Origin of the sequence: Methylobrevis pamukkalensis, assembly GCF_001720135.1 — a bacterium.
GTDB lineage: Bacteria > Pseudomonadota > Alphaproteobacteria > Rhizobiales > Pleomorphomonadaceae > Methylobrevis > Methylobrevis pamukkalensis.
In genome coordinates this window covers 1-49,381 of sequence record NZ_MCRJ01000015.1, presented here as the reverse complement: position 1 = coordinate 49,381, position 49,381 = coordinate 1, and the positions used below count along the sequence as shown (strand labels likewise).

The window sequence follows — 49,381 nt, the reverse complement described above, 5'->3', positions numbered from 1 at the left end:
TGGCCCTAGACACTTCGATGTCGGTTCTCGTGGTCGATGACTACAAGACGATGATCCGTATCATCCGCAACCTGCTGAAGCAGCTGGGCTTCGAGGATGTGGACGAAGCTGCCGACGGCACCGAGGCGCTCGGCAAGATGAAGGAACGCCGCTACGGCCTGGTGATTTCGGACTGGAACATGGAGCCGATGACCGGCTACGAACTGCTCAAGCAGGTCCGCTCCGACGCCTCGCTCTCCAAGACGCCATTCATCATGGTCACGGCCGAATCCAAGACCGAGAACGTGATCGCCGCCAAGAAGGCCGGCGTGAACAACTACATCGTCAAGCCGTTCAACGCGCAGACCCTCAAGGGCAAGATCGAGGCGGTGTTCGGCGTCTGAAACCCTCCGGTCGCCCGCCACAGGCTCTCACCTTCGACGATCGCACCGACGCGGGCTCCCGGCAGGGAGGCCGCGTTTTTGCGTGGCCGCCCTGCTCCGACCAGTTCCGCCGGGCCGAAACGACGGGGCCCCATCCCTGAGCCTGCCGATCAACATAACAGATATGTAACCATCGGCCGGCAGACTGTCGAAACAAGAATCCGGACCGCGCGGAATTTGAGGAAGGGAAACGCCGATGGAAGCTGTCGACAGCAAGGCAATGGCCAAGGTCATCGAGTATCTTCAGAACAACAAGAAGAAAGAAGATATCACGATCAACGACGTCATGACCCTCGCGGAGGTGATGGCCGATTCCCTCAAGGGCTTCTTCTCCACCCTCGACATGACCATCTACGACGATCTCGCCGCCATGTCGGAAGAGATCACGACCATGAAATCGGACCTCGCTGCCCTGCGCCTTTCGGACATGCGTCAGGAGCGCCTGCCGACGGCGGGCCGCGAGCTCGATGCGGTGGTGGAGGCGACCGAGGAGGCGACCAACACGATCATGAGCGCCGCCGAAGTGATCATGGCGGCGGACACGAGCGATCCGGACGCCTACCAGACCCTCGTCAACGACAAGGTCATCGAGATCTTCGAGGCCTGTTCGTTCCAGGACATTTCCGGGCAGCGGATCAAGAAGGTGGTGGAAACGCTCGACCACATCGACCGCCGCGTCTCGGCGCTGGTGGAAAAGCTCAAGCTCGCCAAGATCGAGATCTCCGGCACCGAGGACGAGACCGACGAGGAACGCCGCCGCCGCGAGCTGATCCTGCACGGACCCCAGTTCAAGGGCGAAGGCGTGAACCAGTCGGAGATCGACAGCCTGTTTCCGTGAGACCCTTCGGCACGGCCGACGGCGGGCATGCCCGCCGCGCGCGCCGGCCCGTGTTCGGCCGCCCCGCCGTGAAGCCCTCTGCTGCGCCTTTGCCCGTCACCACCTCAGGCGCGGGATGGCCGCCACCGCGGTGAGCCCCTCGATGCCGAGGCGCTTGGCGACCTTCGCCGCGTCCGGCGTCTCGACCGGGCCGAAATCCGCCGCGTGGATGCCGGCGGTGACGAGCAGCACGTCCATCCCCTGCCCCCAGCCGCCGCGCACGTCGGTGGCGAGCGCGTCGCCGATCGCCAGCAGGCTGCGGAACGGCAGATCCCTGCCGGCCAGCGCCGAGAGCCGCACGCGCACCACGTCATAGACCGGCTTGTGCGGCTTGCCGACCATCACCACCCGCCCGCCGAGTTCGGCGTAGAGCTGCGCGATCGCGCCGGCGCAGTAGATCAGCCGGTCGCCGCGCTCCACGACGATGTCGGGGTTGGCGCAGATCATGGTGGCCTTGCGGGCAACCAGCCCGGTCAGGAGCAGGCGGTAGTCTTCCGGCGTCTCGACATCATCGTTGAAGAGGCCGGTGCAGATGACGAGGTCGGCGGCGTCCGCCGCAACGAACTCGAGGTCGAGGTCGTCGACGAGCGGCAGGTCGCGCTCGGGGCCGATGTAGTGGATCGCGTTGTCGCGGGCGGCGACGATCGTGGTGCGGGCGACATCGCCCGAGGTGACGATCTCGTCCCAGGCATCCCGTCCGATGCCGAAGCCGTCGAGGATGTCCGCCACCAGCGGCGCCGGACGCGGCGCGTTGGTCAGGAGCACGACCGGCTTGCCGGTGGTCCGGCGGAAGGTCGCCAGCGCTTCGGCCGCAGCCGGATAGCCGATGACGCCGTTGTGCAGCACGCCCCAGACATCGCAGACGATGCCCTCATAACGGTCGGCCAGCGGGGCGAGCCCGTCGATGATGTCGATCGTGTCCATGAGAGGCTCCGCTGGGGCTTGATCCGGCCGCCGCGATGCGGACGGCCCGTGCGGCGACGGTCCGGGTGGCAACCGGCCGCGGATCCGACCTACCGCTTAGCGAGGCCGGGCAGCGGCGTCAAGAAACGGCCGACGCGCTGCGCAGCTCGCGGGCCTTGCTGCACCTTGCCAGGAAGGCCGGGACCTCGGCGAGCGGCATCGGCCGGCTGAAATAGTAGCCCTGCATCGCCGTGCAGCCGAGCTGCTTGAGAATGCGGAGCTGGTCCTCGGTCTCGATGCCCTCGATCACGCAGTCGATCTCGAGGTTCTGGCAGAGGTCGACGACGCTCTTCACGAGGCTGCGGCCGGAGTTGCGGGTTTCGATGTCCTGGATGAAGCTGCGGTCGACCTTGATCTTGTCGAGCGGCAGGCGATGGACGTGGCTGAGGCTCGAATAGCCGGTGCCGAAGTCGTCGAGGGCGATCCGCAGCCCGAGGGCGCGCAGCGCGCGCAGAGACTCGCAGGCCTTGTCGAAGTCCGCGATCACCGAGGTTTCCGTCACCTCGATGTCGATCCGGTGCGGGGCGATGCCGCTCGCCTCGATCAGGGCGATGATCCGCAGGATCTCGTCCGGCGAGACGAGCTCGCGCGCCGACAGATTGAAGGAGATGCGGATGTCGTCCGGCCAGCCGCGGGCGGCCGCCAGCGCCCGCGACAGCAGGACGCGGGTGATGCGGCCGATCGCGTCGGAGCGTTCGGCCAGCGGAATGAACACCGCCGGCGAAATCGGTCCGAGCGCTGGGCTTGTCCAGCGGGCCAGCGCCTCGAAGCCGATCGTGCGGCCGCGCACGACGTCGACCATGGGCTGGAAATGCAGGTCGAGCTCGCGCTCCAGGTCGGCATCGCGCAGGCTCTGCTCGATGATGCCCTTGCGGCGGATCTCGTTCTCGTGGGCATCGGAGAACAGCACCGCGTGGCCGCGCCGCGAGCCCTTGGCGTGGTAGAGCGCATAGTCGGCCCGCTCGTAGAGGGTCATTGCGCCGGTGCCGGTCTCGGGTCCGGTCGCAAAGCCGACGGAGCCCGAGATCCGGGCAACCACGCTGCCGGTGCTGAAGGGGGCCTCCAGCACCGTGCAGATCCGGTCGCCGAAGGCGAGGATCGCGTCCTCGCTCGCGGCGCCGTCGAGGATGAGGCCGAACTCGTCGCCGCCGAGACGGGCGATGAAGCAGGTGCCGGTGGCCCCGCCCTCGGCCGAGATGTCGATCAGGCGCCGGCCCGCCTCGGTCAGGATCTGGTCGCCGACAAGATGGCCGAAACGGTCGTTGACCGGCTTGAAGCCGTCGAGATCGATCACGCCGACCGCGAAGGGGCGCCGCAGCGCCGCCGGCCGGGCAAGGACCCGGTCGAGCTCGGCGAAGAACTGGCGGCGGTTGGGCAGGCTGGTGAGGCTGTCGATGTTGGCGAGCCGGGCATTCTCGTCGCTGAGGCGCTCGGTCTCGATCCGGCTCTCGATCATCCGCGCGAAATCGCGCGAGCCGACGACGAGGATGTAGACCATCGCCACGGTGACGAGGGCGAGATTCACGGCGATGAAGAACAGCGCCCGGTCGCCGGTCGAGACCAGGAAGACGAGAAACGGCAGCTGGATCACCGTCGTGATCAGGAGGGCGGCCGGCCTGAGGTGCATCAGGCAGAAGACGCAGCTGATCACCGTGATGCCGACGAAGAACACCACGTGGTCCTGCGCCCGCTCGTCGCCATAGGGAAATAGCGCCAGCGCCCAGCCGAGGAACAGGAGGCCGATGACGCCGCCGATCACGACGGTCGACTTGAGGCGACGGCGGATCGCCGGATCCGAAAGCTGCCCGTTGCGCATCCGCAGCCAGTCGACGAAGCGCACGAGGCAGACGATGCCGAGCAGGACCGGGAGCAGCGTGCTGAGCAGCAGCGGCGCGGTGCCGACAAAGGTGCCGGCCAGCGCGGCGGCATTGACCACGAGAATGAAGTAGAGAAGCGGAACCTGCTTGGTGAACGCAGCCATCTGTGCCCGCATCAGATGCGGGTTGCGCGTGTCGACCGTGAAGAGCCTCAGGAGACGGGTCATCGATGGCGGGATCCGGACCGAGTGCTGGCCACCGGTCGGCGCGGACCGGTGGGCAAGTCGCCGGAGTATGCCCGCGCGCCGTTAATTTAGCTTGAACCGGCGGATTTCTGCGCTTTCCCGTGCCGACGCGAACCGGATGCGGGGGCCGCTTGCCTCGACACCCCCCGGCCCGCCTGCTAGAGCCGATCCGCCGAACCGCCCGCCGCGTAAGACACGGTGGTGACCTTGCCCTACTCCCGTCACCTTCGTCCGGCAGGCCGGCGGTGTCACCGGCCTTCGAACCCTTCCGGAAGGATGACGATGCGACGCCTCTCCGCCCTCGCCGCCGCCCTCGCGATCTGCGCCTCCACGACGGCGGCCCTTGCCGCGTCGCCTGCGCCCGAGCTTGCCCAGGCGAACCCCGCGCCGGCTGCCCCCGCGCCGGCTGCCCCCGCGTCCCCCGTCGTAGCCCCCGAGGCCGCGAACCCGGCTGCGCCAGACGAGATCCAGCGCTTTGCCCCTGGGGCTACGAGCTTCACGCTCGGCAACGGGCTGGAAGTGGTGGTCATTCCCGACCACCGCGCGCCCGTCGTCACCCACATGGTCTGGTACAAGGTGGGTGCCTCCGACGAACCGGTCGGCAAGACCGGCATCGCGCATTTCCTCGAGCATCTGATGTTCAAGGGCACGCTGCTGCATCCGGCCGGCGAGTTCTCGCGGGTGATCGCCGAGAATGGCGGCGAGGAAAACGCCTTCACCTCCAGCGACTACACCGCCTATTACCAGCGGGTGGCCCGCGAGCATCTCGGCCTGATGATGACGTTCGAGGCCGACCGGATGTCGGGCCTCGTCCTCACCGACTCCAACGTGCTGCCCGAGCGGCAGGTGATCCTCGAGGAGCGCAACATGCGGCTCGACGGCGAGCCGTCGGCGATCCTGTCGGCCTCGGTCGACGCGGTGCTCAATCTCGGCCATCCCTACGGCGTGCCCGTGATCGGCTGGCGCGAGGACATGGAGACGCTGAGCCGCCAGGACGCCATCGCCTTCTACGACCGTTTCTACACGCCCAACAACGCGGTGCTGGTCGTGGCCGGCGACGTGGAGCCCGACGAGGTGCGGCGGCTGGCCGAGGACACCTACGGCAAGGTGCCGCGCCGCGCCGAGCCGGAACGGCCGCTGCGCCCTGCCCCCGGCAAGTTGCGCACCCCGCGCAGCGTCGAGCTCACCGACGCCGCGTGCGTCAGGAGAGCCTGATGATCAAGTGGGTGATGCCGTCCTACGAGACCGCCGCACCCGGCGAGGCCGAGGCACTCGACGTCCTCTCCGAGGCGCTGGGTGGCGGCAGCAGCAGCCTGCTCTACCGCGAACTCGTCGCCGGCCGGAAGCTCGCGGTCGCCGCCGGCGCCTACTACAACGGCTCGGCCCGCGATCATGGCTCCTTCGTCGTCTATGCCGCCCCGCGCGAGGGCGTTTCGCTCGAGACGCTGAAGGCGGCCGTCGACGAGGTGCTGGCGTCGGCCACCGAAGGCGCGATCGACGCGGCCGAGGTCGAGCGCGCGCGACGCCGCCTCGAGGCGTCCACCATCTATGCCCAGGACAGCCAGGCGACGCTGGCCCGCATCTTCGGCACCGCCCTCGTCCTCGACGGCACCATCGAGGAGGTCCAGACGTGGCCGGAACGGATCGCGCGGGTCAACGCCGCCGCCGTGACCGCCGCCGCCCGCGGCCTCGAGATCGACACATCCGTGACGGGCTATCTGCGCATGCCCGCCGACATCCGCGGCTGACGGGAAGGAACCCTGCCGATGCTGTTTACCTCCCTTCGCGTCCGCTCCTCCCTGCTGCCGGCGCTTGCCGCCGCGCTGATGGTTCTCGTCGTCTCCGTCACCGGCGCGCGGGCGACGACCGTGCAGCGGGTCGTCAGCCCCGGCGGCGTCGAGGCCTGGCTGGTCGAGGACCACGCGGTGCCGCTGGTCGCCATGCAGTTCGCCTTCCGCGGCGGCGCCTCGGCCGACCCGGCGGACAAGCCCGGCCTTGCCAACCTGCTCTCGACCCTCCTCGACGAGGGGGCCGGCGATCTCGACGCGCAGGCCTTCCGCGCCAAGCTGGAGGAAAATGCCGTGCGGCTCGGCTTCAGCGCCGGCCGCGATTCCTTCTCCGGCAATCTCGGCATGCTGGAAAACCGCAAGGCCGAAGCCTTCGACCTGCTGGCCCTGGCGCTGGCCAGGCCCCGCTTCGAGGACGAGGCGATCGAGCGGATGCGGGCGGCGGTGCTCGCCGGCCTGCGCAGCGACGTCACCGATCCCGGCACGATCGCGACCCGCGCCTTCAACGAGATGGTGTTCGGCGACCACCCCTATGCGCGACCCGTGGACGGCACGATCGAGGCCGTCGCCGCAATTTCCCGAGAGGATCTCGATGGCCTGCGCCAGCGGCTGTTTGCCCGCTCCAACCTTGTGGTCGGCGTCGTCGGCGCGGTCAGTGCGGAGGAACTGAAGCCGCTGCTGGATGTCGCCTTCGGCGGGCTGCCGGCCGAGGCGTCGATCCCGGCGACACCGGAGGCAACACCTGTGTTCGGCGGCACGCAGGCGGCGGAGGTGCCCGGCCCGCAGACCGAGATCCGCATCGGCACGACCGGCCTCCTGCGCCGCGACCCCGACTTCATGGCCGCCTATGTCATGGACCACATCCTCGGCGGCGGCAGCTTCTCCTCGCGGCTCTACACCGAGATCCGCGAGAAGCGGGGGCTCGCCTATTCGGTGTGGAGCACGCTGGTGCCCTACGACCAGGCCGGCCTCTATCTCGCCGGCACCTCGACCCGCGCCGATCAGGCGGAGGCGACGCTGGCGCTGCTGACCGCGGAACTGCGCAAGATGGCCGAGGAGGGCCCGACGGCCGAGGAACTGGCGAGCGCGAAGAAATTCCTCACCGGCTCCTATGCCCTGCGCTTCGACGGTTCCGGCAAGATCGCAGCCCAGCTCGTCGGCCTGCAGCTGGAAAACCTGCCGATCGACTATTTCACCAACCGCAACGCCCTCGTCGAGGCGGTGACGCTGGAGGACGTGAAGCGGGTGGCCAAGCGGCTGCTGGACGGTCCCTACACCGTCGTGACGGTCGGCCCCGCGGCAGGCTGAAGGCCGCCGCGAGGTCCGTTGTCCCGGACCCCGATGGTGTCATGGCCCGCGCAGGCGGACCATCCACGCCTCTGATCGGGCAAGGCCTTTCCTGGATCCTCCGCCTTCGCGGAGGATGACGCCGGTGGCGGGAAGGGCCAGGGACCGACGCCTATGCCTCTACCTTGCCGCGCGCAGCGGGCCGCGCGGCGCCGGGGGCTGCGCCTCGGCGGCCGGCGGCGTCTGCAGCACCTCGGGCCGCACCAGGCGCGGCGCCGAGAACAGGTTTCCCTGGGCAAGACGGATGTCGTAGTCGAGCAGGTCGAGCACCTGCGATTCCGTGTCCACCTGGTCGACGACCAGTTCCAGGCCCTTGCGGGCGAGATGACCGGACAGATCGACGGCGTGGATGTCGCCGCGATAGTCCTGCGCCACCGCGCGGCCGAGCAGCACCTCGACCGGAACCTTGGCAAAGCGGAAGCCGCGGGCGCCGAGCGTCTGGAAGTCCTGTCGGAAATCGGTGATGTCGCCAATGGCGAAGCGGTAGCCGAGCTCGGCGATGGCGTCGAGGCTCTCCTGCTCGATCGGCCCCATCAGCGCGAGATCCGCGGCCGGAAAGCCGAAGGTGACGAGTTCGGCCAGCGCCCGGTTCTGGGTGACGAAGCCCTGGAACTCGCGGAAGAAGGCATTGTCGGCGAGACTTGCCAGCGACAGGCCGATCAGGATGCCGACCTCGCGGTTGCGGGTGTTGAGACGCTTCAGGATCTGGAAGGCGCGCACCACCATGAAGGTGTCGACGCGCGGCGCCAGACGCGCACCGGTCGCCAGCCGCCGCAGCGCCGGACCGGTGACGGTCTCGCCGCCGCGGGTGCGCATCATCGCCATCGCCTCGTAGATCCGCACCTTGCGCTGCGGCAGGGTGACGATCGGCTGGAGATGCACCTCGAGACGTTCGCTGCGGATCGCCTCGACGATCTCCTGCTCCAGCGCGGGCGAGATCTGCGCCGGGGCGGGCCGCGGTGCCTCGCGCGGCACGGGCTCGAAGGGTTCGGGCGGGGCGATCGGCTCGATCGCGGCCCGGGCCGGCGACAGGCGCGGCTCCTCCGCCATCGGCATCGGCGGCGGGAAGGTCTGCTGCGGGAACGGCTGGGGCGGGAAACCGGTCTGGACCGGCTCGGGCGACGTCATCACCGGGGCGGGGGCAGGCATCGGCGCGGGCATCTGCAGGGGAGCGAGCGGCCGCTTCTCCAGCAGCTCCAGCCGCTGCTCGGCATCGGCGAGCGCGTCGGTGACCTGCTTGAGGAGGCCGCCGAGCACCTCCACCTCCTCGGCAAGCGGCTCGGTATCGCGCCACGGCCGGCTGGCCAGATCCCGTTCCAGCCGTGCCAGCCGGTCGGACACCAGCGCCACCTCGGAATTCACGTCGGAGGCGACGGCGGCGATGTCGGCGATCCGCCCTTCGAGCCAGGCGCGTTCGCCGCGGCGCTGGGCAAGACTCTGCACCAGCATCATGACGCCGAGGCCAAGCATGCCGAGAATGGCGGCTTGCCCCATCGGAAAGTCGAACAGGACGTTGAGGACCACGACGGTCGACACCGCGATCACCGCCATCGATCCGATGACCAGGACGGACGCTAGTCGTTTCATGGCCGGGTCCGCACTCCTCGTCTCCGCGTCGCCCGCCGCCGGCGCAGGCACGCGCGGCGGCACGTCGAGAGGCCCCCTCCGAATGCCGTGGGTGGCCCCCGAATCAGCGCCGATCATGCTGGATTTCCGCAGGTTTCGCACCCGTCCGCGCCGGAGCAGCGTCCCGACGGCGCCGTTTCCCACAATGATCGGACGTCGCGTGGGGCCGGCAGGCCTTGACCTTCCCCCTGCTGGAAGGACCATCTCCCGGAGATCGGACACAAGCGGAGACCCGTCCATGATCGAATTCACCGTTACCGGCATGACCTGCGGCGGCTGCGTGCGCAGCGTCGAGCGCGCCATCGACCGGGTCGAACCCGGCATTGCCCCCAACGTGGATCTTGCCACCGGCCGGGTCCGCATTCCCTCGGACAAGCCGGCGGACGGCTTCCGCAAGGCGATCGAGGCGGCCGGCTACGAGGTCGCCGGCTGAAAGAATGTCCCCGGGCGGGCGCCGCGCGCCGCCCGCCCGGAGGGCAGACAGCGGGGCGCAGGAAGGGGCGGGCTGCCGGCCTCCGAGGGCCACGATCATGGGAAAGATCCTGTTAACCTGTTCGATTTGGCAGGTAATTTGGCTTCGGTTACCATTTGTTTACCGTCTTCTCGCCATGATCGGCTCCGACGCGCGATAGAATTTCGCGCCCGCCACGCAAGGAATGCAAGAGTATGGGTGGTTCCCCAAGGCCCTCGTCGGCGCTTCGTGTTCTCGTCGTCGATCGCGATCCCGAAGCCCGCTTCATCCTGAAGCGCGCGCTCGAGCAACGGATCGCCCGTCCGCTGATGATCCTGGAGACGGCGGCCACCGAGGCGGCCCGCCTGCTGCTTGCCGAGCAGGCCTTCGACGTTCTGACCCTCGATCTCGACACCGTCGGCGGCCTGTCCGGTTTCCGCGAGGTCCATGCCGCCGCCCGGGCCACCCTGGTCTACGCCAGCGGCGAGGCGCACCGCGTCAGCGATGCGGTCGCGGCCGTGCGCGAGGGTGCTGCCGACTATCTCGAGAAGCCTCTGGACGGACCCGCCTTCGCCCGCCGCATCGAGCGCCATTTCGTGGTGGCCGAGGCGATCGTGCCGGGCGACATCGGTGGCCTCGTCGGCCGCTCCGCCCGCATGCGCAACCTGTTCGACCAGATCGCCCGCATTGCGCCGGCCGCCGCCCCGGTGTTCATCTCCGGCGAGAGCGGCACCGGCAAGAAGCTCTGTGCCCGCGCCGTGCACGCCCGCTCGCGCCGGGCCGACGGGCCGTTCATCGTCGTCGATTGCGGCAGTCTCGGCCGCGATGACCTGATGCTCGCCATTGCCGGCGGCGACGGCAATGGCGCACTGCGCCGCGCCCATGGCGGCTCGCTGCTGCTGGACGAGGTCGGCGACCTCGATCCCGCGATCCAGACGCTGCTGGTGCGCTTCATCGAGACCGGCGACGTGATCGGCCCGAGCTTCGACGTGGAGCCGGTGCAGGCCGACGTGCGCCTGATGGCGACCACCGGGCGCGTGCCGGACGACCTGGTGCGGCGCGGCGCGATGCGCCCCGACCTGTTCTACCGTCTCAACGTGCTCAGCCTCCACCTGCCGCCGCTGCGCGAGCGGCCGGAGGACATCGTGCCGATCGCCGAGACGGTGCTGAAACGCTGCGCCGACCGCTTCGGCACCCGCCTGTCGCGCTTTGCGCCGGCGGCGGAAAAGCTGATTGCCGGACATCCCTGGCCGGGCAACGTGCGCGAGCTGGAAAATCTCGTGCAGCGCATCGCCACGCTGAACGACGGCGAGGTCGTCACCGCCGAGATGCTGGCCGATGCCGGCTTCGGCATGCGCCGGGCGCCGGCGTCGATGCAGTCGGCCGTGGAGCGCGCCCGCCTTCCCGATGGCGGCAACGCGCCCGCCGACAATGCGGCCGCCCGCATCCGGCCGCTGTGGATGGCCGAGGCGCAGATCATCGAGGAAGCGATCGAGGCCTTCGACGGGAACATCGCCCGCGCCGCGGCGGCGCTGGAAATCAGTCCCTCGACGATCTACCGCAAGCGCCGCGGCGGCGCCGCGCCGACACGCGACGACTTGCCGTCGATCCGCTTCGGCTGATAGAGGAGAACGACGTTCCGGCCGCAGGCGTTGTGCGGACCTCAAGGGCGGCTGCAACGCCGAAGGCCCGTCTCAAGGTGCGTCTCGAGGTCCGTCTCCGGGGCAGACCCGCGCCGCGACCTGGAGACCGGGGTTCGACATCCGAGCGGATCCGGACCACACCCGTTTGTGACGGCCGCAGGCTGCGGCCGTCTTCCGAGGACCAAGCCCGATGTCCGTGCCGCGTTGCCTTCGTCGTGTCGCCGCCGCCGTCCTTCTCGGCGCGGCACTGTGCGGGCCGGCCGCGGCCGGCGAGCTTGCCGACCGCTCCAAGGCCGCCGAGGCGCTGCTTGCCGACGGCAAGCCGGTGCAGGCGCTCGCCGAAATGGAGGCGGCATTCAACGCCGCCTGGGACCTTGCGCCGCTCGGCTTTTCCGAAGCCCTGTTCGTCGCCGCCCGGCCCTCCGGCTTCGGCATCTACGACGCCCGCCTCACCAACATCTTCAAGGAAGGCGAGGACATGCTCGTCTACGCCGAGCCCTACGGCTTCGGCTACGGGCGCGACGGCGAGCTGTTCCTCATCGATTTCGAGGCCGACTTCGAACTGAAGACGCCGACCGGGCAGATCCTGCACGAGCAGAAGGCCTTCGCCGACCTGAAGATGAAGAGCCGCCGCCGCAACAAGGAGTTTCAGGTGTTCATCACCTACAACTTCAGCGGCCTGAAACCCGGCGACTATGTGCTGACGACCCGCCTGCACGATCTCCACTCCGACAAGACCGGCGCCTTCGAACTGCCGTTCACGCTGATGGCCGCGCCGCGCCCCGGCGACCCGGCGACGCCTGCTCCCGCGCCGGTCACGCCCGCGCCTGCGGCCCCGTCGACGGATGCCCCGGTGATCGACGCCCCAGCCACCGAGGCCCCCGGCCCGGACGCTGCCCCGCGGCTTCCCGAAGGCGAGCCGCGCCGCGGCCCTGACCGCCAGGCCGGCGTCGCCGGAGAGAGGCACCGGAGATGGGGCAGATCCGCGCGCGACCGATCGGGATGGCGACGCTGTCGCCGACCTCATCGCGCGGGTGTTTGCCGAATATGACGGCTGCCCCTTCGTACGCGCCGAGTTTCCCGAACTGGATGCGGTCGCCACGTATTTTGCGGCCAAGGGCGGCGGGCTGCGGGTGATGCCGGCCGCGACGATCCGGAAGGCAGCATCGTCGCCTGCATCGGGTATTCGCGACCCGAACCCGGCGTTGCCGAACTCCACAAGGTCTATCTCGACAGACGCTTGCGCGGACGCGGCCTCGGGGCGCGGCTCTACGCCGCGACGCTGGAGGAGATCCGCCGCCACGACGTCACGACGATCCGGCTGTGGACCGACACCCGCTTTGCCTCCGGGCACCGCTTCTACGAACGGCTCGGTTTCCGGCGAATGCCGGTGCTGCGCTGCCTTGCCGATGCCACCGACGCCTGGGAATTCGGCTACCGCCTCGATCTTGCCCCCGTCTCCTCGTCCGGCCCGGCGATGGCGCCCTCGTGAAGACGCTTGCGTCGCCCCTGCCGGTCTTCTCGGCGATCATCGCCCTCCTGCTGCTGTCGATCATGGATGCGCTGGTGAAGGCGCTCGGCCTCCATTTCCCGGTGGTGGAGATCGTGTTCCTGCGCTACGCCGGCGGCGCCGTGGTGTCGGGCGCCGTGTTCCTGCTGATGCGCGAAAAATGGCCGTCGCGCGCGATGCTGCGCCGGGCCGCGTTCCGCTCGCTGATCATCCTCTGCACCGCCGGGCTGTTCTTCAAGACGCTGACGATGCTGCCGCTGGCCGAGGCGGTGGCGATCACCTTCACCTCGCCGCTGATCATGGCGCTGCTCGGCCAGATCATCCTCAAGGAGCCGGTCGGCCGGCGCGGCGCGGTCGCGCTGGGAATCGGCTTTGCCGGCCTCGTCGTGATGTTCCAGGGCCGCTTCGGCAGCGGCGGCAGCCACGCCGATCCGCTCGGCTACGTCTACGGCCTCGGCGCGTCGGTGAGCTATTCGCTGGCGATGATCCTGACGCGGCGGGATTCGGCCCGCGACAGCGTCGTCGGCCTGGTGACGGTGCAGAATCTCTGCGCCGCCGCGTTCTCCGCCCCCCTTGCCCTGCCGGTGTTCGTCACGCCCGAGGGGCTGAACGTCTGGCTGTTCGCCGCTGTCGGCATCCTCGGCGCCTTCGGCCACCTCGCCTTCGCCTGGGCCTATGCCCACGCCCCAGCCTCGCGCCTTGCCCCGCTCGAATTCACCATGCTGCTGTGGGCACCGCTGTTCGGCCTCGTGATGTTCGGCGAACTGCCGACCATCGCGATGTTCGCCGGATCGCTGCTGATCGTCTGGGCCGTCGTCTCGGTCAGCCGCGGCGGCGCAAAGCCGGCGTTGCGGACCGACGAGAGCGCTTGAGCGTGGGCGGCACGGCTTGTCCGATGCCGCCGGACGCACCGCCCTCGCCTGCTCCGGCTTGACATCACGCGGCGGTGATCCTATGTCCTTCACGCTCGTTAGCACTCGCCATTGCTGAGTGCTAACAGCCCCGACATTCGGAGCTGGGCGCAATTTCGCCGCCCGCTCATCCGACAGGAGCACCGCCCAATGAATTTCCGTCCGTTGCACGATCGCGTCGTCGTTCGTCGCCTCGAGTCCGAGGCGAAGACCGCCGGCGGCATCATCATCCCCGACACCGCCAAGGAAAAGCCGCAGCAGGGCGAAGTCGTCGCCGTCGGCCCGGGTGCCCGCGACGAGAGCGGCAAGGTCGTGACGCTCGACGTCAAGGCCGGCGACAAGGTGCTGTTCGGCAAGTGGTCCGGCACCGAGATCAAGATCGACGGTCAGGATCTCCTGATCATGAAGGAAAGCGACATCATGGGCATCGTGGCCTGATCGGCCCGACGACCTGATCGACGCTTTTCCGTTTCACTCCAATTCCAGGGAATTTCCGAACATGGCAGCCAAAGAAGTCAAATTCGCCGCTGACGCACGCGAGAAGATGCTGCGCGGCGTCGACATTCTCGCCAACGCCGTCAAGGTGACGCTCGGCCCGAAGGGTCGCAACGTCATCATCGACAAGTCGTTCGGCGCGCCGCGCATCACCAAGGACGGCGTTTCCGTCGCCAAGGAGATCGAGCTCGAGGACAAGTTCGAGAACATGGGCGCCCAGATGGTGCGCGAAGTGGCCTCGAAGACCAACGACCTCGCCGGTGACGGCACCACCACCGCCACGGTGCTGGCCCAGTCGATCGTCAAGGAAGGCGGCAAGGCCGTCGCCGCCGGCATGAACCCGATGGACGTCAAGCGCGGCATCGACCTCGCCGTCGCCGAAGCCATCGCCGACCTCAAGTCGCGCTCCAAGAAGATCTCGACCTCGGCCGAAGTCGCCCAGGTCGGCACGATTTCCGCCAACGGCGAGAAGTCGATCGGCGAGATGATCGCCGAGGCGATGCAGAAGGTCGGCAACGAGGGTGTCATCACCGTCGAGGAAGCCAAGACCGCCGAGACCGAACTCGACGTCGTCGAAGGCATGCAGTTCGACCGTGGCTACCTGTCGCCCTACTTCGTGACCAACGCGGAGAAGATGGTGGCCGATCTCGAGGATCCCTTCATCCTCATCCACGAGAAGAAGCTCTCCAACCTCCAGGCGATGCTGCCGGTGCTCGAGGCTGTCGTCCAGTCGTCGCGCCCGCTGGTGATCGTGGCCGAGGACGTCGAGGGCGAGGCTCTGGCCACGCTCGTCGTCAACAAGCTCCGTGGCGGCCTCAAGGTCGCGGCCGTCAAGGCGCCGGGCTTCGGTGACCGCCGCAAGGCCATGCTCGAGGACATCGCGATCCTCACCGGCGGCCAGGTGATCTCGGAAGACCTCGGCATCAAGCTCGAGAACGTCACGCTCGACATGCTCGGCCGTGCCAAGAAGGTGTCGATCTCCAAGGAGACCACCACGATCGTCGACGGCGTCGGCGAGAAGACCGAGATCGAGGGCCGCATCGCCCAGATCAAGGCGCAGATCGAGGAGACCACCTCGGACTACGATCGTGAGAAGCTTCAGGAGCGTCTCGCCAAGCTCGCGGGCGGCGTTGCCGTCATCCGCGTCGGCGGCGCGACCGAGGTCGAGGTCAAGGAGCGCAAGGACCGCGTCGACGACGCCCTCAACGCCACCCGCGCTGCGGTTGAAGAAGGCATCGTCCCCGGCGGCGGCTCTGCGCTGCTCCGCGCCAAGGTCGCCGTCCAGAAGCTGAAGTCCGACAACCCGGACATCATGGCGGGCATCAAGATCGTGCTCCGCGCCCTCGAGGCTCCGATCCGTCAGATCGCCGAGAATTCCGGCGTCGAGGGTTCGATCGTCGTCGGCAAGGTCAGCGAGATGGGCGAGACCATGGGCTTCGACGCCCAGAACGAGACCTATGTCGACATGATCGAGGCCGGCATCATCGACCCGACCAAGGTCGTGCGCACGGCTCTCCAGGACGCGGCCTCGATCGCCGGCCTGCTGGTCACCACCGAAGCCATGGTTGCCGAACTGCCGAAGGACAAGTCCTCGGCTCCGGCGATGCCGGGCGCGGCATGGGCGGCATGGACTTCTGATCCCGACGGGATCGAAGGCCGCGCAGCCGCCCATCACTTGAAGGGCCTGAGCCGGAAACATCCGGCTCAGGTGGCGGCATGGACTTCTGATCCCGACGGGATCGAAGGCCGCGCAGCCGCCCATCACTTGAAGGGCCTGAGCCGGCAACATCCGGCTCAGGTGGCGGCAGATGTGCCGACGATTTCCGGAATCACGGACAAGGGCGCTCCTCGGGGCGCCCTTTTTCGTGGCGAGGTGGGGGACGGCATGCGGGAACCGCAGGACCAGAAATCTCCGCGGCGACCGCATCGTCGCAAGGTCATGTCCCGCAAGTGCCGTATCCGGAGACGTATTTTTCTGGCCAGTGCCGCCAACACGCCTTAGATTCGGTCCGATCGTACCGTCCTGTCCGGGCGGCCGGAGCCTGAAACCGGTTTTTCGCCGGTGACCCGGCCCATTCCCGCCGCCCCTGCGTGGCGCTCAGCCGAGTGGAGTGCATGAGCTTTTTCGACCGTGCCCTGATCGTCCACACCCATCTTGAGAAAACCGCCGGAACATCGCTGGTCGAAGGACTGAGACGCGTCTTTGGCGAAGATGCCCTCTACGACACCCGCGGCCGGGCGACCCTGAAGCCGGAGGCGATGACCTCCAGCCAGCGCAGGGCGATCAAGGTGCTTTCCGGTCATTTCCACTTCGGCTCGCACGAGCACATGTTCCAGCGATATCCGGTCTACGTCGCCTGCGCCCGCGACCCCTACGACCGCTTCTGCTCGTTCTATCACTACACGCTGGCCAATGCCTCGCATCCGGGCAACGAGTACTATCGCGGCCTGTCGATCGGCGAGGCGGTGGAGAAGGCCGTGGCCGACAACAAGGTGGCGGCCACGAACTACTTGTGCACCTATTTCAGCACGCGGATGCTCGCGTCGGCGGCCAGCGCCAAGCGGATCATCGACAAGCACTATGTCTGCGTCGCGCCCCACAATCGCGTCAACGATCTGATTGCCTGCTTTGCCGAGACGTTCAATCCCGCCCTGAAGCTCAAGGAAGAGATCCGCGCCAACGTCGGCAAGGTTGCGACCTATTCCCAGGAGGGCCGGGAGCTTTTCGAGAAGCACAATCAGGAAGACATCGAGCTCTATCATTTCATCCAGGAGAATGCGGAGCGCTGGATCACCACTTTCGGCGGTCGCCTGTCGCGCATTTCCAGGAGCCCAGCCTGGAAGTCGCGACGCAGCCGGGAACGGCGCCGGGCGGTCATGCCGGCCTGAGGCGCGATTCGCTGGACAAAGGCCGGATTTTCTTCCGACTGTTCATCCTGAATGAACGAAATGTCGTCATCCCGCCGGCTTTGCGGCGGGGCCGGTTCGGCGCATATCTCGCGTCACCGGACGCTGCTCCGGAAGAAATCCCGGACCTTCGGAGACGTCACATGTCCAGACTTCAATCGCCGGCGCTGCTTGCCGCCCGCCTCCTCATGTCGCTCATCTTCATCACCGCCGGCTGGAGCAAGATCTCCGGCTACGCGGGCACGCAGCAATATATGGAGGCGATGGGCGTGCCCGGCGCGCTTCTGCCGCTGGTCATCCTCACCGAACTCGGAGGCGGCCTGCTGATCCTCGTCGGCTTCCAGACCCGCCTTGCCGCCCTGCTGCTCGCCGGCTTCTCGCTGGCCTCGGGCCTGCTCTTCCACTATGTCGCCGCGCAGGCGGCGACCGATGCGGCCGTCGCCTCGGCGCAGATGATCAATTTCTGGAAGAACGTGACCATTGCCGGCGGCTTCCTTGCCCTGTTCGCGGCGGGCGCCGGCGCCTGGTCGGTGGACGGACGGCGCGGCAGGGCGTGAACGGCCCTGGCTGCGGACCTGCAACGGCGCGGGTCCGGGGCCCCGCAAACTTGCCCTTCGCGCCCCGTTCGGCTAGTTACCTCGGCAACGACGCGCCCGGCTTCCGGGCGCGGTTTTTTGCGCGTCCGGCCGACCGTTCCGGACCCGAGGGCAGGATTTCATGACGACGACGCCGTCGAACCCCAAGGCCGCGCGGGTGCCGCGTGGCTTCGTCGACCGCACCGCGGACGAGATCCGCGCCGCGGAAGCGATGATGCGCACGATCCGCGAGACCTACGAGCTCTACGGCTTCGAGCCGGTGGAGACGCCGCTGGTCGAATACACCGACGCGCTCGGCAAGTTCCTGCCCGACCAGGACCGCCCGAACGAGGGCGTGTTCTCCTTCCAGGACGACGACGAGCAGTGGCTGTCGCTGCGCTACGACCTGACCGCGCCGCTGGCCCGCTACGTCGCCGAGAATTTCGAGCGTCTCGCCAAGCCCTACCGCAGCTACCGCGCCGGCTGGGTGTTCCGCAACGAGAAGCCCGGTCCCGGCCGCTTCCGTCAGTTCATGCAGTTCGACGCCGACACCGTCGGCGCCCCCTCGGTCGCCGCCGACGCGGAGATGTGCATGATGATGGCCGACACGCTGGAGGCGCTCGGCATCGCGCGCGGCCAGTATGTGATCCGCGTCAACAACCGCAAGGTTCTCGACGGGGTGATGGAGGCGATCGGCCTTGCCGGCGAGGAGAATGCGGACAAGCGTCTCACCGTGCTGCGCGCCATCGACAAGCTCGACAAGATCGGCCCCGACGGCGTGCGGGACCTCCTCGGCGCGGGCCGCTGGGAGAATCCGGACGACAAGAGCGGCGACTACACCAAGGGTGCCGGGCTGGATGCCGCTGCGGCCGACACGGTGCTCGCCTTCGTCGCCGCCGGTGCCGAGAGCGCAGCCGCGACGATCGCCAACCTCGCCGCGCTGGTCGCGTCCGGCGGGCGCGGCAGCGAGGGCGCCGGGGAACTGGCGACGATCGGCGAGTTGATCGATGCCGCGGGATACGGCGACCGGGTCCGCATCGACCCCTCCGTCGTGCGCGGCCTCGAATATTATACCGGCCCGGTCTACGAGGCCGAACTGCTGTTCGACGTGACGAATGACGAGGGCCAGACCGTGCGCTTCGGCTCGGTCGGCGGCGGCGGGCGCTATGACGGGCTCGTCGGCCGGTTCATGAAGGAGAATGTCCCGGCGACCGGCTTCTCGATCGGCGTCTCGCGCCTTGCCGCCGCGCTGAAAAGCCTTGGCAAGATCGGCGGCGAGGCCTCGCGCGGCCCGGTGGTCGTGCTGGTCATGGACCGCTCGGCGATCGCCTCCTACCAGGCGATGGTCGCGGAGCTGCGCGCCGCCGGCATCCGCGCCGAGATGTATCTCGGCTCGTCCGGCATGAAGCCGCAGATGAAATACGCCGACCGCCGCAACGCGCCGCTCGCCATCATCGAGGGCTCCAACGAGCGCGAGGCCGGCGAGGTGCAGATCAAGGATCTCGACCTCGGCAAGGAACTCTCCAAGGGGATTGCCGACAACGAGACCTGGCGGGCGAGCCGCCCGGCGCAGGTGACCGTCAAGCGCGCCGATCTCGTCGCGGAAGTCCAACGCATGCTGGCGGCCGCCGTGCCGCCGGCCTCGGAGTGAGCCGATGAGCCGCGAGGCCCTCGACGCCGCCATCGCCCGGGCTGGGGCCGCGCTGGCCAGCGCGGGCTTTTCGCCCGTGGAAGTCCCGGTGCTGCTGCCGATGGAGGATTTCGTCCGGATTTCCGGCGAGGAATTCCGCCGCCGCATCCTCGTCGTCGCCGACGGACGCGGCATGGAGCGCTGCCTGCGGCCCGAGTTCACCGTGCCGGTCTGCCGCAAGGTGCTCGGCGAGACGGCGACGCAGGTGGGCGGCCGCTACTCCTATTCCGGCAAGATCTTCCGCAACGGCCGTCCCGGCGAGGACGACGAGGTGTGGCAGATGGGCGGCGAGGTGATCGGCGACCATGATGTCGCGACGACCGACGCCGAGGTGCTGGCGCTCGCCCTCGACATCGCCCGTGCCTCCGGCATCGACGCGCCGTCGGTGCTGGCCGGGGACGTCGGCCTGTTCTTCCGCCTGCTCGGCGCGCTCGCCGTGCCCCCGGCGTGGAAGCGCCGGCTGATGACCCAGTTCGGCGACCCGCAGAAGGTCAACGAGACCGTGGCGCGCATGGCCGGCCCGCGCGCCGGCTTCCTCCAGTTCGCCCCCCATGCCGAGGTGATCGGCGCGCTGGCCGCCTTCCCGCCGGAAAAGGTCGGCGAGCTTTTCGCCGACATCCTGTCGATTGCCGGCGTCCAGACCGTCGGCGGCCGTTCCACTTCGGAGATCGCCGAGCGCGTGCTGGAGCAGGCGAGCCTTGCCGCCGAGGACGTGATGCCGAGCGAGCATGCGGCGATCATCGCCGACTTCCTCGCCATCGAGGCGCCGTTGCCGGCCGCCGTCGGGCGGCTCCGCGCCCTTGCCGCCCGTCTTCCCGGCGGGTCAGAAGGCTTTGCCGCGGCGCTCGACCTGTTCGAGGGCCGGATCGACGCGCTCAGCAACGCCGGCGTGCCGGTGGACGAGATCGTGTTCTCGGCCCGCTTCGGCCGCCGTCTCGGCTACTACGACGGCTTCGTCTTCGACATCGCCGACCGCCGCGCCCCCGACCTCGGACAGGTCTGCGGCGGCGGGCGCTACGACGGGCTGATGCCGGTGTTCGGGGCGCCGGCCGGCACCCGCGCCGTCGGCTTTGCCATCTGGACCGAACGTCTCGCCGCCCTCGGCGGCCCCGCGCCGGAGCCCCGCCCATGACCAGCCCCGCCGGCGACGCGCCGCTGATCGTTGCCGTTCCCTCCAAGGGCCGGCTGCAGGAGCAGACGCTCGCCTTCTTCGAACGCTCCGGCCTCGTCATCCGCCAGGCGCGCGGCAGCCGCGACTATTTCGGCACCATCGCCGGGGTTCCCGGGGCCGAGGTGCAGTTCCGCTCGGCCTCGGAGATCGCCCGCGAGGTCGGCGCCGGCAACGTCCATCTCGCCGTCACCGGCCTCGACCTGCTGCACGAGACGCTCGGCGCGGCGCAGGAGGAGCTTGCCCCCGGCGCCCGGCTCGACGACACGGCGCCCGCGCCGGCCCATCTCGTCACCAAGCTCGGCTTCGGCCACGCCAACGTGGTCGTCGCCGTGCCGCAGGCCTGGCTCGACGTCGTCTCCATGGCCGATCTGGCCGACGTTGCCGCCCGTTTCCGGCTGAAGCATCACCGGCCGATGCGGGTTGCGACCAAATACGTGTCGCTGACCCGGCGCTTCCTCACCGGCCACGGCGTGTCGGACTATCTGATCGTCGAAAGCCCCGGCGCCACCGAGGGCGCGCCGGCCGCCGGCACCGCCGAACTGATCGTCGACATCACCTCCACCGGCCGAACGCTGGCCGACAACGGCCTGAAGGTGGTGGACGACGCGACGATGATGCGCTCGGAAGCCTGCCTCGTCGCCGCGACCGGGGCGGCCTGGTCGCAGACCGCGCGTGTTGCTGCACGCACCATGCTGACCCGCATCGCCGCCGATGCAAGGGCGCGCGGCGTGCGCCGCATCGAGGCCTCAGTCGCCGGCGCCGATCGTTTCGCGGCGATCGCCGCCAACCGCTTCGGCGCGACCCTGCCGCTGCCGGTCGAGGGCGACCGGCTGGTGCTGCTCTGCCCGGCCAAGGCGATCCACGACCTCGCGTCGTGGCTGATCGAGGAAGGCGCGCGCACCGTCGCGGTATCGTCGGTCGATTATGTGTTCGAGGCGGAAAACCGGCTCTACGACGCCCTCGCCCGCCGCATCGGGTAGGCGTTCCTAGCGCGGCCGCACGAAGGCGGCGCGCAGGGCCTCCACCGGGGCGCGGCAGCAGCAGCCTTCGAGGTGGTCGTTGACCACGCCCATCGACTGCATGAAGGCGTAGACCGTCGTTGGCCCGACGAAGGACCAGCCGTCCTTCAGCAGCCTCTTCGACAGCGCAGTCGATTCCGGCGTCCGGCCGAGCGCCGACAGGCTGGCCCGGTCGCAGACGGGCGGCCGCGTCGCCGGGTCCGGCTCGTAGCTCCAGACGAGGGCGGCCAGCGACACGCCCGCATCCCGCATCGCCCGGGCGCGGCGCGCGTTGTTGATCACCGACAGGATCTTGGCCTTGTGGCGGACGATGCCGGCGTCGGCGAGCAGGCGGGCGACGTCGTCCTCGCCGAAGTCCGCCACGCGGTCGATGTCGAAGCCCGCAAAACCGGCGCGGAAATTCTCGCGCTTGCGCAGGATCGTCAGCCAGGACAGGCCCGACTGGAAGCCCTCCAGGCACAGCTTTTCAAAGAGGGTCCGCGGGTCGGCGACCGGGCGGCCCCATTCCTCGTCGTGATAGCGGCGATAGTCGTCCTTCTCGCCCTGCCACCAGCAGCGCCACGCGCCATCCGGCCCCTGCAGGAGACCGTCCCTCGCATCCGCGTCGTCCGTCATCGCCAACCCCGTCGATTGTTCACTCTTTGTTCGTAACATGACCGCCGCGCCGAGGCAATCGGCGCGGTGTCTGGCAAGTGGGGCCGAAAGCTTGCGGTGAAAGCCTCAGGCGAACAGGGCGTCGATGTCGTCCTGGCTGGCGATGTTCTCGTCGGTCTCGAGCGCCGGACCGTTGAGCAGGGCGGCGTCGCCCTCGCGCTTGGCCATCTCGTCGGCCTCGATCTCGGCGAAGCTTCCATGCCGCCCCAGATCTCGATCATCCGGGCGACCCGGGTCTCGATGAAGCGCATCGCATGGACCACCTTGTTGATCCGCTGGCCGGTGAGGTCCTGGAAGTTGCAGGCCTCGAAGATCGCGATCACCCGCTCCTGGATGTCGGCCGCGAGGGCGTGGTCCTCGCCCTTGGTCCGGGCTGCCAGGGTGTTGGCGGCATCGTCGATCACTTCCGCGGCCGACAGGATCGTCTCGGTCGCCCGCTCGGTGCCGTGCACGACCGCGTCGAGTTCGTCGGTGACGCGCGACATCTCGCGGCCCTCGAAATTGGAGACATGCAGGGTCGCGATCTCGCGCTTGGTCTGCATGATGGCCGCCTGGATCTCGTCCAGTTCGTCCTTGAGCTTCATCGCCTCGCCGAACTGGCGGCGGTAGTCCTCGAGCACGGCGGTGCTGACCTCGCGCGTCGGCGCCATCATCCGCTTGAGCTCGCTGATCTCGTGCAGGATCTGGGCGGACTGGTCGAAGGCAGGAGACGGGAGCGCCAGCTGGGCGGATGCGCCGTTCAGGTAGGACTCGATGCGGTAGGCCCGCTTCCCTCTCGACATGATCCGCAAGTCCTCTCGTCACCCTGTTACGAGCCCAAATTATCGGCCGGCGTTAACATCCGGTTGTCCTAAAATGCCCCCGAAGCCGATTGCGGCGGGAATGGAGACGATCTGCCCGGTTTGTTCGCAGGATCGCCGATTGACCATCCCTGCAAATCCGTTAACTTCACATCCGTGTGATCAGGGGATCACGACCGTGTGAGAGCAGTATCGAGACCGGCAAGAGCGGGAACCGCCACGGATCGATCGTGAGGGCAGCGACAGCGCCCGCACCAGAAGGCCGCAAGCGGCCGCTCAGGGGGACCGACACGTGGCGCAGCATGATCGGGCCTATTCGCCCCGCCGTCCTTTCCGCATTGTCGCCGCGCTGTTCGCGGCGCTGGTGATCGCCCTGCCGTTGCCGGCGCTGGCCGGCGGGCTGTCGCGGTTCTCCGACCAGCATCTTGCGGACGGCTTCATGCGCACGGTGTTCGGCACCGAGTCCGGCAGCCGCGTGCGCGGCATGCGCGTCAAGAAATTCGAGGTTCCGGTCCGCTTCGCGATCGACGACCGCTCCGGGAGCGGTCGGGCCGACCGGGTGGCCGCCTTCATCCGCAGCCTGCCGAAATCGATCCGCGGCCTCGACGCCCGGCTTGCCGCGCCCGGGGAAAAGGCGAATTTCACCGTCGTCATCACCGATCGCAGCGGCTATGCGGCGCCGTCCAGGGCGGCGATCTTCGGCGGCCATGGCCGCCCGCTGCCCGGCAAATGCGTGACGATCATGGACCTCGGTCGCGCCTCGATCGCCCGTTCGACCTCGATCATCGTCGCCGACGAGGGCGAGTTCCTGTTCCAGCGCTGCATGATCGAGGAGATCCTGCAGGGCCTCGGCCCGATCAACGACGACGTCTCGCTCGCCGCGTCGATGTTCAACGACACCACGCGCCACCGCGACATGATGGTGTTCGACCGCGCGATCGTCAGCATGCTCTACGATCCGCGCATCCGGAACGGCATGACCATGCGCGAGGCGGCCGCCGTGCTGCCCGAGGTGATCCGGGACATGCGCCGCCGCGTGCGCTGAGGAGCGGCGCAATGCGGGCGGGGTTTTCCGCCCACCGTCCGGTGCCGGAGCCATACGTCGTCAACCCCGCGTTCATCCTGTTTCGCGACCCTTCGTTTACCACGCTCCGAGATCGGCGGCATTTGCAGGGCGGCCCTCTGATTTGATTCACCATTCGCTTGAGGTTTGCGCCCTAGCGTGACGGCGACGGGGACGCTCCCGCCGAAACCGGAACGCTGCGGCGTCGCGGTGCGGCGGGCGTCCCCCGGCCGCCTCGGAGGCGTGCCGCGCCCGGCAGAATGCCGCCGCGCGGGCCCACGTCACCGGCAACCGCAACGACTGTCGCGTCTCGAGTCTGTCGATGAAACATGTCCTGCTTCTCGCCGCCGTGGCCGGCGCCGTTCTTGCCGGCCCGGCCCTTGCCGCCGCGCCCGCCACGCAACGCCGCCGCCGATCGTCCTCAGCCCGGATCTCACCGACCCGTGGGTGATGCAGCTGCGGCCCGGCAACACGCCGATCTATGCCGCGCCGAAGGCCCATGCCGGCGCCACGCGCCTGCCCGATCCGGCGCGTCCCGAGCCGACGCTGTCCTATGCGCCGCCGGCCACCGCCCATCCCGCCGCCCTGCGACCGGCCCACCAGATCTCCGCCGAATTCCTGCCGACCGTGGTCGACTACGAAGGCCCGTTCGCGCCGGGCACGATCGTGATCGACACCGAAAGCCGGCATCTGATGCTGGTGGAGGAGAACAACCGCGCGCGTCGCTACGGCGTCGGCGTCGGCCGCCCCGGCTTCACCTGGGCCGGCAGCCACCGCGTCACCCGCAAGGCAGAATGGCCGGGCTGGACGCCGCCGCCGGAGATGCGCAAGCGCCAGCCGGAGCTGCCGTCCTACATGCCCGGCGGCCCGCAGAACCCGCTCGGCGCCCGCGCGCTCTACCTCGGCTCCACGCTCTACCGCATCCATGGCACGTCGCAGCCGTGGACGATCGGCCAGGCGGTCTCGTCCGGCTGCATCCGCATGCGCAACGAGGACGTGACCGACCTCTACAACCGCGTGCCCGTCGGCGCCCGGGTGGTCGTGCTGCGCTGATCGCGCAGGTCCGACCTCGCCATCAAAAAGGGGCCTTTTGGCCCCTTTTTCGTTGTCCGGATCTCAGAGCTGGCCGAGCATCTTGCGATAGGCGTCCAGCGTGCACTGGCGCGGATCGGGCGCGCGGGCGCAGTTGTTGCGCGTCTTGCGCCAGTCGCGCTCGCGGGTCTTCAGCGCCGACACCTCGTTGGCCGGCGCCCGTGCGAGGGCGGCGGCAAGGTCGCGCGCCAGCGTCACATCCAGTTCGGCGAGTTCGTCGTCGGCGCAGATGAGCTTCTCGATGTCGCCGCGCGCGCCCTCGCAATCGAAACTCGGCGTGGCGGCTGAGGCCGTGTGGGAGCCGACCGACGGAAAGCCAATCGACAGGGCGAGACCGAGCGCAGTCACCACGAGCGGTCTGGCAAGAAAAATGGAAATCCGTTTGATCAAAGACATTTTACGCAACCAATCTGAACAGAGCCCGCCATCGCGGTGTCTTCTCCATGCCCTCGACAGCCGCCAACCGACCACGAGTCTGGCGCGGGCCTGTGCCCGAACCATGCACGTCGAAATTCCTCGCCGTCGTCCGCCGGCCTGAGGGACCTGCGTCGCCGGCTTGTCGCCGCAATGCAGCAGGGTTGTAGTGTGGAAAAGTGGCCGGCAAATGTCGAGCGGAGAATCGATCGCAACACTGCATCGCCAGCCTTCGCACGAGACGGCGCGCCGGGAATCCGGGGTTGCCAGCCCGTCAGGCGAGGAGATCGAGCACGTCCCTTGTCATCTCGTTCGCGGCGCGGAAGGTGGCGACAGAGGCCTGGTAGGCGGCCTTCGCGGTCATCTGCTCGACCGCCTCCGCCGCAAAGCTGACCTCGGGCATGGCCACCCCGCCGGAGGGCGCCGGCTGGAGCGCGCCCGGCGCGGTCGGCGCGTCCGTGCCTGCCGGCATCGGACCGGACACGCCGGCGGCCGCGACCCGGCCGGCCGAGGCCTCGAAGCGGCTCGACGCGGCGGTCATGCCTGCAAGGGATGTGCGCATGGCGCCGATCATGGTCCTGCCTGTCCTTGCGTCCCGGCCCCATCGGCCGGCGGAAACGCCCGGTCACTCTGGCGTTCCGGCGTTGACGATCCGTCAACACATCCGCTCGAATCGGACCGATCCACGATCGTCAGGCCAGATGCAGTCCACGCAGGGCGGCGGGCGTCTGTCCCCCGTGCGCCCAGTCGAGCAGCTCGGCAGTGTGGACGATCGGAATCGACGTGCCGGTGGCGATCTGGGTCATGCAGCCGATGTTGCCGGCGGCGATCACGTCGGGCGCCACCTTCGCGATGTTGGCGACCTTGCGGTCGCGCAGCCGCCCGGCGATCTCCGGCTGGAGAATGTTGTAGGTTCCGGCCGAGCCGCAGCAGAGGTGGCCCTCGGGCACATCGACGACCTCGAAGCCGGCGGCGCGCAGAAGCTGTTTCGGCGTCTCGCGGATGCGCTGGCCGTGCTGCATCGAGCAGGCCGAGTGATAGGCGACCCGGATCGGCCGTCCGCCCGCCATGCCGGCCACCCGGCCCGGGCCCGGCTGCGGCGGCAGGTCGAGGATGGTGAGCACCTCGGTCAGATCCTTCGCGAGGTCCGAGACGCGCTCGGCCGTCGCGGCATAGTCGGGATCGCGCGCGAGCATGTGGCCATAGTCCTTGATCGTCGTGCCGCAGCCGGATGCGGTGATGACGATCGCGTCCAGCCCGTCGTGCTCGATCTCGCCCATCCAGGCGTCGATATTGCGCCGTGCCGCGTCCTGCGCCTCCGTCTCGCGTCCCATGTGATGGACGAGCGCGCCGCAGCAGCCCTCCCCCTTCGGCAGCACCACCTCGACGCCGGCCCGGGTCAGCAACCGGATCGTGGCGGCGTTGATGCCCGGATCGAGCACCGACTGCGCGCAGCCGGAGAGGAGCGCAACGCGGCGGCGGCGATCGCCTTCCGCCGGGATCACGTCACCGGGCCGATGCACCGCCTTGTCCGGCAGGGCGGACGGAGCCAATGCGAGCATCGCCGCCAACCGCCGGCCGGGGGCACCGAGCCTTGCAAACAGGCCACTGAACGGCCGGGCGAGCCGCGCGCCGGCGAGCGCCAGCCGGAACCGGCCGGGATGCGGCAGCACGAAAGCCAGCAGCGCGCGCAGCAGCCGGTCAGCCATCGGTCGGCGATAGGTCCGCTCGGTGTGGGCGCGCGCATGGTCCACCAGATGCATGTAGTCTACACCTGATGGGCAGGTGGTCATGCAGGAGAGACACGAGAGACAGCGGTCGAGATGCTTGACGGTCTCGGCGTCGGCCGGCCGGTCGTTCTCCAGCATCTCCTTGACGAGGTAGATGCGGCCGCGCGGGCTGTCGAGCTCGTCGCCGAGCAGCACGAAGGTCGGACAGGTCGCCGTGCAGAAGCCGCAGTGGACGCAGGTCCGCAGGATCTTCTCGGAGGCCGCGACGTCCGGATCGGCCAGCTGGGCGAGGGAGAAATGGGTCTGCATCGGTCAGTCCTTCGCCACCATGCGCCCGGGATTGAGAATCCCGAGCGGATCGAACTGTGCTCTCAGCCGCGCGGTGAGCGCGGCCAGCGGGCCGGGCTGCGGCTCGAACACCGGGATGCGGGCGCGAAGCTCGGCGGGCGCACGCACCAGCGTCGCGTGGCCGCCGCCTTCCGCCGCGATCGCCGCGCGGATTGCCGCGGCGCCGGCATCATCGGCGGAGGTCGGGTCCAGAGCGAGCCAGACGAGGCCGCCGCCCCAGTCGTAGAAATGGCGGCTGCCGGCCGTGCTCGGCAGCGCCGCCGGCAGCCGCGCCACCACCTTCGGCCCGGCCGTCGGGGCGACGGAAATCTTCCAGACGACCGTTCCCGGCGTTGCCGCGAAGGGCGCGACGTCGCGGATCGCGCGCCACAGATCGAGGCCGGGCTCGCCCCCCATCGCCTCGGCCGGGCCGGCATCGGCCAGAAGCGCGGCGAGACGGGCCGCCCGGTCGGCGACCGAGGGCGCGATGCCTTCCAGACGCAGCAGGGTTGCCGGGCCGGAAAAGCCGAAGTCCGCAGCAACGGACGCGGGCAGATGCGCGGCGCCGGAGACGTCTGCGGGCGAGCCGAGCGCCCGCGACAGCACGGCGACGGCCGCGTCATCGGCAAGGCCCGTCCACATCAGCGTCGTCGCCGTCTGCGGCGCGGGCAGCACCTTGAGCGTCAGTTCGGTGAAGACGGCGAGCGTGCCGAAGGAGCCGGTCAGCCCCTTCGACATGTCGTAGCCGGTGACATTCTTCACCACCCGCCCGCCCGACTTGAAAATCTCGCCGCGCCCGGAGACCGCGCGAATGCCGAGCATGTGGTCGCGGGCGGCGCCGGCCTTGATCCGGCGCGGACCCGAGAGATTGGCGGCGATCATCCCGCCGATGGTACCGACGTCGGCGGGCGCGCCGTAGAGCGGTCCGAGATCCGGCGGCTCGAAGGCAAGCGCCTGGCCGCGCGAGGCGAGCAGGTGCCCCACCTCGGCCAGCGGGGTTCCGGGGCGGACGGCGATGACCAGTTCTTCCGGCTCGTAGAAGGTGACGCCGGAGAGGCCGGTGAGATCGAGCGTGCGGCCCGCCGCCACCGGCCGGCCGAGCCCGCGCTTCGACCCGGCGCCGAGGATTTCGAGGCTCGTGCCGGTGGCAACGGCGTCCGCGACGGCGGCGAGGACGCCGGCTTCATCGGTCGGGCGAAGGGCGGTCATGGGGTGGCTCCGTGGGGGGCGAAGCGGTGGCCTGCAAGGGCGCGGTGAGCGCGGGAGGCGCCGCCCCCCTCTCCCTGTCCCTCCCCCTCGAGGGGGGAGGGGACGCAGGACGCCACGGCTTTCGTCTCTCCCCGTCTCGTCTCGGCGCAACGCCTTGGAGACGACGGACAGGACGCCGATCGTCCCCTCCCCCCTGGAGGGGGAGGGACAGGGAGAGGGGGAAGCCCCACCCACAGGAAGAAACCGGTCCAGGAACCCATCCTCAAAACCTCGGCAGTTCCGGAAACGGCAGGTTGCCGCGGTGGATGTGCATGCGGCCGAGTTCGGCGCAGCGGCGGAGCTGGGGGAAGACCTTGCCGGGGTTGAGCAGGTGGCCGTCGTCGAAGGCGCATTTCACCCGCATCTGGTGGGCAAGGTCCACGTCGTCGAACATCTCGTGCATCAGGTCGCGCTTCTCCACCCCCACGCCGTGTTCGCCGGTGAGCACGCCGCCGACCTTGACGCAGAGGCGCAGGATGTCGGAGCCGAAATCCTCCGCCGCCTGCAATTCGCCGGGCTTGTTGGCATCATAGAGGATCAGCGGATGCAGGTTGCCGTCGCCCGCGTGGAAGACGTTGGCGCAGGAAAGACCATATTTCACCGACAATTCGCGCATGCCGGCGAGCACCTGCGGCAGCGCCTTGCGCGGGATCGTGCCGTCCATGCAGTAGTAGTCCGGCGAGATCCGCCCCACGGCGGGGAAGGCCGCCTTGCGGCCGGCCCAGAAGGCCATGCGTTCGGCGTCCGACCCGGAAATCTTGAGCGAGGTGGCGCCGTTGCGCAGGGCGATCGCCTCGACCTCGCCGATCAGGTGATCGACCTCCACCGGCGGACCGTCGAGTTCGACGATCAGCAGCGCCTCCGCGTCGCGCGGATAGCCGACGTGGACGAAGTCCTCGGCGGCGGCGATTGCCGGCCGGTCCATCATCTCCATGCCGCCCGGAATGATGCCGGCGGCCACCACATCGGCCACGGTCTGCCCGGCTTCTTCCGAGGAAGCAAAGCCCACCAGCAGCGCGCGGGCCGTCTCGGGGCTGCGCAGCAGGCGCACGGTGACCTCGGTGACGACGCCGAGCAGGCCCTCCGAGCCGACCACGAGGCCGAGCAGGTCGTAGCCCTCGGCGTCGAGATGGCGGCCACCGAGGCGGATCACCTCGCCGGTCATCAGCACCATCTCCAGGCCGAGCACGTTGTTGGTGGTGAGGCCGTATTTGAGGCAATGCACGCCGCCGGAGTTTTCCGCGACATTGCCGCCGATCGAGCAGGCGATCTGGGACGAGGGATCGGGGGCATAGTAGAAGCCGGCGTGTTCGACGGCCCTGGTGATGCCGAGATTGGTGACCCCGGGCTGCACCACGGCGCAGCGATTGGGGAAATCCACGTCGAGGATGCGGTTGAATTTCATCATCGACATCAGCACCCCGTCGGCGAGCGGCAGCGCCCCGCCGGACAGGGACGTGCCCGCCCCGCGCGGCACGACCTTGATGCCTTCACCGTGGCAGTACTTGAGGATGGCCGCGACCTCGGCGGTCGTCTCTGGCAGCACGACCAGCAGCGGCGGCTGGCGATAGGCGGTCAGGCCGTCGCTCTCGTAGGGGCGCAGGGCGATGTCGCCGTCCAGAACCCCCTCCCCCGGCAGGATACGGCGCAGCGCCGCGGCGATCGACGCGCGTCGCGCATGATCTGCCGATCCGGCTCCGGCATCTTGGGCCCTGACATGCGACTTCCTCCCCCTTGTCCGACGCCCCGTTTCGTCGACCTTGCTATTTGCGACGATTTGACGACAATTCTTTCCACCACGGAAAAAGCGTGGTATCATGTGTACCAGTGATGCATTCCGAGAATCCGTAGCTTTCCGGGGCTGGATGCCTGCGCAGGGGACTATATGTCATCGGAATGCGAATGACAGAGTTGCCACTTATGCGCGGGTCGAAAAATGCCTGATATCGCCGACCTTGAAATCTTCGCGCGTGTCGTCACCGCCGGCAGCATGTCGGCTGCGGGACGTGAAATGGCCCTTTCGCCGGCGGTCGTGTCCAAACGCATCCGCCGCCTGGAAGATCGCCTCGGCACGCGCCTCCTGCAACGCACGACGCGGCAGATCGCGCTGACCGAAGCCGGCCAGGGCTTCTACGAGCGTATCGTCGCGATCCTCGCCTCGATCGAGGAGGCAGAGGCCTTCGTCTCGCGGCGCTCGGCACTGGCGCGCGGCACGCTCAAGGTCTCGGCGCCCACCTCCTTCGGCCGGATGCACATCGCGCCCTATCTCGGCGAATTCCTCGAGGCCAACCCGGATCTCGGCGTCAACCTGGTGCTGTCGGACGACTTCGTCGACGTGGTCGGCGAAGGCTACGATCTGGCGATCCGCATCGCGGAACTGGCCGATTCCAGCCTCGTCGTCCGTCGCCTTGCTCCGGCCCACCGGGTGCTGTGCGCCTCGCCGGACTATCTGGAAGCCCACGGCACGCCGAAGTCGATCGAGGACCTGTCCGACCACATCTGCCTTGCCGCCGCCCATCAGGATCCGTGGCGGCTGGAAGGACCGGGCGGCCCCGTCGCCGTGCGCGCCAGCGGGCCGGTGCAGACCAATTCCTCGGAAGTGGTCCGGGAACTCACCCTTGCCGGCGTCGGCATCGCCCTGCGCTCCACCTGGGACATCGGGCCGGATCTTTCCGCCGGCCGGCTCAAGATCGTGCTGCCGGAATACCGCGCCTCGCGCCATGTGGGCGTCTACGCGGTCTATCCGAGCCGCCGCTTCCTTGCCGCCAAGGTGCGGGTGTTCATCGACTATCTCGCCAACCTCTACGGTCCGCAGCCCTACTGGGACCAGGGCCTCGACGCGGTGCTGACGAAGCGCATCGCCGCGGCTTGAGGGTTGGATTGGGGGAGCAACAAGCCGTCATGGTCCTTGGTCACCTTCACTGGCTTTAAGGGTGTCATCCCCGGCAAGTCGAGCGACAGCTCGGCTTGGGAAGGGGATCCAGAAATCAGCCGTGGAATTCAGTGGCCAGCTTCTGGATTCCCTTCCCGTCGGCGCTGCGCGCCGCCGCCGGGAATGACACTGGAGACGCACTCCTACCTACTCGCTGCCCTCACTCGTCGTGATGCTTGCGGATGCGGCGGACCGTCCACCAGACGAAGGCGATGACCAGCGGCACGGCGGCGGCGGTGAGGATGCCGGGGTCCACCTCGAGGTGGAACAGCTTGCCGCCCTTGGCGAGATAGCCGACCAGCCCCACGATGTAATAGCTGACCGCCGCGACCGAGAGACCCTCGACCGTCTGCTGCAGGCGCAGCTGCAGGCGCGCGCGGCGGTTCATGGAATCGAGCAGGTCGCGGTTCTGCTCTTCCAGTTCCACATCGATGCGGGTGCGCAGGAGGTCGCCGGCGCGGCCGAGCCGGATCGCCAGGTCGCCCTGCCGGTCCTGGATGGCGCGCAGGGTGCGCATCGCCGGGGCCGTGCGGCGGGTGAGAAAGGCGCCCCAGGTGGAGTAGCCCTCGTAGGTCTCCTCACGGATCGCGTCGAGCCGCAGCCGGACGATCTCGTCATAGGCGCGGCTGGCGCCGAAGCGGAAGGCGGTGGCTGCCGCCAGCGCCTCCAGCTCCGCCGACAGCCGGGTCAGCTCGCCGAGAAGCTCGCGGTTGCGGCTGAGGCCATGGCTGGTGCGCAGCGCCTCGGTGTTCTCCAGGAGGCGCTGCTCGATGTCGGCCACCAGCGGACCGAGCCGCTGGGCCTCCGGCAGGCCGAGCATCGCGAAGGTGCGGTAGGTCTCGATCTCCAGCAGCCGCTGCACCAGCGCGCCGGACTGGCGGGCATGAAGGCCACGATCGACGATCAGGATGCGCGTGCGCCCGTCGCCATCGGCCCGGAAATCGGTGACGATCAGCGCCGTGCCGTCGACCACCGTCGAGGCCGACACCCACACCTCCTCGAAGAAGGCGAGCGGCCCGCCGGCCGTCTCCGGCACCGCGCTTTCGGCGACGAGGTCGAGCCGGGTCGCAACCAGCATCTCGCCGGGCGGACGGAAGCCGAGGCCGAAGGGATCGCGGCCGAGCGAGGCGAAGGGCCGGGCGCCCGGATCGGGCGGGGCATCGAAGGTGTAGGTGGTGAATTCGGAATGGCGCTCCCAGCGAAGCGTGCCGCCGGCCACCCGGATCTGGTGCAGGCTGGCGTCGCTGTCCGGCCCCGGCTCGCCGTGGGCGCGGCAGAATTCGGTAAGAAACGCCCGGTCGGCCGCCACCGCCGCCGGCGGCGTCATGAAGGCATAGTGCAGCACGACGCGCGGCGTCTCGATCAGCCGGAACGGCCGGGCGTGCACCTCGCCGATGACCCGCGCGCGCATCGGATGCACCAGCCAGCCGGCGAGCCCCTTCTGTTCACCCGCCACCCGAACCTCCTCAGCCACGCTCTCGTGGCCGACACATAGCGGATTCGGCGCGGCTGCGCACCGCGACACGAGGGAGCGGAGGCCCGTCCGGCGGTATGTCATGAGCCGCGAAGTGGACAAAAGATTTGACCACTTTGTCGCATCATTCTAACCTCGATCCCAGAATGGTTCCAATCGGCGCCGGCGGCAAGCCGCCCGCCTCTGTTTCCGGCCCTGCCGCCGGAGCAGACCTGACCGGGACACTGCCATGCCCTTTCATCCTGTGACCCACGACCGCACGGCGGCGACCGTCGCGCGGCAGATCGAAGGCCTCATCCTCGACGGCGTGCTGCGCTCCGGCGACCGGCTGCCGGCCGAACGCGACCTTGCCGGCCGGCTCGACGTGTCGCGGCCGATCCTGCGCGAGGCGCTGGCCGATCTGGAGGCGCGCAGCCTGATCGTCGCCCGCCATGGTGAAGGCACCTTCGTGGCCGATGTCACCGGCCAGGTGTTCAACCAGGCGATCGTCGATCTCATCCGCGAGACGCCGAAGGCGCTCACCGACTATCTGGAATTCCGGGTCGAGATGGATGCGCTGGCCGCCGACATGGCCGCCCGGCGCGCCACCTCCGCCGACCGGGCGATCATCGGCGGCATCCTTCAGGCGATGGCGGACGCACACGAGGCGGCGGACGCCACCCGCGAGGCGCTGCTCGACCTCGACTTCCACATGGCGATCTCGGACTGCACCCACAATGTGGTGATGATCCACACGTTGCGGGCCTGCTACCGGCTGCTGGCGGACGAGATGTTCTACAGCCGCGCGCTGCTCTACGAGAGCCCGGCCTCGCGGCTGCGGCTCTACGAACAGCACCGCAGGATCGGCGAGGCGATCCTCGCCGGCGACGCCGAGGGTGCAGCCCGCGCCGCCTCCCATCACATGGTCTATGTCCGCTCCGAGGTGGAGGAGCGGCTGCTCGCCGCCGAGCGCGAGAAGGTCGCCGGCATGCGGCTGTCGCGCAGCGAGAGCATCGGCGACCGCCCGACCCCGGGGCGCCGTGCCCGCCCCGCGCCGCGCCCGCCCGGCGCCACACGCCTGCGGGGCACCCCATGACCGAGTTCTCCGCCGCCCCCCGGCTTCCCCCGCCGCCCGCCCCCGCGTCGCCCTGTTCGTCACCTGCCTCGTCGACCTGTTCCGGCCGACGGTGGGCTTTGCCGCCGTGAAGCTGCTGGAAGACGCCGGCTGCAGCGTGGAGGTGCCGGCGGCGCAGACCTGCTGCGGCCAGCCGGCCTTCAATTCCGGCGACCGCCGCGACGCGCGCGCCATCGCCGAGGGCGTGATCGCCGCCTTCGAGGGCTACGACTTCGTGGTGGTGCCGTCCGGCTCCTGCGGCGGCATGATCAAGAAGCACTATCCGGAGCTCTTCACCGGCGATCCGTCCTGGGCGCTGCGGGCCGAACGGCTTGCGGCGAAAACCTTCGAACTCGTCAGCTTCCTGACCGACGTGCTCGGGGTGGAGACCGTCACGGCCGGCTTTCCCGGCTCGGTCACCTATCACGACAGCTGTTCGGGCCTGCGTGAACTCGGCATCATGGCCCAGCCGCGCGCGCTGCTGGCCAGCGTCGACGGGCTGGAGATCCGGGAAATGCGCGATCCGGACGTCTGCTGCGGCTTCGGCGGCACCTTCTGCGTCAAATATGGCGAGATCTCCGCCGCGATCGTCACGAAGAAGGCGGCCGCCATCACCGAGACCGGCGCCGGCACCCTGCTCGCCGGCGACCTCGGCTGCCTGATGAACATGGCCGGGAAACTGATGCGCGACGGCGCGGAGGTCAAAGTCCGCCACGTCGCCGAGGTGCTGGCCGGCATGGCCGACGGTCCCGCGATCGGGGAGCCGCGGCGGTGAGCGCCGACTGCGGATTCATGGCATGATGACGCCGGCGCCTCTCGCGCATCTGGAGACGACGATGGCTCTCGCAAAGGAAAAGCCGCTCTTCCAGGAGCCGGTCGACTACGAGGACGACTTCCATCTCTGGCTGTTCGAGCAGGCCGAACTGCTGCGCCAGAAGCGCTTCTCCGAGGTCGATCTGCCCAATCTCATCGAGGAGATCGAGGACATGGGGCGCAGCATCCGCCGGGCCTCGAATCGTCCCTCGTCCTTGTTCTGGCGCATCTCCTGAAATGGCAGTACCAGCCGCAACTGCGCTCGGTCTCCTGGGAGGTCACCATCCTGCGCGAGCGGCATCACATCGACCGGCTGCTGCAGGACAATCCGTCGCTGAAGGACAATCTCAAGTCGAAGATCGAGGGCGCCTATCTCAGGGCCCGCAAGGAAGCGGCGATCGAGACGCGCCTCGCGCGGAAAACCTTTCCGGCAGAGCCCCCGTGGACGACCGACCAGATCCTCGACGACGAATTCCTGCCGGACGCCGTGTAAAACCCATGCACACCACCTCCCCCCGCTTCAAGACCAATGCCCATGAGGCGCTGGACGATGCCAAGCTGCAGCGTGCGCTGGGCAACGTGCCGAAGGGCTTCATTGCCAAGCGCAAGAAGGTGGCCGATGCGCTGCCGGAGTTCGAGGCGCTGCGCGATGCGTCCCGCGACATCAAGAGCCACACGCTGAAGCATCTCGACCTCTATCTGGAGGCCTACGAGAAGAAGGTGATCGCGTCCGGCGGCCATGTGCACTGGGCCGAGAGCGCGGCCGACGCCCGGGCGATCATCCTCGACATCTGCCGCAAGGCGAATGCGCGGACGATCACCAAGGGCAAGTCGATGATCTCCGAGGAGATCGGGCTCAACGACCATCTCGCCGCCAACGGCATCGTGCCGGTCGAGACCGATCTTGGCGAATACATCATCCAGATGCGCGGCGAGCACCCGAGCCACATCATCGCCCCGGCGATCCACGTCAACAAGGACGAGGTGGAGGCCGACTTCCGCCGTGTCCACACCCATCTCGACCCTGCCCGCGACCTGACCGAGCCGACCTCGCTGCTGGCCGAGGCACGCGGCGAGCTGCGCGCGAAATTCCTCGCCGCCGACGTGGGCCTGACCGGCGCCAACTTCCTCGTCGCCGAGACCGGCACTTCGGTGATCGTCACCAACGAGGGCAACGGCGACCTGACCCAGATCCTGCCGAAGACCCATATCGTGCTGGCGTCGCTGGAAAAGATCGTGCCGACGCTGAACGACCTGTCGCAGCTGCTGCGCGTGCTCGCCCGCTCGGCGACCGGCCAGGAGATGAGCGTCTACACCACGCTCTCCACCGGTCCGAAGCGGTCCGGCGACCCGGACGGGCCGGAGAATTACCACGTCGTCCTGCTCGACAACGGCCGCTCGTCGATGCTCGGCTCGGAGTTCGAGGAGATGCTGCGCTGCATCCGCTGCGGCGCCTGCATGAACCACTGCCCGGTGTACCACGCGGTCGGCGGCCACGCCTACGGCTGGGTCTATCCGGGGCCGATGGGCTCGGTGCTGACCCCGTCGCTGATCGGCGTCGACAAGGCCGGGCACCTGCCCAACGCCTCCACCTTCTGCGGCCGCTGCGAAAGCGTCTGCCCGGTGCGCATTCCGCTGCCCAAACTGATGCGCAACTGGCGCGAACGCGAGTTCGAGCGGCACCTGACGCCCTCGGTCCAGCGCCGCGGGCTGAGCGTCTGGGCCACTCTCGCCACGCGGCCGCGGCTCTACCGGCTCGTCACCCGGCTCGCCGCCCGCAGCCTCGCCCTGCTCGGCCGCGGCAAGGGCCGCTTCCGCAAACTGCCGCTGGCCGGCGGCTGGACCGATTTCCGCGATTTCCCGGCGCCCGAAGGCGAGACCTTCCATGCGGCCTGGGCCAAGCGCGAGAAAGCCGGGCGCGAGAAAACCGGGCGCAAGGAAACCGGGCCCAAGGGAGCCGGCGCATGAGCCGCGACGCGATCCTCGCCCGCATGCGCCGCTCGCTCGGCGTCCATCCCGGCGACGTCACCCGCCGCGCCGAGGTGGCCGACCGGCTGACCCGCACGCCGCGCGGCGTAGTGCCCGCGCGCGGCCAGCTCGCCCGCGAGGAGCTGGTCCGCCTGTTCCTCGACAAGACCGTGGCGGTGCAGGCAAGCTGCGTGCGCGTCGCCTCGCCCGCCGAGTCGAAAACCGCCGTGCTCGACTATCTGCGCGGCGCCAACCTGCCGATGCGGATTCGGATCGGCGCCGACCGGCGCCTAGCCGCGCTCGGCCTCGAGGCCGATCCGCTGGTCGAGGACGGCCATGGTCCCAGCGCCGGCGACGATCTCGCCTGCCTCAGCCACGCCTTCGGCGGCGTCGCCGAATCCGGCACGCTGATGCTGCATTCGGGACCCGACAACCCGACAACGCTCAACTTCCTCCCCGACCACCACATCGTCGTCGTCGACGCCGACGACATCTACGGCGACTACGAGACGCTGCTCGATCTGGTGCGCGAGACATACGGGATCGGCGAGATGCCGAGGACGGTGAATTTCATCACCGGCCCGTCGCGCTCGGCCGACATCGAGCAGACGCTGCTGCTCGGGGCGCATGGGCCAAGGAGCCTGCATGTGATCGTGGTGGGGTGAGGCGCGGTCTGCGGCAGGGAATTCTTTCGGCAAGCATTGTCCGAGACGCTCCCCCCTCTCCCTGTCCCTCCCCCTCCAGGGGGAGGGGACGATGAAGGTTCGGGCCTTTTCCCTCAGGTGCGTTGCGCCGAAACGAGAGGCCGCCTTCTTCCTCAGGAGAGTTGCGCCGAAACGAGAGCCTGCTTTCCGGTAGTCCTCTCCTCCTGCGTCCCCTCCCCCTTCGAGGGGGAGGGACAGGGAGAGGGGGAACCGCGGTTGCTCCACCTACATAAGCTCGCCCTTCTGAACACTCCCTGCCCCTTGCCCTCCGCCGACGAAGCGGGCATCGATCTCCCCATGGCCCATTCCGATTTCCGCACCCCGCGCCTGTTCGTGACCGCCGACCTTGCCCCGGGCATGGCCGTACCGCTGGAGCGTGAGCAGGCGAACTATCTGCTCAACGTGCTGCGGCTGGCCGATGGCGCGGCCGTGCTCGTCTTCAACGGCCGCGACGGCGAATTCCGCACGCGGATCGCCGTGCACGGCAAGCGGGCGGCGGCGCTGGTGCCCGAAGAGCGCAGCCGGCCGCAGCCGGCGGACCCGGACCTGCTCTACCTGTTCGCCCCGCTGAAACACGCCCGGCTCGACTACATGGTGCAGAAGGCGGTGGAGATGGGCGTCGGCCGGATGCGGCCGGTGATGACACGCCACACCCAGGCGAGCCGGGTCAATCTCGACCGCATGCGCGCCAACGTGATCGAGGCCGCCGAGCAATGCGGCGTGCTGCATGTGCCGCCGGTGGAGGACGACATCGCGCTCGACCGGCTGCTGGCCGGCTGGGAGGCCGCCGAGCCGGGCCGGCGCCTGCTGTTCTGCGACGAGGCCGAAGACACAACCGACCCGGTGCCGGCGCTGCAGGCGCTCGGCCCCGGCCCGCTGGCCCTGCTGATCGGGCCGGAAGGCGGCTTTTCGGCCGACGAGCGGCGCGGCTTGCGCGCCCTGCCCTATGTTACCGCGATCCCGCTCGGCCCGCGGATCCTCAGGGCCGACACCGCAGCCGTCGCGGCTCTGGCGGTGATCCAGGCAACGATCGGCGACTGGCGCTGAAACCGCCGTTGCCGACCGTCCCGCACCCGCCTCGACAAACCTTCCGGAAACGGGAACGTGATCGATCCGGCCGATTGATCGAATCCGGTGGCGCGGATAGTGTGCGCCAGCCGTGAGTACAGGGTTCAGAAGATGGCGCGAGACACGTCCGACGATACGCCGATCCAGTCCATCCAAGACCTTGCCGAACGGCTCGATTCCGGGTCCAAGCCGAAGGAGGCCTGGCGCATCGGGACGGAGCACGAGAAATTCGGCTTCTATCTCGATGACCACCGGCCCGTGCCCTACGAGGGCCCGCGCGGTGTCAAGGCGTTGCTGGAAGGCATGGAGCGCATGCTCGGCTGGGAGCCGATCATCGACCGCGGCCTGATCATCGGCCTCGTCGATCCCACCGGCGGCGGCGCGATCAGCCTGGAGCCCGGCGGCCAGTTCGAACTGTCCGGCGCGCCGCTGGAAAACCTGCACCAGACCTGCAAGGAGACCTTCGCCCACCTTGCCCAGGTGCGGGAAGTCGCCGAGCCGCTCGGCATCGGCTTCCTCGGCCTGGGCATGAGCCCGGTGTGGAGCCTTGCCGAAACCCCGCAGATGCCCAAATCGCGCTACGACATCATGAAGGCCTACATGCCGAAGGTCGGCAGCCGCGGCCTCGACATGATGTTCCGAACCTGCACCATCCAGGTGAACCTCGACTTCTCGTCCGAGGCCGACATGGTGAAGAAGATGCGGGTCGGCATCGCCCTGCAGCCGATCGCCACCGCGCTGTTTGCCAACTCGCCCTTCAGCGACGGCCGGCCGAACGGGCGCCTGTCGGAACGCTCAGAGATCTGGCGCGACACCGACAATGCCCGCTCCGGCATGGTGCCCTTCGTGTTCGACGAGGGCTTCGGCTTTGCGCGCTATGTGGAATGGGCGCTCGACGTGCCGATGTATTTCGTCAAGCGCGGCGACACCTATCACGACGCCACCCACATCACCTTCCGCCAGTACATGGCGGGCGGCTTCGAGGACCGGATCCCCGGCGTGGTGCCCTCGATCGGCGACTGGGACAACCATCTCTCGACGCTGTTTCCCGAAGTGCGACTGAAGCGCTTCCTGGAAATGCGCGGCGCCGACGGCGGGCCCTGGCGCAAGATCTGCGCGCTGCCGGCCTTCTGGGTCGGCCTGCTCTACGACGACGACGCGCTGGACGCGGCCTCGGCGCTGATCGCCGGCTGGACGACCGAGGAGATGCAGACCCTGCGCGACGCGGTGCCGGCCACGGCGCTGAAGACGCCGTTCCGCGGCACGACGGTGCACGAGATTGCCCGCGAGGTGGTCAGGATCTCGCGCGGCGGCCTGTCGCGCCGGGCCCGGCTCAACTCCGGCGGCTATGACGAGACCCAGTATCTCGACCCGGTGCAGGAGACGCTCGCCACCGGGCGCACGCCGGCCGAGGTGATGCTGGGCCGCCTTGCCGGCGAGTGGGGCGGCAACCTCGACCGCGCCTTCACCGACTACGCCTACTGAGGGCGGCGGCGGAAGCGACCGGCACCACGGATTTTTCGTGGCCTGTCATGAACATGCGCCGACGCCATTTGACGAACGGCCGCGATCGGAGGATCATTCCCCGATTGCGGTCGAGGGTCGGCCGAAGGGAGCGGGAGCGGCGCAGTGTACACCTTCACGGACCTCATGCGGCAGGCGCAGAACGGCCGCGCGCTGGAGAATTTCGCCAGCAGCTTCGGCATGACCCCGCATGACGTCGAAAAGCTGATGGCCACCATGCTGCCGGTCTATGCCATGGGCCTGCAGCGCAGCATGACGCCGGCCGCCGATCCCTTCGGATTCTTCGCCATGCTGAAGACCGGCCCCTTCCGTCCCGCCTTCGAGAGCTTCGAGACCGCGATGTCGGCGCAGGCGCAGGACGCCGGCCGCGAGGCGATGGCGCGGATCTTCGGGTCCAAGGAAGCCGCCAAGGCGGTGGCCGACCAGGTCGCGCTGGTCACCGGCATCGGCAACGACATCGTCGCCCGCATCATGCCGGCGTTCACCTCGACCCTGCTTGGCGGCGTGGGCCGCGAGATCGAGAAGACGCCGTTCGCGGCGATGATGGAGACCTGGCAGAAGACCTTCATGCCGGCGGCCGCGCCGGCGCCGAAGGAGGCGCCGTTCAATCCGTTCACCGGGCCTTTCACCGCGCCGTTCGAGTCCTTCATGAAGGGCTATGCCGAGAGCAAGCCGGAGCCCGCGCCGCCGCCCCCGCCGGAGCCGGAACCGACGACGGACGGCCTCGCGACGCTGAAGCACATGTTCAACGCCGGCCTCGAGATGCAGGACACCAACCGCCGCGCCTTCGAGCGGATCCTGGAATCCTACCAGAAGGCCTGATCGCCCGGAACGACGCGGCCGGCGCGCCCTCACCCGTAGCGGCGCGCCGCCTCGATCGCCAGACCCGTGCCGACCGAGCCGAAGGTGTCGCCCTCGACGACCCGGGCCGCCGGGATCTCGGCGAGAATCGCCGCGCGCACATTGGCAAGCCGGGTCGAACCGCCGGTCAGGAACACCGCGTCGATGTCGCCCGCGGCAAGGCCCGCCGTCGTGAGACACAGGCGGATACGGTTGGCGATCCGCTCGGCCAACGTCGCCGTGTGCCGGTCGAGGTCGGCATCGGTGACCGTGGCCGCGAGGTCCGCCTCGATCCAGGCAAGGTCGATCGTCGTCTCGTCCACGTCCGACAGCGCGATCTTGGCCGCCTCGACCGCGATCGCCAGCGTGTGGCCGCGCTGGCCTTCCACCACGGTGATCAGCCGCTCGATCAGATCCGGCATGGCCGCGTCGCGGGCCAGTTCGGCCAGCGCCCGCAGCACCTTCGCGTCGTAGAGCCGGTTGATCGCCGACCAGGTGGCGAGGTCGAGATAGGGACCGTTCGGCACCAGCGTGTTCTTGGCGCGCATCGGGCTGCGATAGCCGAGCAGCGGCATGACCGTGGACAGGCTGAGCAGGCGGTCGAAATCGACGCCGCCGATCCGCACGCCGTCGTTGGCAAGGATGTCCGAGGCGCGGTCCTCGCGGCCGCGCCGCTCCGGTCCGATACGGACGATCGAGAAGTCCGACGTGCCGCCGCCGATGTCGGCGATCAGCGCCAGCTGCTCCCGGTCGGCATGGCGCTCGTAATCGAGGGCCGCGGCGATCGGCTCATACTGGAAGGACACCTCCGCAAAGCCGGCCTCGCGGGCGATCTCGGCCAGCACCGCTTCGGCGCGGGCGTTGCCGGCCACATCATCATCGACGAAGAACACCGGGCGGCCGTGGACGACGCGGCTGAGCTCGCGCTGCGACGCCGTTTCCGCCCGGCGCCTGGCCTCGGCCACGTAGCCGGCGATGACATCGCGGAACTTCAGCCGGTCGCGGCCGACCTGGGTGGTCTCGTCGACGAGCGCGCTGCCGAGCACGGACTTCAGCGAGCGCATCAGCCGGCCATCGGTGCCCTCCACATAGGCGCCGATCGCCGCGCGGCCGAAATGGCGTGAGCGGTCGCGACCGTAGAACACCGCGCTCGGCAGGGTAACGCTCGTTCCCTCCAGCGGCAACAGCGCCGGGCCGGCGGCATTGACGATGCCGAGCGTGGTGTTGGACGTGCCGAAGTCGAGGCCGCAGGCGGTCATGGTCAATCCGGGATGTTTGGCGCAGAAGGCATCGGGCTCAGGCCCGTCGCGGCGCGGGAGCCGTCGGTTACCCTGCCCTGCGCCCGCGATCAAGCGCTCCGGATCATCAGCCGCCATGCGAAAAGAAAAGAGGCGGCTCGCTTGCACGAGCCGCCCGAGGTGACCGGCAGGGGGCCGGTGAACCGAAAACTGGACGAGACGACGTCAGCGGCACGTCATCTCGAGGGCACGGTCCGGGGCACTGCGCCCGATCGGGCGGCGCGGACTGCGCCAAGGAAGGCGCACAAGAGTGGCCGAAACCCGGCCGCGAGACCACCCGAAAAATCGGATTGCCCCTCTTCCGCCGGCGCATGGACTTTCAACCTGCCGGCGACAGACCTGCCGTTTCCGCCGTCCCTGCACGCGGCAGAAGCGGCGGAAACGATGATAGTGACCGTGCCGGCCTCAGCCGAAGCGGCAAGATGGCGCGGGCGTCGCCCGCGGCAGCGGCGCCTGACGCGGCCGCTCCGGCACGAGACGCGCCGATTCGAACATCAGGATCGCGGCGAGGAACTCGTCACGGCTGGCCGGGGACGCGAAGCCGACCACCTGCCCGCGATAGAGGGCGAGGGCCTCGGCGACAACCGGGCGACCGCTCAGCGGACAGACGTCGTTGATGCAGTCGGCAAGGGCGAGCCGCTGCATCACCGCCACTCGGTGTAGCGGCTCGTCGGCGCGAGCACCGGATAGCCGACCTCGGAACGCTCCAGCCCGATGTCGCGGAGAATCCGGTCGTCGAGCTCGCGCAGCGTGTGGCGCGTCTGGCGCTTGCGGTTGTAGCGGACGCAGACCTCGACGGCAGCGTTCATCGTACGCACGGCCTTCGTCACGAAGGACGTTTCGCCGGCGGAACGGGACAAGCTGGTCGTGACGATGGTGGTCATGGGTCTGCTCCGGAAAATGCGCGCACGGTCTCTCTGTCGCGGCGCGCGATACGCCTGCCGGGCCGGGCAGGAAGCGGGCTGGAATGGTGGGTTGCGGGGTGCAGAAGAAGGATCGTCGAAAACCACCGATCGATCCAACGAATGTTTCTGATGGCACCAATCAGGAAGTCTTATGTTCCGGATCAGGCGCGATCGAGATGGCGCAGCTGCTCGGCGAGCGGCACCTTCGGCAGGACCTGACCGTCGACCGTGACGGTGGCGTCGTCGCTGCGCAGGGCGGCACGGATCTCGCGCGCCTGGGCCCGCGATCCGGCGCGGCGTTCGGCGGCGAGGCTGGCGAGATGGCCGCTCGGCCGTTCGGTGACGGCGAGGCTGAGAGCCCCGTAGACGTCGCCGCGGGTCAGGCCGATGTCGGCGAGCATAGCATCGTCGAAAGCCTGGAGACGGGCCACCGCGCGGCGGTCTTCCCAGGCAAGATAGGCGCTGCGCAGGCCGGCAACAACGCGCCCGGTCAGGGACAGGAGCGCAGTAACGGAGCCGGAAGCACTGGGGCTGGACGAGGTGGTGACGGACATGTTCTTTCTCCTACAAGCAAGGCACTCCCGTTGCCGCGCGGGACCATTCCCGGCGGGTGGTGTGTTGTTCAGCAGCCTGTTCGGCATGGCGTCACCATGCTTGAGACGCATTGATCAGTCCAACGAATGTTTGTAATGTGAGGCATCAGAGATCCTGATGGATCGCGCGCCGGGCCGGCGCGGCAGACGGGAGCCGACAACATGAACGTGCTCGACCTCGACCAGCTCCGCACCTTCGTCGCCATTTCCGAGATGGGCAGCTTCACCGCGGCCGCCGACGTGGTCCACAAGACCCAGTCGGCGGTGTCGATGCAGATGCGGCGTCTGGAGGAGCGGATCGGCCGGCAGATCTTCGTGCGCGACGGGCGCCAGAGCCGCCTGACCGAGGACGGCCGCCGCCTGCAGGAATATGCGCGGCGGATGATCCGGCTCAACGACGAGACGCTGGCCGCCTTTGCGGACCCGGGTGCCGTCGGCGCCATCCGCTTCGGCATGCCGGACGACTATGCCGACCGGCTGCTGCCGACCGTGCTGGCCGGCTTCTCGCGGATCAATCCCGGCATCGAGATCGCCGTCGAGTGCCAGTCCAGCCACGCGACCATGGAACTCGTGCGCGAGGGAAAGCTCGACCTTGCCATCGTCACCTCGGACGACCTCGGCGGCCGCGGCGAGGTGATCCGGCGCGAGCAGCTGCACTGGGTCGGCGCACGCGACCATTGCGCCCACGAACTCGACCCGCTGCCGCTGGCGCTGGCCGAGGAGAACTGCGTCTGGCGCCGCTCGGCGATCAAGGAACTCGATGCCCTCGGCCGGCGCTTCCGCCTCGCCTATTCCAGCGGCTCGGCGGCGGCGCTGTCCGGCGCCGTGCTGGCGGGCCTTGCCATCTCGGTGCTGGCGGAAAGCTCGATCCGGCCGAACATGCGGATCCTCGGCCCTCGCGAAGGCCTGCCGGACCTGCCCTCCTGCAGCATTGCGCTCGCCCGCGCCGAGCACGCCACCCTGCCGATCCACGAGGCGCTGGCCGGCCACGTCCGCGCTTCGCTCGGCAACCTCCAGGCTCCGGCGCTGCTGGCGGCGGCGGAATAAGCAGAGGTCATGGTCCGCGAAAGCGGACCATCCACGCCTTTATGCACAGCCTTCGTGGATCCTCCGCCTTCGCGGAGGAGGACATCAGGTCGAACCCAGCCCCTCAAGGCCGCCCCACCTCACCGCCGGGCGAGCACGATCACGTTCCCGGCGATCACCGCGACGAGGCCGGCCGCGGCCATGGCGGTCCACTGGTAGCCTTCGGCGACCGTGGAGATCATCAGCGCGAAGATCGGCAGCAGCACGGTGATGTAGCCGGCGCGGGCGGCGCCGATGCGGCCAAGCAGCGTGAGATAGCTGGCGAACGCGATCACCGACGACACCACGGCCAGCCAGAGCAGCGACAGGAGGTAGGACGCCTCCGCCGGCAAGGCGAAGTCGTGGCCGTTGGCAAGGCCGAGCAGCGCCATGGTGAGCGCGCCGTAGGCCATGCACCAGGCGGTGGTGGACATCACTGGCAGGCCGCGGGTCTGCACCCCGCTCGACACCAGATTGCCGACGCAGAAGCACACCGTGCCGGCGACGCAGAGGCCGAGGCCGACCAGCGCGTCGTGGTTGAACTCGGCGCCGGCAATTTCCGGCCAGAAGATCAGGCAGATGCCGGCGAAGCCGACCAGCGCGCCGAGGGCGACCCGGGCCACCACCGGCTGGCCGAGGAAGGCCGCGCCGAGCAGGAGGTTGCCGATCGACGCCAGCGAGAACACCACCGACAGGAGCCCCGAGGCGAGGTGATGGCCGCCGAGATAGAACAGCCAGAAATTCACCGAGAACAGCAGCACGCCCATCACCGCGAAGCGCAGGTGATCGGCAAGGGCGAACACGAGGCGCTGCCGGCGCGCGGCGGCGAGGGCGAACATCAGCAGCGAGGCGATGCCGAAGCGCCAGGCGACCGAGACGTCGGACGCGACCGCGCTGCTGGTCTGGAACTTCAGGCCGATCCAGCTCGAGCTCCAGGCGAATACCGTGATCGCATAGAGCATCACGTCGAAGCCGGCGACCGTCCGGCCACGCGGCGGAGGGCTGCCGGCGGATCCGGTGGCGGCGAGATCGGTCATGAACAGGGACTTCTTGCAGGCGCCGGCGGTCGCGAAGACCCTGGCCGGGCGACATGATAAGGGCACCGATCCTATGAGCCCCTGCCGGACGGGTCAAACCGCGTTTGCGAATGGAACAGATCAAAGTTGCTTATGGAACAGGGAACGAAGCGGGATCAGCCGCCGTCCCTGTTGAACGCCAGGGGCGTCACCGCGCCACGATCGCGACGGCTGCGCCGGCCATCATGCCACCGGCGCCGCGGTTCATCATCCGCACCGCCCGCGGCCGGTGGAACAGGCTGCGGGCGCGGCCCGCCGCATAGGCATAGCCGCCGATCACCACCAGCAGCACCGCCACCACGGCGAGGCACAGTTCCACATAGCCGAGGGCATCGATCGTCTCGAGGTCGATGATCGACGGCAGCAGGGCGAGGTAGAACACCATGGTCTTCGGATTGCCGAGAGTGACGAGGAGGCCGGCGAGAAAGCCGCGCATCCGGCCTTCGTCGGCGGAGGCGGCGACGTCCAGTCCCTTGCCCACCGGCGCCGTCCAGAGTTTGACGGCGAGCCAGACCAGATAGGCGGCGCCGAGATATTTCAGCACCATGAAGGCCGTGCCGAAGGTCTGCGCGAGGGCGGCAAGGCCGAACACCGCGGCGCTCAGATAGACGAGGTCGCCAAGCGTCAGGCCCAGCACCATCGGCAGGGTGCGCCGGAAGCCCGCGCCGAGTGCGCGGGCGACGATGGCGGCCACGCCCGGGCCGGGCACGGCGGCGGCGATGGCGAGGGCGGAGGAAAAGGCGAGGATCGAGACGAGGGTCATGACTGCGGCGTCCGGTGCGCGGCCGCGGGCGGCCTGATCGCGCGCACCTTGCCAAGGGACAAGGCGCGACGCCACCCGAAACCCCGCCGTCCGATCGATGCTTCGCGCGACGCCAGATCCGCGAAATTTGCAGGGGACGCCGCAGGCCGAGCGGCTATAGTCGGCGAATTGCCTGCCTCCCGGAGACCCGCCGCCGCATGCGCGTTCTCGTCGCCCTCAACCATCCCCGCACCAATCTCGGCACGGTCGGCCTTGCGCTCGCCGAGGCCGGCGCCACGCTCGACATCGTGCAGTGCCACGAGGGCGAGGCCCTGCCGGCCACCCACGACGGCTTCGACGCCCTCGTCGTCTACGGCGGCGGCCAGAATGCGCTGGCCGACGACGAGCATCCCTACCTGCCGCATCTCGCCGGGCTGACCCGTGCCTTCGGCGAGGCCGGCAAGGCGGTGCTCGGCATCTGCCTCGGCTCGCAGATCATCGCCCGCGGTCACGGCGCGAAGAACATCATCGGCCGCGAGATCGAGTTCGGCTGGCAGGAGATCCGCCCGACGCCCGCGGGCCGGGACGATCCGATGATCGCTGCGCTGGGCGAGGGCGCTGCCCTGTTCGAATGGCACAACGACACGTTCGAACTGCCCGAGGGCGCGGTGCACCTCGCCGAAAACGCCCACACCCGCCACCAGTGCTTCCGCATCGGCCGGGCGGTCTATGCCTGCCAGTTCCATTTCGAGGCGCACCGGCAGGCGGTCGGCGAATGGGTGGAGGACTATGCGGAGCTGATCGCCCGCGAGGTGCCCGGCTGGCTCGACCGCTACGGCGAGGAGGCCGGGACCCGCGGTGCCGAGGCCGACGCCACGGGCATGGCGATCGCCCGGGCCTGGGTCGGATTGATCCGGCCGGACGCCGCAGCGGAAACGGCGGATCAGTCCGCGTCGATGGTGACACCCTGGTCGCCGACACCGATCTCGAGCGCGTTGTCGTTCTCTTCGTAGAGGAGATAGCCGAGCACGCCGACGGCGAGGACGAGGACGAGGAGGACGCCGGTAAAGAGGGGCATGTTGCTGCTACGCATGAACGACTCCGCAAGGTTCCGCGCCGGACAGGCAAGCCGCCCTCCGGTTTCGCGCGCCTCAACGTGCAGGATGGCGGGCGGGTTCCCCGGATTGTTCAACTGAGGTGTCGGCTCATCGGCTGAGATCTGCGGGTGTGGCTTTTCCCCCTTGCTGTCCCTCCCCCACACGGGGGGGAGGGACAGCAAGGCGAGAGGACTATCGTTTCTCTGCCTTTCGTCGGAACGAAGCGTTGTCATGGAATCCTGGAGATGCGCCCCATCGTCTCCTCCCCCCTTGTGGGGGAGGGGACAGGGAGGGGGTCCTTGGGGAGACGTCAGGGTCTCCCCAAACCAGCAAGGCTGCCACCCGAGACCCCACTCCCCTGTGTGCAGCCGTTCCCGCGGCCTTGACCCGCGCCCGCGAGCGTGTCCCCTCTCGCCACCTTCGCGATGCACCGGGACGAGATGACCGACAGCCGCCAGACAGACGCCCGCCCGAGTGATGCCGGCAAGCCCGAAGCGGGCAACGCCGCCGAATTCACCGTGTCCGAGATCTCCTTCGCCCTGAAGCGGACGGTGGAGGATGCCTTCGGCAATGTGCGGGTGCGCGGCGAGATTTCCGGCTATCGCGGCCCGCATTCCTCCGGCCATGCCTATTTCGCCCTGAAGGACGACAAGGCGCGGATCGAGGCCGTGGTCTGGCGCCCGACGATGGGCCGGCTGCGCTTCCGGCCCGAGGAGGGCATGGAGGTGATCGCCACCGGCAAGCTCACCACCTACCCCGGCTCGTCGAAATACCAGATCGTGATCGAGGCGCTGGAGCCCGCCGGCGTCGGCGCGCTGATGGCGATGCTGGAGGAGCGCAAGCGGCGGCTCGCCGCGGAGGGCCTGTTCGACCCGGCGCGCAAGCGGCCGCTGCCCTATCTGCCGCGGGTGATCGGCGTCGTCACCTCGCCGACCGGCGCGGTGATCCGTGACATCCTCCACCGCGTCACCGCCCGGTTTCCGGTGCATGTGCTGGTCTGGCCGGTGCGGGTGCAGGGCGAGACGTCGGGCGCCGAGGTCGCGGCGGCGATCTCCGGCTTCGCCGCGCTGCCGGAGGGCGGGGCCGTGCCGCGCCCGGACGTGGTCATCGTCGCCCGTGGCGGCGGCAGCCTGGAGGACCTCTGGGGCTTCAACGACGAGGTGGTGGTGCGTGCCGCAGCCGCCTCCACGATCCCGGTGATCTCGGCAGTCGGCCACGAGACCGACTGGACGCTGATCGATCTGGCCGCCGACGTGCGGGCGCCGACGCCGACGGCCGCCGCGGAGATGGCGGTTCCCGTGCGGTCCGACCTCCTCGACCAGATGGACGATCTCGCCCGCCGCCAGCGCGGCGCGCTCGTCCGGCTGATGGAGGCGCGCCGCACCGCGCTGCTCGCCGCCGCCCG

The 49,381-nt window shown here is 69.0% G+C and carries 45 protein-coding genes and 4 pseudogenes; 31 read left to right on the top strand and 18 right to left on the bottom strand.

Going from position 1 to position 49,381, the window contains the following annotated elements:
• Positions 1-383: response regulator (locus A6302_RS04330; RefSeq protein WP_069306019.1), on the top strand; the 383-nt coding region annotated here is incomplete at its 5' end.
• A gap of 235 nt (positions 384-618) precedes the next feature.
• Complete coding sequence (locus A6302_RS04325; RefSeq protein ID WP_069306009.1) at positions 619-1,260, top strand: protein phosphatase CheZ; 642 nt, start codon at positions 619-621, stop codon at positions 1,258-1,260.
• Between the two features lie 96 nt (positions 1,261-1,356).
• On the opposite strand, the gene A6302_RS04320 is transcribed toward A6302_RS04325, so the two are convergent.
• Together A6302_RS04320 and A6302_RS04315 are read right to left on the bottom strand one after the other, a co-directional pair.
• Positions 1,357-2,223 carry a TIGR01459 family HAD-type hydrolase gene (locus A6302_RS04320; protein WP_069306008.1) on the bottom strand — a complete coding sequence of 289 codons (867 nt, stop codon included), beginning with the start codon at positions 2,221-2,223 and terminating at the stop codon, positions 1,357-1,359.
• A 118-nt stretch (positions 2,224-2,341) separates the two neighbouring features.
• Positions 2,342-4,306 (bottom strand): putative bifunctional diguanylate cyclase/phosphodiesterase, encoded by a 1,965-nt coding sequence (locus A6302_RS04315; protein WP_069306007.1) that lies wholly within the window; start codon positions 4,304-4,306, stop codon positions 2,342-2,344.
• A 300-nt stretch (positions 4,307-4,606) separates the two neighbouring features.
• Between A6302_RS04315 and A6302_RS25150 the strand changes: the two genes are divergently transcribed.
• The 3 genes from A6302_RS25150 to A6302_RS04305 are packed head-to-tail and all read left to right on the top strand — an operon-like array spanning position 4,607 to position 7,419.
• On the top strand, positions 4,607-5,539 hold the full coding sequence (locus tag A6302_RS25150) for a M16 family metallopeptidase (protein WP_280938815.1): 933 nt from the start codon (positions 4,607-4,609) through the stop codon (positions 5,537-5,539).
• Positions 5,539-6,072, top strand: coding sequence for a M16 family metallopeptidase (locus tag A6302_RS25145; protein WP_280938814.1), 534 nt, complete (start codon positions 5,539-5,541; stop codon positions 6,070-6,072). Before A6302_RS25150 ends, A6302_RS25145 begins: the two co-directional genes overlap by 1 nt.
• A gap of 18 nt (positions 6,073-6,090) precedes the next feature.
• On the top strand, positions 6,091-7,419 hold the full coding sequence (locus A6302_RS04305; RefSeq protein ID WP_069306006.1) for a M16 family metallopeptidase: 1,329 nt from the start codon (positions 6,091-6,093) through the stop codon (positions 7,417-7,419).
• Positions 7,420-7,578: 159 nt separating this feature from the next.
• On the opposite strand, the gene A6302_RS04300 is transcribed toward A6302_RS04305, so the two are convergent.
• Positions 7,579-9,045 carry an EAL domain-containing protein gene (locus A6302_RS04300; protein WP_141703406.1) on the bottom strand — a complete coding sequence of 489 codons (1,467 nt, stop codon included), beginning with the start codon at positions 9,043-9,045 and terminating at the stop codon, positions 7,579-7,581.
• Between the two features lie 277 nt (positions 9,046-9,322).
• On the opposite strand from A6302_RS04300, the gene A6302_RS04295 reads away from it, so the two are divergent.
• The 12 genes and pseudogenes from A6302_RS04295 (at position 9,323) to hisG (ending at position 21,417) form a co-directional block, all read left to right on the top strand.
• Positions 9,323-9,517 carry a heavy-metal-associated domain-containing protein gene (locus tag A6302_RS04295; protein ID WP_069306004.1) on the top strand — a complete coding sequence of 65 codons (195 nt, stop codon included), beginning with the start codon at positions 9,323-9,325 and terminating at the stop codon, positions 9,515-9,517.
• A 233-nt stretch (positions 9,518-9,750) separates the two neighbouring features.
• Positions 9,751-11,157 (top strand): sigma-54-dependent transcriptional regulator, encoded by a 1,407-nt coding sequence (locus A6302_RS04290; protein WP_083255509.1) that lies wholly within the window; start codon positions 9,751-9,753, stop codon positions 11,155-11,157.
• Positions 11,158-11,368: 211 nt separating this feature from the next.
• Entirely contained in the window at positions 11,369-12,229 is an 861-nt protein-coding gene (locus A6302_RS21915; RefSeq protein WP_141703405.1) for a hypothetical protein, read from the top strand.
• Positions 12,230-12,232: 3 nt separating this feature from the next.
• Positions 12,233-12,670 (top strand): GNAT family N-acetyltransferase, encoded by a 438-nt coding sequence (locus A6302_RS04285; protein WP_141703404.1) that lies wholly within the window; start codon positions 12,233-12,235, stop codon positions 12,668-12,670.
• Positions 12,667-13,560 carry a DMT family transporter gene (locus A6302_RS04280; RefSeq protein ID WP_083255508.1) on the top strand — a complete coding sequence of 298 codons (894 nt, stop codon included), beginning with the start codon at positions 12,667-12,669 and terminating at the stop codon, positions 13,558-13,560. The genes A6302_RS04285 and A6302_RS04280 overlap by 4 nt, the downstream gene beginning before the upstream one ends.
• Before the next feature lie 189 nt (positions 13,561-13,749).
• Positions 13,750-14,037 carry a co-chaperone GroES gene (gene groES, locus A6302_RS04275; protein WP_069306003.1) on the top strand — a complete coding sequence of 96 codons (288 nt, stop codon included), beginning with the start codon at positions 13,750-13,752 and terminating at the stop codon, positions 14,035-14,037.
• 61 nt (positions 14,038-14,098) lie between these two features.
• Positions 14,099-15,732, top strand: a pseudogene (gene groL / locus A6302_RS04270) (chaperonin GroEL).
• Between the two features lie 477 nt (positions 15,733-16,209).
• Complete coding sequence (locus A6302_RS04265; protein ID WP_069306002.1) at positions 16,210-16,983, top strand: sulfotransferase family 2 domain-containing protein; 774 nt, start codon at positions 16,210-16,212, stop codon at positions 16,981-16,983.
• Positions 16,984-17,144: 161 nt separating this feature from the next.
• Positions 17,145-17,558 carry a DoxX family protein gene (locus tag A6302_RS04260; protein WP_069306001.1) on the top strand — a complete coding sequence of 138 codons (414 nt, stop codon included), beginning with the start codon at positions 17,145-17,147 and terminating at the stop codon, positions 17,556-17,558.
• A gap of 160 nt (positions 17,559-17,718) precedes the next feature.
• Positions 17,719-19,227, top strand: coding sequence for a histidine--tRNA ligase (hisS, locus tag A6302_RS04255; RefSeq protein WP_069306000.1), 1,509 nt, complete (start codon positions 17,719-17,721; stop codon positions 19,225-19,227).
• Between the two features lie 4 nt (positions 19,228-19,231).
• Positions 19,232-20,398: an ATP phosphoribosyltransferase regulatory subunit gene (locus tag A6302_RS04250; RefSeq protein WP_069305999.1), complete on the top strand. Its 1,167-nt coding sequence runs from the start codon at positions 19,232-19,234 to the stop codon at positions 20,396-20,398.
• Positions 20,395-21,417 carry an ATP phosphoribosyltransferase gene (gene hisG / locus A6302_RS04245; protein ID WP_069305998.1) on the top strand — a complete coding sequence of 341 codons (1,023 nt, stop codon included), beginning with the start codon at positions 20,395-20,397 and terminating at the stop codon, positions 21,415-21,417. The genes A6302_RS04250 and hisG overlap by 4 nt, the downstream gene beginning before the upstream one ends.
• A gap of 6 nt (positions 21,418-21,423) precedes the next feature.
• Here the strand turns inward: hisG and A6302_RS04240 are convergent, their stop codons facing one another.
• Together A6302_RS04240 and A6302_RS04235 are read right to left on the bottom strand one after the other, a co-directional pair.
• Entirely contained in the window at positions 21,424-22,071 is a 648-nt protein-coding gene (locus tag A6302_RS04240; RefSeq protein ID WP_069305997.1) for a DNA-3-methyladenine glycosylase I, read from the bottom strand.
• Positions 22,068-22,892 carry a protein phosphatase CheZ gene (locus tag A6302_RS04235; protein ID WP_245293911.1) on the bottom strand — a complete coding sequence of 275 codons (825 nt, stop codon included), beginning with the start codon at positions 22,890-22,892 and terminating at the stop codon, positions 22,068-22,070. The genes A6302_RS04240 and A6302_RS04235 overlap by 4 nt, the downstream gene beginning before the upstream one ends.
• Positions 22,893-23,202: 310 nt before the next feature.
• Between A6302_RS04235 and A6302_RS04230 the strand changes: the two genes are divergently transcribed.
• Together A6302_RS04230 and A6302_RS04225 are read left to right on the top strand one after the other, a co-directional pair.
• Positions 23,203-23,955 carry a DUF2927 domain-containing protein gene (locus A6302_RS04230; RefSeq protein ID WP_083255507.1) on the top strand — a complete coding sequence of 251 codons (753 nt, stop codon included), beginning with the start codon at positions 23,203-23,205 and terminating at the stop codon, positions 23,953-23,955.
• A gap of 340 nt (positions 23,956-24,295) precedes the next feature.
• Positions 24,296-25,026, top strand: a pseudogene (locus tag A6302_RS04225) (L,D-transpeptidase).
• A gap of 63 nt (positions 25,027-25,089) precedes the next feature.
• Here the strand turns inward: A6302_RS04225 and A6302_RS04220 are convergent.
• The 5 genes and pseudogenes from A6302_RS04220 to A6302_RS04200 form a co-directional block, all read right to left on the bottom strand.
• Positions 25,090-25,413: a lysozyme inhibitor LprI family protein gene (locus tag A6302_RS04220; protein WP_141703403.1), complete on the bottom strand. Its 324-nt coding sequence runs from the start codon at positions 25,411-25,413 to the stop codon at positions 25,090-25,092.
• A 340-nt stretch (positions 25,414-25,753) separates the two neighbouring features.
• Positions 25,754-26,041, bottom strand: coding sequence for a flagellar basal body rod C-terminal domain-containing protein (locus A6302_RS04215; RefSeq protein ID WP_141703402.1), 288 nt, complete (start codon positions 26,039-26,041; stop codon positions 25,754-25,756).
• Between the two features lie 130 nt (positions 26,042-26,171).
• Positions 26,172-27,518 carry a glycolate oxidase subunit GlcF gene (gene glcF / locus A6302_RS04210; protein ID WP_069305995.1) on the bottom strand — a complete coding sequence of 449 codons (1,347 nt, stop codon included), beginning with the start codon at positions 27,516-27,518 and terminating at the stop codon, positions 26,172-26,174.
• Positions 27,519-27,521: 3 nt separating this feature from the next.
• Positions 27,522-28,745 (bottom strand): glycolate oxidase subunit GlcE, encoded by a 1,224-nt coding sequence (gene glcE, locus A6302_RS04205; protein WP_069305994.1) that lies wholly within the window; start codon positions 28,743-28,745, stop codon positions 27,522-27,524.
• A 262-nt stretch (positions 28,746-29,007) separates the two neighbouring features.
• Positions 29,008-30,503: pseudogene (locus tag A6302_RS04200) on the bottom strand (FAD-linked oxidase C-terminal domain-containing protein).
• Between the two features lie 217 nt (positions 30,504-30,720).
• On the opposite strand from A6302_RS04200, the gene A6302_RS04195 reads away from it, so the two are divergent.
• Positions 30,721-31,656, top strand: coding sequence for a LysR family transcriptional regulator (locus A6302_RS04195; protein WP_069305993.1), 936 nt, complete (start codon positions 30,721-30,723; stop codon positions 31,654-31,656).
• Between the two features lie 220 nt (positions 31,657-31,876).
• On the opposite strand, the gene A6302_RS04190 is transcribed toward A6302_RS04195, so the two are convergent.
• Positions 31,877-33,127 (bottom strand): DUF3422 family protein, encoded by a 1,251-nt coding sequence (locus A6302_RS04190; protein WP_069306013.1) that lies wholly within the window; start codon positions 33,125-33,127, stop codon positions 31,877-31,879.
• Positions 33,128-33,419: 292 nt separating this feature from the next.
• Between A6302_RS04190 and A6302_RS04185 the strand changes: the two genes are divergently transcribed.
• From A6302_RS04185 to A6302_RS04150, 8 genes and pseudogenes are all read left to right on the top strand, one after another.
• A complete protein-coding gene (locus A6302_RS04185; RefSeq protein WP_069305992.1) occupies positions 33,420-34,265 on the top strand; it encodes a FadR/GntR family transcriptional regulator in 846 nt (281 codons plus the stop codon).
• Positions 34,266-34,317: 52 nt separating this feature from the next.
• On the top strand, positions 34,318-35,058 hold the full coding sequence (locus A6302_RS04180) for a (Fe-S)-binding protein (RefSeq protein ID WP_069306012.1): 741 nt from the start codon (positions 34,318-34,320) through the stop codon (positions 35,056-35,058).
• A 22-nt stretch (positions 35,059-35,080) separates the two neighbouring features.
• Positions 35,081-35,589 (top strand): annotated as a pseudogene (locus tag A6302_RS26020) (DUF29 domain-containing protein).
• A 5-nt stretch (positions 35,590-35,594) separates the two neighbouring features.
• Positions 35,595-37,064: a LutB/LldF family L-lactate oxidation iron-sulfur protein gene (locus A6302_RS04170; RefSeq protein ID WP_069305991.1), complete on the top strand. Its 1,470-nt coding sequence runs from the start codon at positions 35,595-35,597 to the stop codon at positions 37,062-37,064.
• On the top strand, positions 37,061-37,729 hold the full coding sequence (locus A6302_RS04165; RefSeq protein WP_069305990.1) for a LutC/YkgG family protein: 669 nt from the start codon (positions 37,061-37,063) through the stop codon (positions 37,727-37,729). Before A6302_RS04170 ends, A6302_RS04165 begins: the two co-directional genes overlap by 4 nt.
• A 336-nt stretch (positions 37,730-38,065) precedes the next feature.
• Positions 38,066-38,815 (top strand): 16S rRNA (uracil(1498)-N(3))-methyltransferase, encoded by a 750-nt coding sequence (locus tag A6302_RS04160; RefSeq protein WP_069305989.1) that lies wholly within the window; start codon positions 38,066-38,068, stop codon positions 38,813-38,815.
• 132 nt (positions 38,816-38,947) lie between these two features.
• Complete coding sequence (locus tag A6302_RS04155) at positions 38,948-40,321, top strand: glutamate--cysteine ligase (protein WP_069305988.1); 1,374 nt, start codon at positions 38,948-38,950, stop codon at positions 40,319-40,321.
• Between the two features lie 144 nt (positions 40,322-40,465).
• A complete protein-coding gene (locus A6302_RS04150) occupies positions 40,466-41,182 on the top strand; it encodes a DUF937 domain-containing protein (RefSeq protein ID WP_069305987.1) in 717 nt (238 codons plus the stop codon).
• Between the two features lie 29 nt (positions 41,183-41,211).
• Here the strand turns inward: A6302_RS04150 and A6302_RS04145 are convergent, their stop codons facing one another.
• From A6302_RS04145 to A6302_RS04130, 4 genes are all read right to left on the bottom strand, one after another.
• Complete coding sequence (locus tag A6302_RS04145; RefSeq protein WP_069305986.1) at positions 41,212-42,459, bottom strand: Hsp70 family protein; 1,248 nt, start codon at positions 42,457-42,459, stop codon at positions 41,212-41,214.
• Positions 42,460-42,903: 444 nt separating this feature from the next.
• Positions 42,904-43,143 (bottom strand): hypothetical protein, encoded by a 240-nt coding sequence (locus A6302_RS04140; protein WP_069306011.1) that lies wholly within the window; start codon positions 43,141-43,143, stop codon positions 42,904-42,906.
• Positions 43,143-43,382 carry a DUF1127 domain-containing protein gene (locus A6302_RS04135; RefSeq protein ID WP_069305985.1) on the bottom strand — a complete coding sequence of 80 codons (240 nt, stop codon included), beginning with the start codon at positions 43,380-43,382 and terminating at the stop codon, positions 43,143-43,145. The genes A6302_RS04140 and A6302_RS04135 overlap by 1 nt, the downstream gene beginning before the upstream one ends.
• Positions 43,383-43,564: 182 nt before the next feature.
• On the bottom strand, positions 43,565-43,957 hold the full coding sequence (locus A6302_RS04130; RefSeq protein WP_069305984.1) for a DUF1127 domain-containing protein: 393 nt from the start codon (positions 43,955-43,957) through the stop codon (positions 43,565-43,567).
• A gap of 201 nt (positions 43,958-44,158) precedes the next feature.
• Here A6302_RS04130 and A6302_RS04125 point away from each other — a divergent pair, with 201 nt between their 5' ends.
• Positions 44,159-45,043: a LysR substrate-binding domain-containing protein gene (locus tag A6302_RS04125; protein ID WP_069305983.1), complete on the top strand. Its 885-nt coding sequence runs from the start codon at positions 44,159-44,161 to the stop codon at positions 45,041-45,043.
• Between the two features lie 119 nt (positions 45,044-45,162).
• Here A6302_RS04125 and A6302_RS04120 read toward each other — a convergent pair whose 3' ends face one another.
• Together A6302_RS04120 and A6302_RS04115 are read right to left on the bottom strand one after the other, a co-directional pair.
• Positions 45,163-46,098 carry a DMT family transporter gene (locus A6302_RS04120; protein WP_069305982.1) on the bottom strand — a complete coding sequence of 312 codons (936 nt, stop codon included), beginning with the start codon at positions 46,096-46,098 and terminating at the stop codon, positions 45,163-45,165.
• A 187-nt stretch (positions 46,099-46,285) separates the two neighbouring features.
• Positions 46,286-46,900, bottom strand: a complete 615-nt coding sequence (locus tag A6302_RS04115) for a LysE family translocator (protein WP_069305981.1) — start codon at positions 46,898-46,900, stop codon at positions 46,286-46,288.
• A 197-nt stretch (positions 46,901-47,097) separates the two neighbouring features.
• Between A6302_RS04115 and A6302_RS04110 the strand changes: the two genes are divergently transcribed.
• The gene (locus A6302_RS04110) at positions 47,098-47,892 is read left to right on the top strand and encodes a type 1 glutamine amidotransferase (RefSeq protein ID WP_069305980.1); all 795 of its coding nucleotides are present in this window, start codon (positions 47,098-47,100) and stop codon (positions 47,890-47,892) included.
• Here A6302_RS04110 and A6302_RS22660 read toward each other — a convergent pair.
• Complete coding sequence (locus A6302_RS22660; protein ID WP_169833492.1) at positions 47,823-47,972, bottom strand: hypothetical protein; 150 nt, start codon at positions 47,970-47,972, stop codon at positions 47,823-47,825. The two genes, A6302_RS04110 and A6302_RS22660, sit on opposite strands and share 70 nt — an antisense overlap.
• 444 nt (positions 47,973-48,416) lie before the next feature.
• Here A6302_RS22660 and xseA point away from each other — a divergent pair.
• Positions 48,417-49,381, top strand: a 965-nt coding sequence (gene xseA, locus A6302_RS04105) for an exodeoxyribonuclease VII large subunit (RefSeq protein WP_069306010.1), incomplete at its 3' end; no start/stop codon positions are given.

Bases quoted from the DNA above. Each gene is read 5' to 3' on its own strand.
- A6302_RS04305 (WP_069306006.1), top strand. From the start codon at position 6,091: ATGCTGTTTACCTCCCTTCGCGTCCGCTCCTCCCTGCTGCCGGCGCTT.
- hisG (WP_069305998.1), top strand. From the start codon at position 20,395: ATGACCAGCCCCGCCGGCGACGCGCCGCTGATCGTTGCCGTTCCCTCC.
- A6302_RS04265 (WP_069306002.1), top strand. From the start codon at position 16,210: ATGAGCTTTTTCGACCGTGCCCTGATCGTCCACACCCATCTTGAGAAA.
- A6302_RS04155 (WP_069305988.1), top strand. From the start codon at position 38,948: ATGGCGCGAGACACGTCCGACGATACGCCGATCCAGTCCATCCAAGAC.
- A6302_RS04160 (WP_069305989.1), top strand. From the start codon at position 38,066: ATGGCCCATTCCGATTTCCGCACCCCGCGCCTGTTCGTGACCGCCGAC.
- A6302_RS04215 (WP_141703402.1), bottom strand. From the start codon at position 26,041: ATGCGCACATCCCTTGCAGGCATGACCGCCGCGTCGAGCCGCTTCGAG.
- A6302_RS25150 (WP_280938815.1), top strand. From the start codon at position 4,607: ATGCGACGCCTCTCCGCCCTCGCCGCCGCCCTCGCGATCTGCGCCTCC.
- A6302_RS04135 (WP_069305985.1), bottom strand. From the start codon at position 43,382: ATGACCACCATCGTCACGACCAGCTTGTCCCGTTCCGCCGGCGAAACG.
- A6302_RS04295 (WP_069306004.1), top strand. From the start codon at position 9,323: ATGATCGAATTCACCGTTACCGGCATGACCTGCGGCGGCTGCGTGCGC.
- glcF (WP_069305995.1), bottom strand. From the start codon at position 27,518: ATGCAGACCCATTTCTCCCTCGCCCAGCTGGCCGATCCGGACGTCGCG.
- A6302_RS04115 (WP_069305981.1), bottom strand. From the start codon at position 46,900: ATGACCCTCGTCTCGATCCTCGCCTTTTCCTCCGCCCTCGCCATCGCC.
- A6302_RS04320 (WP_069306008.1), bottom strand. From the start codon at position 2,223: ATGGACACGATCGACATCATCGACGGGCTCGCCCCGCTGGCCGACCGT.
- A6302_RS04120 (WP_069305982.1), bottom strand. From the start codon at position 46,098: ATGACCGATCTCGCCGCCACCGGATCCGCCGGCAGCCCTCCGCCGCGT.
- A6302_RS21915 (WP_141703405.1), top strand. From the start codon at position 11,369: ATGTCCGTGCCGCGTTGCCTTCGTCGTGTCGCCGCCGCCGTCCTTCTC.
- A6302_RS04260 (WP_069306001.1), top strand. From the start codon at position 17,145: ATGTCCAGACTTCAATCGCCGGCGCTGCTTGCCGCCCGCCTCCTCATG.
- A6302_RS04235 (WP_245293911.1), bottom strand. From the start codon at position 22,892: ATGTCGAGAGGGAAGCGGGCCTACCGCATCGAGTCCTACCTGAACGGC.
- A6302_RS04300 (WP_141703406.1), bottom strand. From the start codon at position 9,045: ATGAAACGACTAGCGTCCGTCCTGGTCATCGGATCGATGGCGGTGATC.
- A6302_RS04190 (WP_069306013.1), bottom strand. From the start codon at position 33,127: ATGCGCGCGCGGGTCATCGGCGAGGTGCACGCCCGGCCGTTCCGGCTG.
- A6302_RS04315 (WP_069306007.1), bottom strand. From the start codon at position 4,306: ATGACCCGTCTCCTGAGGCTCTTCACGGTCGACACGCGCAACCCGCAT.
- A6302_RS04125 (WP_069305983.1), top strand. From the start codon at position 44,159: ATGAACGTGCTCGACCTCGACCAGCTCCGCACCTTCGTCGCCATTTCC.
- A6302_RS04325 (WP_069306009.1), top strand. From the start codon at position 619: ATGGAAGCTGTCGACAGCAAGGCAATGGCCAAGGTCATCGAGTATCTT.
- A6302_RS04170 (WP_069305991.1), top strand. From the start codon at position 35,595: ATGCACACCACCTCCCCCCGCTTCAAGACCAATGCCCATGAGGCGCTG.
- A6302_RS04165 (WP_069305990.1), top strand. From the start codon at position 37,061: ATGAGCCGCGACGCGATCCTCGCCCGCATGCGCCGCTCGCTCGGCGTC.
- A6302_RS04290 (WP_083255509.1), top strand. From the start codon at position 9,751: ATGGGTGGTTCCCCAAGGCCCTCGTCGGCGCTTCGTGTTCTCGTCGTC.
- A6302_RS22660 (WP_169833492.1), bottom strand. From the start codon at position 47,972: ATGCGTAGCAGCAACATGCCCCTCTTTACCGGCGTCCTCCTCGTCCTC.
- A6302_RS04185 (WP_069305992.1), top strand. From the start codon at position 33,420: ATGCCCTTTCATCCTGTGACCCACGACCGCACGGCGGCGACCGTCGCG.
- A6302_RS04240 (WP_069305997.1), bottom strand. From the start codon at position 22,071: ATGACGGACGACGCGGATGCGAGGGACGGTCTCCTGCAGGGGCCGGAT.
- A6302_RS04195 (WP_069305993.1), top strand. From the start codon at position 30,721: ATGCCTGATATCGCCGACCTTGAAATCTTCGCGCGTGTCGTCACCGCC.
- glcE (WP_069305994.1), bottom strand. From the start codon at position 28,745: ATGACCGCCCTTCGCCCGACCGATGAAGCCGGCGTCCTCGCCGCCGTC.
- hisS (WP_069306000.1), top strand. From the start codon at position 17,719: ATGACGACGACGCCGTCGAACCCCAAGGCCGCGCGGGTGCCGCGTGGC.
- A6302_RS04140 (WP_069306011.1), bottom strand. From the start codon at position 43,143: ATGCAGCGGCTCGCCCTTGCCGACTGCATCAACGACGTCTGTCCGCTG.
- A6302_RS04110 (WP_069305980.1), top strand. From the start codon at position 47,098: ATGCGCGTTCTCGTCGCCCTCAACCATCCCCGCACCAATCTCGGCACG.
- A6302_RS04130 (WP_069305984.1), bottom strand. From the start codon at position 43,957: ATGTCCGTCACCACCTCGTCCAGCCCCAGTGCTTCCGGCTCCGTTACT.
- groES (WP_069306003.1), top strand. From the start codon at position 13,750: ATGAATTTCCGTCCGTTGCACGATCGCGTCGTCGTTCGTCGCCTCGAG.
- A6302_RS25145 (WP_280938814.1), top strand. From the start codon at position 5,539: ATGATCAAGTGGGTGATGCCGTCCTACGAGACCGCCGCACCCGGCGAG.
- A6302_RS04145 (WP_069305986.1), bottom strand. From the start codon at position 42,459: ATGACCGCCTGCGGCCTCGACTTCGGCACGTCCAACACCACGCTCGGC.
- A6302_RS04250 (WP_069305999.1), top strand. From the start codon at position 19,232: ATGAGCCGCGAGGCCCTCGACGCCGCCATCGCCCGGGCTGGGGCCGCG.